The 57,671-nt window shown below is 63.9% G+C and carries 51 protein-coding genes and 1 tRNA gene (2 of these 52 only partly in view); 30 read left to right on the forward strand and 22 right to left on the reverse strand.

All coding sequences use genetic code 11. The annotated features are described in order from the left end of the window. From QCE48_RS14855 to QCE48_RS14940, 18 genes are all read left to right on the forward strand, one after another. Nucleotides 1-57, forward strand: the final stretch of a protein-coding gene (locus QCE48_RS14855; RefSeq protein WP_309786954.1) for an ABC transporter substrate-binding protein. It extends 1,116 nt beyond the left edge of the window; only the last 57 of its 1,173 coding nucleotides appear in the window; its start codon lies off the left edge, out of view; its stop codon occupies nucleotides 55-57. A 129-nt stretch (nucleotides 58-186) separates the two neighbouring features. Beyond that, nucleotides 187-1,242 (forward strand): branched-chain amino acid ABC transporter permease, encoded by a 1,056-nt coding sequence (locus QCE48_RS14860; protein ID WP_309786952.1) that lies wholly within the window; start codon nucleotides 187-189, stop codon nucleotides 1,240-1,242. 4 nt (nucleotides 1,243-1,246) lie between these two features. Continuing rightward, on the forward strand, nucleotides 1,247-3,031 hold the full coding sequence (locus tag QCE48_RS14865; RefSeq protein WP_309786950.1) for a branched-chain amino acid ABC transporter ATP-binding protein/permease: 1,785 nt from the start codon (nucleotides 1,247-1,249) through the stop codon (nucleotides 3,029-3,031). Between the two features lies 1 nt (nucleotide 3,032). Next, nucleotides 3,033-3,797 carry an ABC transporter ATP-binding protein gene (locus tag QCE48_RS14870; protein ID WP_309786948.1) on the forward strand — a complete coding sequence of 255 codons (765 nt, stop codon included), beginning with the start codon at nucleotides 3,033-3,035 and terminating at the stop codon, nucleotides 3,795-3,797. A 153-nt stretch (nucleotides 3,798-3,950) separates the two neighbouring features. Next, complete coding sequence (mnmG, locus tag QCE48_RS14875; RefSeq protein WP_309786946.1) at nucleotides 3,951-5,912, forward strand: tRNA uridine-5-carboxymethylaminomethyl(34) synthesis enzyme MnmG; 1,962 nt, start codon at nucleotides 3,951-3,953, stop codon at nucleotides 5,910-5,912. An 8-nt stretch (nucleotides 5,913-5,920) separates the two neighbouring features. Continuing rightward, entirely contained in the window at nucleotides 5,921-6,592 is a 672-nt protein-coding gene (gene rsmG / locus QCE48_RS14880) for a 16S rRNA (guanine(527)-N(7))-methyltransferase RsmG (protein ID WP_309786944.1), read from the forward strand. 83 nt (nucleotides 6,593-6,675) lie between these two features. Then, nucleotides 6,676-7,446 (forward strand): AAA family ATPase, encoded by a 771-nt coding sequence (locus QCE48_RS14885; RefSeq protein ID WP_309786943.1) that lies wholly within the window; start codon nucleotides 6,676-6,678, stop codon nucleotides 7,444-7,446. Between the two features lie 44 nt (nucleotides 7,447-7,490). Beyond that, nucleotides 7,491-8,387, forward strand: a complete 897-nt coding sequence (locus QCE48_RS14890; protein WP_309786942.1) for a ParB/RepB/Spo0J family partition protein — start codon at nucleotides 7,491-7,493, stop codon at nucleotides 8,385-8,387. 67 nt (nucleotides 8,388-8,454) lie between these two features. Next, nucleotides 8,455-9,534 carry an SLC13 family permease gene (locus tag QCE48_RS14895; protein WP_309788316.1) on the forward strand — a complete coding sequence of 360 codons (1,080 nt, stop codon included), beginning with the start codon at nucleotides 8,455-8,457 and terminating at the stop codon, nucleotides 9,532-9,534. Nucleotides 9,535-9,781: 247 nt separating this feature from the next. Further along, a complete protein-coding gene (locus tag QCE48_RS14900; RefSeq protein ID WP_309788315.1) occupies nucleotides 9,782-10,333 on the forward strand; it encodes an ATP synthase subunit I in 552 nt (183 codons plus the stop codon). A 180-nt stretch (nucleotides 10,334-10,513) separates the two neighbouring features. Then, nucleotides 10,514-11,365: a F0F1 ATP synthase subunit A gene (atpB, locus tag QCE48_RS14905; protein ID WP_309786941.1), complete on the forward strand. Its 852-nt coding sequence runs from the start codon at nucleotides 10,514-10,516 to the stop codon at nucleotides 11,363-11,365. Between the two features lie 90 nt (nucleotides 11,366-11,455). Continuing rightward, nucleotides 11,456-11,725, forward strand: coding sequence for a F0F1 ATP synthase subunit C (atpE, locus tag QCE48_RS14910; RefSeq protein WP_007180033.1), 270 nt, complete (start codon nucleotides 11,456-11,458; stop codon nucleotides 11,723-11,725). 135 nt (nucleotides 11,726-11,860) lie between these two features. Beyond that, on the forward strand, nucleotides 11,861-12,331 hold the full coding sequence (locus tag QCE48_RS14915) for a F0F1 ATP synthase subunit B (RefSeq protein ID WP_116560772.1): 471 nt from the start codon (nucleotides 11,861-11,863) through the stop codon (nucleotides 12,329-12,331). A gap of 2 nt (nucleotides 12,332-12,333) precedes the next feature. After that, nucleotides 12,334-12,876, forward strand: coding sequence for a F0F1 ATP synthase subunit delta (locus QCE48_RS14920; protein ID WP_309786939.1), 543 nt, complete (start codon nucleotides 12,334-12,336; stop codon nucleotides 12,874-12,876). A gap of 46 nt (nucleotides 12,877-12,922) precedes the next feature. Then, nucleotides 12,923-14,464 carry a F0F1 ATP synthase subunit alpha gene (gene atpA, locus QCE48_RS14925; RefSeq protein ID WP_309786938.1) on the forward strand — a complete coding sequence of 514 codons (1,542 nt, stop codon included), beginning with the start codon at nucleotides 12,923-12,925 and terminating at the stop codon, nucleotides 14,462-14,464. Between the two features lie 96 nt (nucleotides 14,465-14,560). Continuing rightward, complete coding sequence (gene atpG, locus QCE48_RS14930; RefSeq protein WP_309786937.1) at nucleotides 14,561-15,451, forward strand: F0F1 ATP synthase subunit gamma; 891 nt, start codon at nucleotides 14,561-14,563, stop codon at nucleotides 15,449-15,451. 42 nt (nucleotides 15,452-15,493) lie between these two features. Continuing rightward, complete coding sequence (gene atpD, locus QCE48_RS14935; protein WP_309786936.1) at nucleotides 15,494-16,888, forward strand: F0F1 ATP synthase subunit beta; 1,395 nt, start codon at nucleotides 15,494-15,496, stop codon at nucleotides 16,886-16,888. A 90-nt stretch (nucleotides 16,889-16,978) separates the two neighbouring features. Beyond that, nucleotides 16,979-17,404 carry a F0F1 ATP synthase subunit epsilon gene (locus tag QCE48_RS14940; protein ID WP_309786934.1) on the forward strand — a complete coding sequence of 142 codons (426 nt, stop codon included), beginning with the start codon at nucleotides 16,979-16,981 and terminating at the stop codon, nucleotides 17,402-17,404. An 82-nt stretch (nucleotides 17,405-17,486) separates the two neighbouring features. Here QCE48_RS14940 and QCE48_RS14945 read toward each other — a convergent pair whose 3' ends face one another. Continuing rightward, the gene (locus tag QCE48_RS14945; RefSeq protein ID WP_309786933.1) at nucleotides 17,487-17,639 is read right to left on the reverse strand and encodes a hypothetical protein; all 153 of its coding nucleotides are present in this window, start codon (nucleotides 17,637-17,639) and stop codon (nucleotides 17,487-17,489) included. 46 nt (nucleotides 17,640-17,685) lie between these two features. Here QCE48_RS14945 and QCE48_RS14950 point away from each other — a divergent pair, with 46 nt between their 5' ends. After that, nucleotides 17,686-17,820, forward strand: a complete 135-nt coding sequence (locus QCE48_RS14950; RefSeq protein ID WP_309786932.1) for a hypothetical protein — start codon at nucleotides 17,686-17,688, stop codon at nucleotides 17,818-17,820. 114 nt (nucleotides 17,821-17,934) lie between these two features. On the opposite strand, the gene QCE48_RS14955 is transcribed toward QCE48_RS14950, so the two are convergent. Beyond that, nucleotides 17,935-18,066, reverse strand: coding sequence for a hypothetical protein (locus QCE48_RS14955; protein WP_309786931.1), 132 nt, complete (start codon nucleotides 18,064-18,066; stop codon nucleotides 17,935-17,937). A 449-nt stretch (nucleotides 18,067-18,515) separates the two neighbouring features. Here QCE48_RS14955 and QCE48_RS14960 point away from each other — a divergent pair, with 449 nt between their 5' ends. Continuing rightward, a complete protein-coding gene (locus QCE48_RS14960; RefSeq protein ID WP_309786930.1) occupies nucleotides 18,516-20,249 on the forward strand; it encodes an AMP-binding protein in 1,734 nt (577 codons plus the stop codon). A gap of 609 nt (nucleotides 20,250-20,858) precedes the next feature. Then, nucleotides 20,859-21,797, forward strand: a complete 939-nt coding sequence (locus QCE48_RS14965; protein ID WP_309786929.1) for an alpha/beta hydrolase — start codon at nucleotides 20,859-20,861, stop codon at nucleotides 21,795-21,797. 4 nt (nucleotides 21,798-21,801) lie between these two features. On the opposite strand, the gene QCE48_RS14970 is transcribed toward QCE48_RS14965, so the two are convergent. Beyond that, nucleotides 21,802-22,641 carry a transporter substrate-binding domain-containing protein gene (locus QCE48_RS14970; protein WP_309786927.1) on the reverse strand — a complete coding sequence of 280 codons (840 nt, stop codon included), beginning with the start codon at nucleotides 22,639-22,641 and terminating at the stop codon, nucleotides 21,802-21,804. A gap of 170 nt (nucleotides 22,642-22,811) precedes the next feature. On the opposite strand from QCE48_RS14970, the gene hemE reads away from it, so the two are divergent. Then, a complete protein-coding gene (gene hemE, locus QCE48_RS14975; RefSeq protein WP_309786926.1) occupies nucleotides 22,812-23,906 on the forward strand; it encodes a uroporphyrinogen decarboxylase in 1,095 nt (364 codons plus the stop codon). A 450-nt stretch (nucleotides 23,907-24,356) separates the two neighbouring features. Continuing rightward, complete coding sequence (locus QCE48_RS14980; RefSeq protein WP_309786923.1) at nucleotides 24,357-26,600, forward strand: primosomal protein N'; 2,244 nt, start codon at nucleotides 24,357-24,359, stop codon at nucleotides 26,598-26,600. 14 nt (nucleotides 26,601-26,614) lie between these two features. On the opposite strand, the gene QCE48_RS14985 is transcribed toward QCE48_RS14980, so the two are convergent. Next, a complete protein-coding gene (locus tag QCE48_RS14985; RefSeq protein WP_309786922.1) occupies nucleotides 26,615-26,788 on the reverse strand; it encodes a hypothetical protein in 174 nt (57 codons plus the stop codon). Nucleotides 26,789-27,083: 295 nt separating this feature from the next. Between QCE48_RS14985 and putA the strand changes: the two genes are divergently transcribed. Together putA and QCE48_RS14995 are read left to right on the forward strand one after the other, a co-directional pair. Next, complete coding sequence (gene putA, locus QCE48_RS14990) at nucleotides 27,084-31,025, forward strand: trifunctional transcriptional regulator/proline dehydrogenase/L-glutamate gamma-semialdehyde dehydrogenase (protein WP_309794180.1); 3,942 nt, start codon at nucleotides 27,084-27,086, stop codon at nucleotides 31,023-31,025. Between the two features lie 88 nt (nucleotides 31,026-31,113). Continuing rightward, the gene (locus tag QCE48_RS14995; protein WP_309786920.1) at nucleotides 31,114-32,262 is read left to right on the forward strand and encodes a branched-chain amino acid ABC transporter substrate-binding protein; all 1,149 of its coding nucleotides are present in this window, start codon (nucleotides 31,114-31,116) and stop codon (nucleotides 32,260-32,262) included. Between the two features lie 37 nt (nucleotides 32,263-32,299). Here the strand turns inward: QCE48_RS14995 and QCE48_RS15000 are convergent, their stop codons facing one another. From QCE48_RS15000 to QCE48_RS15010, 3 genes are all read right to left on the reverse strand, one after another. Continuing rightward, nucleotides 32,300-32,845 (reverse strand): cytochrome b/b6 domain-containing protein, encoded by a 546-nt coding sequence (locus QCE48_RS15000; RefSeq protein WP_309786918.1) that lies wholly within the window; start codon nucleotides 32,843-32,845, stop codon nucleotides 32,300-32,302. A gap of 10 nt (nucleotides 32,846-32,855) precedes the next feature. Next, a complete protein-coding gene (locus QCE48_RS15005; protein ID WP_309786917.1) occupies nucleotides 32,856-33,119 on the reverse strand; it encodes a PepSY domain-containing protein in 264 nt (87 codons plus the stop codon). An 86-nt stretch (nucleotides 33,120-33,205) separates the two neighbouring features. Further along, nucleotides 33,206-34,924, reverse strand: coding sequence for a thiamine pyrophosphate-binding protein (locus QCE48_RS15010; RefSeq protein ID WP_309786916.1), 1,719 nt, complete (start codon nucleotides 34,922-34,924; stop codon nucleotides 33,206-33,208). A 296-nt stretch (nucleotides 34,925-35,220) separates the two neighbouring features. On the opposite strand from QCE48_RS15010, the gene flhF reads away from it, so the two are divergent. From flhF to QCE48_RS15025, 3 genes are read left to right on the forward strand one after another with little or no spacing between them, the layout of a single operon-like run. Then, entirely contained in the window at nucleotides 35,221-36,990 is a 1,770-nt protein-coding gene (gene flhF / locus QCE48_RS15015) for a flagellar biosynthesis protein FlhF (protein WP_309786915.1), read from the forward strand. Then, the gene (locus tag QCE48_RS15020) at nucleotides 36,983-37,888 is read left to right on the forward strand and encodes a MinD/ParA family protein (RefSeq protein ID WP_309788314.1); all 906 of its coding nucleotides are present in this window, start codon (nucleotides 36,983-36,985) and stop codon (nucleotides 37,886-37,888) included. The genes flhF and QCE48_RS15020 overlap by 8 nt, the downstream gene beginning before the upstream one ends. 22 nt (nucleotides 37,889-37,910) lie before the next feature. Further along, nucleotides 37,911-38,642: an RNA polymerase sigma factor FliA gene (locus tag QCE48_RS15025; protein ID WP_309786914.1), complete on the forward strand. Its 732-nt coding sequence runs from the start codon at nucleotides 37,911-37,913 to the stop codon at nucleotides 38,640-38,642. A 163-nt stretch (nucleotides 38,643-38,805) separates the two neighbouring features. Here QCE48_RS15025 and QCE48_RS15030 read toward each other — a convergent pair whose 3' ends face one another. Both QCE48_RS15030 and QCE48_RS15035 read right to left on the reverse strand, forming a co-directional pair. Continuing rightward, entirely contained in the window at nucleotides 38,806-39,819 is a 1,014-nt protein-coding gene (locus QCE48_RS15030) for a GGDEF domain-containing protein (RefSeq protein WP_309786913.1), read from the reverse strand. Nucleotides 39,820-40,415: 596 nt separating this feature from the next. Next, nucleotides 40,416-42,755 (reverse strand): glycosyltransferase family 4 protein, encoded by a 2,340-nt coding sequence (locus QCE48_RS15035; RefSeq protein ID WP_309786911.1) that lies wholly within the window; start codon nucleotides 42,753-42,755, stop codon nucleotides 40,416-40,418. Between the two features lie 200 nt (nucleotides 42,756-42,955). On the opposite strand from QCE48_RS15035, the gene QCE48_RS15040 reads away from it, so the two are divergent. Next, a complete protein-coding gene (locus QCE48_RS15040) occupies nucleotides 42,956-44,110 on the forward strand; it encodes a DegT/DnrJ/EryC1/StrS family aminotransferase (RefSeq protein ID WP_309786910.1) in 1,155 nt (384 codons plus the stop codon). 165 nt (nucleotides 44,111-44,275) lie between these two features. On the opposite strand, the gene QCE48_RS15045 is transcribed toward QCE48_RS15040, so the two are convergent. The 12 genes from QCE48_RS15045 to QCE48_RS15100 all read right to left on the reverse strand — a co-directional run bounded on the left by QCE48_RS15045 (nucleotide 44,276) and on the right by QCE48_RS15100 (nucleotide 54,482). Continuing rightward, nucleotides 44,276-45,256 carry a transketolase C-terminal domain-containing protein gene (locus QCE48_RS15045; protein ID WP_309786909.1) on the reverse strand — a complete coding sequence of 327 codons (981 nt, stop codon included), beginning with the start codon at nucleotides 45,254-45,256 and terminating at the stop codon, nucleotides 44,276-44,278. A 12-nt stretch (nucleotides 45,257-45,268) separates the two neighbouring features. Then, nucleotides 45,269-46,138: a transketolase gene (locus QCE48_RS15050; protein WP_309786908.1), complete on the reverse strand. Its 870-nt coding sequence runs from the start codon at nucleotides 46,136-46,138 to the stop codon at nucleotides 45,269-45,271. A gap of 12 nt (nucleotides 46,139-46,150) precedes the next feature. Continuing rightward, on the reverse strand, nucleotides 46,151-46,918 hold the full coding sequence (locus QCE48_RS15055; protein WP_309786907.1) for a glucose 1-dehydrogenase: 768 nt from the start codon (nucleotides 46,916-46,918) through the stop codon (nucleotides 46,151-46,153). A 4-nt stretch (nucleotides 46,919-46,922) separates the two neighbouring features. After that, a complete protein-coding gene (locus QCE48_RS15060; protein WP_309786906.1) occupies nucleotides 46,923-47,336 on the reverse strand; it encodes a hypothetical protein in 414 nt (137 codons plus the stop codon). Next, nucleotides 47,333-49,003: a GMC family oxidoreductase gene (locus QCE48_RS15065; protein WP_309786905.1), complete on the reverse strand. Its 1,671-nt coding sequence runs from the start codon at nucleotides 49,001-49,003 to the stop codon at nucleotides 47,333-47,335. The genes QCE48_RS15060 and QCE48_RS15065 overlap by 4 nt, the downstream gene beginning before the upstream one ends. A gap of 2 nt (nucleotides 49,004-49,005) precedes the next feature. Then, nucleotides 49,006-49,497: a 3-hydroxyacyl-ACP dehydratase FabZ gene (gene fabZ, locus QCE48_RS15070; protein ID WP_309786904.1), complete on the reverse strand. Its 492-nt coding sequence runs from the start codon at nucleotides 49,495-49,497 to the stop codon at nucleotides 49,006-49,008. Nucleotides 49,498-49,522: 25 nt separating this feature from the next. Further along, a complete protein-coding gene (locus QCE48_RS15075; protein ID WP_309786903.1) occupies nucleotides 49,523-50,722 on the reverse strand; it encodes an acyl-CoA reductase in 1,200 nt (399 codons plus the stop codon). A gap of 13 nt (nucleotides 50,723-50,735) precedes the next feature. Next, nucleotides 50,736-51,836 (reverse strand): acyl-protein synthetase, encoded by a 1,101-nt coding sequence (locus QCE48_RS15080; protein WP_309786902.1) that lies wholly within the window; start codon nucleotides 51,834-51,836, stop codon nucleotides 50,736-50,738. After that, complete coding sequence (locus tag QCE48_RS15085; RefSeq protein ID WP_309786901.1) at nucleotides 51,815-53,269, reverse strand: AMP-binding protein; 1,455 nt, start codon at nucleotides 53,267-53,269, stop codon at nucleotides 51,815-51,817. The genes QCE48_RS15080 and QCE48_RS15085 overlap by 22 nt, the downstream gene beginning before the upstream one ends. Further along, complete coding sequence (locus QCE48_RS15090) at nucleotides 53,266-53,505, reverse strand: acyl carrier protein (RefSeq protein ID WP_116561273.1); 240 nt, start codon at nucleotides 53,503-53,505, stop codon at nucleotides 53,266-53,268. The genes QCE48_RS15085 and QCE48_RS15090 overlap by 4 nt, the downstream gene beginning before the upstream one ends. Nucleotides 53,506-53,519: 14 nt before the next feature. Then, on the reverse strand, nucleotides 53,520-54,182 hold the full coding sequence (locus tag QCE48_RS15095) for an acetyltransferase (RefSeq protein ID WP_309786900.1): 663 nt from the start codon (nucleotides 54,180-54,182) through the stop codon (nucleotides 53,520-53,522). A 224-nt stretch (nucleotides 54,183-54,406) separates the two neighbouring features. Further along, nucleotides 54,407-54,482, reverse strand: a tRNA-Arg gene (locus QCE48_RS15100). Between the two features lie 294 nt (nucleotides 54,483-54,776). Between QCE48_RS15100 and QCE48_RS15105 the strand changes: the two genes are divergently transcribed. Further along, nucleotides 54,777-55,685 carry a c-type cytochrome gene (locus QCE48_RS15105; RefSeq protein ID WP_309786899.1) on the forward strand — a complete coding sequence of 303 codons (909 nt, stop codon included), beginning with the start codon at nucleotides 54,777-54,779 and terminating at the stop codon, nucleotides 55,683-55,685. 76 nt (nucleotides 55,686-55,761) lie between these two features. Here QCE48_RS15105 and QCE48_RS15110 read toward each other — a convergent pair whose 3' ends face one another. Further along, nucleotides 55,762-57,671 carry the 3' portion of a UvrD-helicase domain-containing protein gene (locus QCE48_RS15110; protein ID WP_309786898.1) on the reverse strand. 181 nt of this gene lie beyond the right edge of the window, so 1,910 of the gene's 2,091 nt are visible here — the last part of the coding sequence; the start codon falls outside the window, past its right edge; the stop codon is at nucleotides 55,762-55,764.

Below are 57,671 nucleotides of genomic sequence, written 5' to 3' on the forward strand. Positions count from 1 at the left end.
CGCGCGCGCGTGATGGTGCAGATCGTCGACGGGAAGTGGAAGCTGCAGAACGACTGACGCGTTTTCGACGCGCCGTTGACCGGGCGCGTCTTGTTGTCGAAAGCGGCGCACCGGGTGGATCGGCGCGCCGCTTTCCCATGTTTTGCCGCGCTTCTACGCGCGGCGTGCCGATTTCAAAGAGGAAGTATGGACTTATCGATTGCGGCGATTCTCGCGCAAGACGGGATCACCACGGGCGCGATCTACGCGTTGCTCGCGCTCGCACTGGTGCTCGTGTTTTCCGTGACACGCGTCATCTTCATTCCGCAGGGCGAGTTCGTCGCGTATGGCGCGCTCACGCTCGCCGCGCTGCAAACCCAGAAGCTCCCCGCGACGTGCTATCTGCTGCTCGCGATGGGCGCTGGCTGCTTCGTCGCGGAATTAGCGGGCATCGTGCGGCATCCGTCGCGTTATCGGCACGTTGCGCGCACGCTCGTGGCGCTCGCGGGCAAATATCTCCTGTTCCCGGTCGCGGTCTATGCGCTCACTCAGGGCGTGTTCATGCAAACCCTGCCGATGGTCGCGCAGATCGCGCTCACGCTGCTGATCGTCGTGCCGATGGGGCCGTTCGTGTACCGCCTCGCCTATGAACCGATCGCGGAGGCGAGCACGCTGTTGCTGCTGATCGTCGCGGTGGCGGTGCACTTCGCGATGGTCGGCCTCGGGCTCGTGATGTTCGGCGCGGAAGGATCGCGCACGACACCGTTCTCGGACGCCAACTTCACGCTTGGCTCGGTAACGGTGTCGGGCCAGAGCCTGTGGGTGGTGGGCACGGCTGTCGTGCTGATCGTCGCGCTGTATTTCTACTTCGATCGCTCGATCTCGGGCAAGGCGTTGAGGGCGACGTCGGTGAACCGGCTGGGTGCGCGTCTGGTCGGCATAGGAACGACGCAAGCCGGGCGCCTGGCGTTCACGCTCGCAGCGGGTCTCGGGGCGCTCTGCGGCGTCCTGGTTGCCCCGATCACGACGATTTACTACGACTCCGGCTTCCTGATCGGCCTGAAGGGGTTTGTCGGCGCAATCGTCGGCGGTCTGGTGAGCTATCCGCTGGCGGCGGCGGGTTCGCTGCTCGTCGGCCTGCTGGAATCGTATTCGTCGTTCTGGGCGAGTGCCTACAAGGAGGTGATCGTTTTCACGCTGATCATTCCGGTGCTGCTGTGGCGGAGTCTGGCAAGTCCGCATTCGGAAGAAGAAGAGGAGTGAAGCGATGAAATTCCTGATCCGGAATAAGTTCTTTTGGGTTTTCCTGCTGGTGGTGTTCGCGCTGCCGGTCTTGCCGCAGCCGATCCGCGTGCCCGAATACTGGGTGACGCTGCTCAACTACATCGGTCTGTACTCCATCGTTGCGATCGGCCTTGTGCTGCTGACCGGCATCGGCGGGATGACGAGCTTCGGGCAGGCGGCATTCGTGGGCGTCGGCGCATACACGACGGCCTTCCTCACGACGCAGTTCGGTGTGTCGCCGTGGCTCGCGCTGATCGTCGGCATCGTGCTCACGGCGTTCATCGCGCTGCTGCTCGGCATGGTGACGATGCGGCTGTCGGGCCACTTCCTGCCGCTCGGGACGATCGCCTGGGGACTATCGCTGTTCTTCCTGTTCGGCAACCTCGAATTGCTCGGCAAGTACGACGGCATCAACGGTATTCCTGTGCTGAACCTGTTCGGGTGGCACTTGGAATCGGGCCGCAGCATTTACTACCTGATCTGGGTCGTGGTGCTGTTATCAGTCGTATCTGTTCAGAATCTGCTTAATAGTCGGCCGGGCCGCGCCATTCGCGCGCTGCGAGGCGGCGGAACGATGGCCGAAGCGATGGGCGTGAACACGGCGTGGATGCGCGTCGTGATCTTCGTCTATGCGGCGGTGCTGGCGGCGATTTCGGGCTTTCTCTACGCGCATCTTCAGCGCGCGGTGAATCCGACGCCGTTCGGCCTGAATCACGGCATCGAATTCCTGTTCATGGCGGTCGTGGGCGGGGTTTCGCATGTCTGGGGTGCGGTTCTCGGCGCGACGATTCTCACCGTCCTGCAGGATTATCTTCAGACGCTGCTGCCGAAACTGCTCGGCGCGAACGGTAACTTCGAAATCATCGTGTTCGGCGTGCTGATGGTCCTGCTGCTCCAGTACGCGCGGCAAGGCGTCTGGCCGTTCGTGTCGCGGCTGTTTCCGCGCGGACCGCGCGCGCATGTGCCGGAACATGCGGAGGCGTTGCCGCAGCGCAACAAACCGACGACGGGCGAGCGGCTTCTCGTCGTCGACAAGGCGCGCAAGGAGTTCGGCGGCCTCGTGGCGGTCAACGACGTGAGCTTCGAGGTCAAGGCGGGCGAGATCATCGGGCTGATCGGGCCGAACGGCGCGGGAAAGTCGACAACATTCAACCTCGTCACGGGCGTGCTTCAGGCGACGAGCGGTTCGATCACCTTCCACGGCGAACGAATCGACTCGCTGACTTCACGTGAAATCGTGAAGCGCGGTATCGGGCGGACGTTTCAGCATGTCAAGTTGCTGCCGGGTATGACGGTGCTGGAGAACGTCGCGATTGGGGCGCATTTGCGCGGCAATACGGGCGTCTGGAGAAGCATCGCGAAACTGAACGCTGCAGAGGAAGCGCGTCTGATGGCGGAGGCCGCGAAGCAGATTGCGCGCGTTGGGTTGGCAAAGCATCTATACGACGAAGCCGGCAGTCTGGCGCTGGGTCAGCAGCGCATCCTGGAAATCGCACGGGCGCTTTGTTGCGATCCCACGCTGCTGCTTCTCGATGAGCCTGCGGCTGGACTGCGCTATCAGGAGAAACTGCAACTTACCGAGCTACTTCGGAAGTTGAAGACGGAAGGCATGAGCGTTTTGCTTGTCGAGCACGATATGGATTTCGTGATGAATCTGACGGACCGCCTGGTTGTGATGGAGTTTGGCACGCGGATCGCGGAAGGTCTGCCGCAAGACGTGCAGAAAGATCCGGCGGTTCTCGAAGCATATCTAGGCGGGGTGGACTGAGATGAACCAAACAATCAACGTTACCGAGCCGATTCTGCAGGTCAGCGACTTGTCGGTGCGGTACGGGAAGGTCGAGGCATTGCATCAAGGCAAGCTGTCGGTCGGCGCGGGCCAGATCGTTTCGGTGATCGGGCCGAACGGCGCGGGCAAATCCACTTTGCTCAACGCGATCATGGGCGCTTTGCCGTCGACGGGGCACGCGAAGGGCGTCGTCCGTTATCTCGGCGACGACATTTCGTCGCTGGAAATCGAGCGCCGTGTTTCACGTGGAATGTGCTTGGTGCCCGAAAAGCGCGAACTCTTTGCCAGCATGACGGTGGAAGATAATCTGGTTCTTGGCGCGTATCGCCGAAAGCGTGCCGGCGAGCGAAATTATCTCGATCAACTGCCGCATGTCTTTGAGCTATTTCCGCGGCTGAAGGAGCGGAGGAAGCAGGCTTCGGGCACGCTCTCGGGCGGCGAGCGTCAGATGCTTGCGGTAGGGCGTGCCTTGATGGCGAAGCCGCAACTTTTGATGCTTGATGAGCCGAGCCTTGGGCTGGCGCCGCTGATCGTGAAGGAAATCTTCCATATCATCAGTGCGTTACGTGAAACCGGTGTCGCGACCTTGTTGATCGAACAAAACGCGCGTGCCGCGCTGCAGATTTCCGACTACGGCTACGTGCTGGAAACCGGCGAATTTGCGATGGAAGGGCCGGCGAGCGATTTGGCGCACAATCCGAGAGTCATCGAAACTTATCTAGGCCTGGCAAAAAAAGCCGTTTAATACAGCGCAAGCCTCATTTTCAACGGCGTGTTTCACGTGAAACACGCCGTTTTTTTATCGTTAGCCGATCGGCCGGAATTCGAGCGCAAAGCTTAAGCGATATAATCGCGAGATATTTCTCTCAAGGCTCGCGTCATTCGCACGCGAAATCTCATGCTTTTTCCGACAGAATTCGATGTGATCGTCGTTGGCGGCGGTCACGCAGGCACTGAAGCCGCGTTGGCTTCGGCTCGAATGGGCTGCAAGACGCTGCTGCTTACCCACAATATCGAGACGCTCGGCCAAATGAGCTGCAATCCGTCGATTGGCGGCATCGGCAAGGGACATTTGGTTAAAGAAGTCGACGCCCTCGGCGGTGCGATGGCCGCCGCGACGGACGAGGCGGGCATACAGTTCCGCATCCTCAACTCGTCGAAGGGACCGGCTGTGCGGGCGACCCGCGCTCAAGCGGACCGTCTGTTGTACAAGCAAGCCATTCGGCATCGGCTCGAAAACCAGCCCAATCTTTGGCTGTTCCAGCAAGCCGTCGACGACCTGATGGTGGAGGGCGATCGGGTGGTGGGCGCTGTAACCCAAGTGGGGGTGCGGTTCCGAGCGCGCGCTGTGGTGCTGACAGCCGGTACGTTTCTGGATGGAAAAATCCACGTTGGCCTGAACAATTACACGGGCGGCCGGGCGGGGGATCCTGCAGCGGTGTCTCTATCGGCGCGCCTCAAGGAACTGAAGCTTCCCCAAGGCCGGTTGAAGACGGGAACGCCGCCGCGAATCGACGGGAGAACAATCGACTATTCGAAGCTCGAAGAGCAGCCCGGCGACCTCGATCCGATTCCCGTATTCTCGTTTTTGGGCCGAGTGGAGCAGCATCCGCTACAAGTGCCGTGCTGGGTTACGCATACGAACGCGCGCACGCACGACATCATCCGTGCGGGATTGGATCGCTCGCCGATGTACACAGGCGTGATAGAAGGCGTGGGACCGCGCTATTGCCCGTCCATCGAAGACAAAATCCATCGGTTTGCGTCCAAAGACGCACATCAGATATTCCTGGAACCCGAAGGCCTTACGACGAACGAGTTTTATCCCAATGGGATTTCGACGAGTTTGCCCTTCGACGTCCAGCTTGAACTCGTGCGCTCGATGGTCGGACTCGAACACGCGCACATTCTCCGGCCGGGCTATGCCATCGAGTACGATTATTTCGATCCGCGCGGGCTGAAGGCTTCGCTTGAGACCAAGGCGATCGGTGGCCTATTCTTTGCCGGACAGATCAACGGTACGACGGGGTATGAGGAGGCCGCCGCGCAAGGTTTGCTTGCGGGAATCAACGCCGGATTGCAGGTGCAAGGGAAGGAAGCGTGGACGCCGCGTCGTGACGAAGCCTATCTGGGCGTCCTGGTCGACGATCTGGTGACGCGTGGAGTCTCCGAGCCGTATCGCATGTTTACGAGCCGCGCCGAGTATCGCCTTTCGCTGCGAGAAGACAACGCCGACATGCGGTTGACCGAGATCGGGCGGAAACTCGGCGTCGTCGACGACGCGCGTTGGGAGGCGTTCAGTCAAAAGCGCGAAGCTGTTTCACGTGAAACAGAGCGTCTTCGGACGACATGGGTCAATCCCAAAACGCTTCCCCCGGAGGAGGCGACGGCGTTGCTCGGAAAACCGATCGATCATGAATACAGCCTCGCGGACTTACTCCGCCGTCCCGGGGTTTCCTATGAAGGAATCTGTGCGCTTCGTGACGGAACGTGTGGCCCGGAATCCGCTCTCGCTGACGACCCAGTATTGCTCGCGCAGATCAAGGAGCAAATCGAGATCGGCGTGAAGTATCAGGGCTATATCGATCGCCAAGCTGGCGAGATCGAACGGAACGGTTCGCAGGAAAACACGCGCCTTCCCGAAGGAATCGACTATGCGGAGGTGCGAGGACTGTCGTTCGAAGCCCGGCAAAAGCTCACGCAGCATCGGCCGGAGACGATAGGCCAGGCGTCGCGTATTTCCGGAATCACGCCAGCTGCGATTTCGCTCCTCATGGTTCATCTGAAGCGCGGCCTCGGACGCCGCGCTGCGGCTGGCAGCACGGACACCGGCAGCGGTAACGCGCCGGCGGCGCAATGACAGGTCGCATGGGCGGAATGCCCAATGCAGAAGAATTACAAGCGCTCCTGCGGGACGGTGCGGCCGAATTGGGGCTTTCAATGTCCGATGCCGTGCAGCGGAAGCTGATCGACTACGTCGGCATGCTAGCCAAGTGGAACGCCGTCTACAACCTGACGGCGATTCGCGATCCGCGCCAGATGCTGATCCAGCACATTCTCGATTCGCTCGCGATTATTCCTTCGCTGTCCAGGCGTGGACCGTCGACCGCCCTTGACGTCGGCTCGGGCGGCGGCCTTCCGGGCATCGTCATGGCGATCGTCTTGCCCGACTTGCAAGTCACGTTGAACGACATCGTTCATAAAAAAACCGCATTTCAGTCGCAAGTGAAGGCGCAACTTGGTCTGACAAATCTATCGGTGGTCACCGGCCGCGTCGAGAATCTGCGGCCCGGAGTCGAAGTGCTTGGCAAATTCGATGTAATCGTGTCGCGCGCGTTCGCAGAGCTCACCGATTTCGTTACACTTGCGCGTCACCTGGTTGCCGACGAGGGCCGCATCTTCGCGATGAAAGGTATCCGGCCGGAGGCCGAAATCGCGCGACTTCCCGAAGGTGCAACCGTGCTCGACATCGAGCGGTTGCACGTACCGATGCTCGACGCAGAACGGCATCTGATCGAAATCGCTGTCGCACCACAATGAGCGCCGCAACCGGTATTGAAATACTCCACGCACGCCGAACCAACGCTGATCTTCTGGCAGCGAAGAAACGAGGACACTAAACGATGGCAAAAATCTTCTGCGTCGCGAATCAGAAGGGCGGCGTTGGAAAGACGACGACAACGGTCAATCTCGCAGCGAGCCTCGCGGCGCTGGACCAGCGGGTTCTGTTGATCGATCTGGACCCGCAGGGCAATGCCACGATGGGCAGCGGTATCGACAAGTCGGCGTGCGAGAACACGGTTTATGAAGTGCTGGTGGACGGCGTCACGTTGCGCGATGCGCGCACGCGTCCGGAAGCCGTCAATTACGACGTCCTGCCGGCCAACCGCGAGCTGGCCGGCGCGGAAGTGGAACTGGTCGGCATCGACAATCGCGAGCATGTGCTGCGCGCGGCGCTGGCCGAAGTCATCGAAGACTACGATTTCGTGCTGATCGACTGTCCGCCGGCGCTTTCGCTGTTAACGCTCAACGGGCTGTGCGCGGCAGACGGCGTGGTCATTCCGATGCAGTGCGAGTATTTCGCGCTCGAAGGGCTGTCGGATCTCGTCAATACCATCAAGCAGGTTCACGCCAATCTGAATCGCGACCTGAAAGTGATCGGCCTGCTGCGGGTCATGTTCGATCCGCGGATCACGCTACAGCAACAGGTTTCCGATCAGTTGAAGGAACATTTCGGCGGCAAAGTGTTCGACGTGGTTATCCCGCGCAATGTGCGCCTCGCCGAAGCGCCGAGCTACGGTCTTCCGGGCGTGGTGTTCGACAAGTCGTCTCGTGGCGCGCAGGCCTACATGCAGTTCGGCACTGAAATGATGGAGCGCGTACGCGCGCTCTGACCCCACACCCAATCGACGCGGCAAAGGCTGCCGGAGGAACCGAGATGAGCGCTGTAATGAAAAAGAAGGGCTTGGGCCGCGGACTCGACGCGTTGCTGGGCGGCAGTGTCGATATCACGGAGGCCGTGCGCAGCGAAGGCGTGCCGAGCGTGCTGCCGTTGTCGAAGCTGCAGGCAGGCAAGTATCAGCCGCGCACGCGCATGGACGAGGGCGGGCTGCAGGAACTCGCCGCGAGCATCCGCGCGCAGGGCCTGATGCAGCCGATTCTCGTGCGCTCGGTCGGGCCGGAGCAGTACGAAATCATCGCGGGCGAGCGACGTTTCCGCGCGGCGCGCATCGCCGGACTCGACGAGGTGCCGGTGCTCGTGAAGAACGTGCCCGATCAGGCGGCCGCTGCGATGGCGCTGATCGAGAACATTCAACGCGAGGATCTGAATCCGCTGGAAGAGGCGCAGGGCATCCAGCGTCTGCTCGACGAGTTCGATTTCACGCATGAGCAAGCGGCCGAATCGGTGGGGCGCTCGCGCAGTGCCGTATCGAACCTCTTGCGTCTGCTGAACCTTGCTACGCCGGTCCAGACGATGCTGCTTGCCGGCGACCTCGACATGGGCCACGCGCGCGCGCTGCTCGCCGTCGACGCCGCGACGCAGATTCAATTAGCCAATCAGGTCGTGAACAAGCGCATGTCGGTGCGCGAGACCGAAAAGCTCGTCACATCGACGACGAAGGAAACGCCGGCAACCAAGGCGCGTGTGGCGAACGATGGCGGACGGGACACGCGCAGGCTCGAAGAGGAATTGTCCGATCTGCTGTCGGCGAGCGTGAAGATCAAGGTCGGCGGGCGCGGGCGCGGCAAGCTCACCATCGATTTCGGCGATCTCGATTCGCTCGAAGGCATTCTCAGCCGGCTGCGCGGCACCGCCGACGCCGCTCGCGCCTGAGCGCGCCTTGTCGAGCACGGAGGCAAAGGACGTCGCCGCGCAGGGCGCGTTCGCGCGTGCCTGGGCGATCGTCAGCAAGGAGCCCGTCCTCGCAATTTTGATCGTCGCGCTCGTGGCGCTGCAGGTTGTGCACCCGCGCCCTTGGGCCTCGCTGCCCGCGCTGATCGACTGGCAAACGGTCCTCACGCTCGCCGGTTTGCTGATGTTGACGAAGGCCGTCGAATTGTCAGGATTCCTGATGTGGATGGCGCATCGCGTCGTGCATCGCATTCACAGCGAGCGCGCGTTGGCGTTACTGTTGGTCGGGCTCGCCGCCGGACTGTCGACGCTGCTGACCAACGACGTCGCGCTGTTCGCCGTCGTGCCGCTGGCGCTTTCGCTGCACAAGCTCGCACCGCTGCCGATCAAACGGCTCGTCATCTCCATTGCGCTCGCGGTGAACGCGGGATCGATACTGACGCCGCTCGGGAATCCTCAGAATCTCTTTCTCTGGCAGACGAGCGGCGTGTCGTTCGGCGCGTTCGTGTGGGCGCTCGCGCCGTTGTGCGCTGTTCTGATGACGATGCTGTACGTGCTGACGGCGTTCATGTTTCGCGCCGAGCCGCTGGACCTTTCCGGCGACGTCGAAGAACATCGCGTCGACCGCACGCTGTGTATCGTGGCGGCGCTGGCGTTCGTCGCATTCGTCGCGCTCGCGGATGCGCATCATGCCGGGCCGGCGCTCGTCGCGCTCGCCGTCGGCTTTCTGCTGTGGCGACGGCAGGTCGTGGTGAAGATCGACTGGCTGCTGCTCCTCATCTTCGTGCTGATGTTCATCGTGTTGCGCAGCGCCGCCGCGTTGCCGTGGGTCCACGACTCGATCGCGCGCATCGGCCTGCACACGCCGCTTCGCGCCTATGGCGCGGGCGCGGTGCTGTCGCAAGGGATCAGCAACGTGCCGGCTGCGATCATGCTCGCCGAGTTCTCGAAGGATTGGCGCGCGCTCGCGTTCGGCGTGAGCGTCGGCGGCTTCGGCATCGCGATAGGATCGCTCGCCAACCTGATCGCCGTGCGACTCAGCGGCGAGAAGGGCATGTGGACACCATTTCACATCGTATCGATCCCATTCTGGATCGTGGCAACGCTGATCGGAGCGTGGCTCGTGTGAGCTGAATGCGCGCCTTACAACCCGTCACGAACGGGCGATAAATGCAAGAAAATTCTCAGTCGATCGACTGATTTCCAGGAGCCGTCTGCTTGGTTTTTGACGCACCTAAACTATTGAATCCCCGACAACAATCGCTTACAATCCCCCGGATTTATCAGCTTGGCGACCCAGAAAGCGCGGCGTAATGGCGCTGTCGAATGACGGGACGAAAGTAGTCGAGAACCGGGACTTTTGGGCAGATAGTGTGATGACGGTGCGAGAGCAGAATCGAGCGCCGCGAGGCGGGCAAGACGGGCGCCGGTCGCCATCCGAAGCTAACCAGAACACATCCGGAGATCGGCCGCACAACTCGTTCGACGATTCGTGGGACGCCGAAGCGCAAGATAACAATATCGTTCCGCTCACGCGGGCTCAGGCAGAAACGCTGTTTGGTCCGGAAGTGAGTCGTCCATCGCGGGTCACGCCGTACAAGGTCGTGGCCGCGCAAATGGTTTTGTCCCTGGGTGCAACGCTGGCGTGGTGGCTGTTTTACAGTCCGCCGGGTGATGCCGCGCTGTCCGCCTTTCTGGGAGGAGCGATCTGCTGGGTGCCGAGCGCATTGTTCGCGGCACGCCTGAAAGCGAAGAGCGGCGCCGAAACCATCATGAGCTGGATGATCGGCGAGGCGCTCAAGATGGGTGCGACGATTGCTATGTTTGTCGCGATCGCGTTCTGGTACAAGGGCGCACTGTGGGTGCCGCTGTTGGTCACCTATCTGGTCGCGCTGAAGACGTACTGGATTGCGATGGTGTGGCGCTGAGCGCGCGGGTCGAGACGAAGCGCGCCGGCAGTTGGGCCGACAGTAACAGAGCAAATAAATACGTGCGGATTCCATATCCTGCACGCGGGCCTGCGCCCTGCGAGCCGCAAAGCCAACGCGGCGGCTCGGGGAGTCGACAGGCGGCGAAAGATTTTTGACAATTTGGGTGGCTTTAACGATATGGCAGCTAGCGAAGGAACGCGCGCTCTGGATCCGTCCGAGTACATTGCGCACCACTTGCAGAATCTTTCCAACCACCATCAGACGTCGATCTTCGATATCCACGTCTGGAATCTCGATACGTTGTTCTGGTCGATCGTCTGCGGCCTGGTCACGATCCTGATTCTCGGCCTCGCCGCCCGTAAGGCGACGTCCGGCGTTCCGGGGCGCTTCCAGAGCGCGATCGAGATGCTCGTCGAGATGGTCGAAGATCAATCGAAGTCGATGATCCACGGCAACCGCCGCTTCATCGCGCCGCTCGCGCTGACCGTGTTCGTCTGGGTTGCGCTGATGAATTCGCTCGACTTCATCCCCGTCGACCTGCCGGGCCGCGTGATCGGCTGGCTCGGTCTGTCGGAAGCCATTCCTCATCACCGCATCGTGCCGACCGCCGACCTGAACGGCACGCTCGGCATCGCGCTCGGCGTCTTCGCGCTGATGATTTACTACAACTTCAAGATCAAGGGCGCAGGCGGCTTCGTGCACGAGCTGCTGTCGGCTCCGTTCGGCGCGCATCCGCTCCTGTGGATCCCGAACCTTGCACTGAACATCATCGAGTTCGTCGCCAAGACGGTTTCTCTCGGCATGCGGCTGTTCGGCAACATGTACGCGGGCGAACTGCTCTTCCTGCTGATCGCCCTGCTCGGCAGCATGTGGCACTTCGGCGCGGACGCCTCCGTACTTGGCTTTCTCGGCCATGTGGTCGCGGGTACGGTCTGGGCGATTTTCCACATTCTGATCGTTCTGCTGCAAGCGTTCATTTTCATGATGCTGACGCTGGTGTACATCGGCCAGGCGCATGACACGCACTGACACGCTTTAAGTAGTCCCAGAATCAGCTCAGGTTTCACGGTTTCGTCTTTTATAAATCCAGTTCCAAAGTCTTTAATCAAAGGAGTGATCATGCAAGCTTTCATCGCCAACATCCAGGGTCTGACCGCCATCGGTATCGGCATCATCATCGGCCTGGGTGCAATCGGCGCCTGTATCGGTATCGGTCTGATGGGCGGCAAGTACATCGAGGCTTGCGCCCGCCAGCCGGAACTGATGAACCCGCTGCAAACCAAGATGTTCCTCTTGGCTGGTCTGATCGACGCGGCGTTCCTGATTGGCGTTGGTGTGGCAATGCTGTTTGCGTTCGCGAACCCGCTGCTCTCGAAGCTCGCAGGCTGAGGTTCCTCGGAAGTGTGCGTCTGACCCATCGTGAAGACGCAGGACGGAACGGATGAGGGCGCTTTATCGATGCAAATCGTCGATGAGCGCCTTACCGTTTCACTCTCCCGAAAAAGCAACGTTTAAGGAAACACCGTGAATCTCAACGCAACCCTGTTTGCGCAAATGGTCGTGTTTCTGATCCTCGCGTGGTTCACGATGAAGTTCGTGTGGCCGCCGTTGATCAACGCCCTCGATGAGCGCTCGAAGAAGATCGCCGACGGCCTCGCTGCCGCCGAAAAGGGCAAGACGGAACTCGAAGCCGCGCACAAGCGCGTCGACCAGGAACTCGCGCAAGCCCGCAATGACGGCCAGCAGCGTATCGCCGAAGCTGAAAAGCGCGCCGTCGCCGTCGCCGATGAAATCAAGGCCAACGCACAAGCCGAAGCCGCGCGCATCATTGCGCAAGCGAAGGCCGATGCGGACCAGCAAGTCGTGAAGGCACGCGAAACACTGCGCGCCGAAGTCGCGGCATTGGCCGTGAAGGGCGCCGAGCAAATCCTGAAGCGCGAAGTCGACCAGAAGGCGCATGCCGATCTGCTGAATCAACTCAAAACCGAGCTCTGATCATGGCCGAACTTGCAACCATCGCCCGTCCTTACGCAGAAGCGCTGTTTCGCGTGGCCGAAGCCGGTGATCTCGCGGCCTGGTCCAACTTCGTCGAGGAGCTGGCACAGGTTGCGCGTCTGCCGGAAGTGCTGTCGGTCGCCACGAACCCGAAGGTCAGCCGCGAACAGGTCAGCGACCTGCTGCTTTCCGCGGTGAAGTCGCCGTTCGCGCAGGACAACGCCCAGGCGAAGAACTTCGTGCATATGCTGGTCGATAACCATCGCCTGCCGCTGATGCCCGAAGTCGCCGTGCAGTTCGACGAGCTGAAGAACGCCCGCGAAGGCGCGGCTGACGCGTTGATCGTGAGCGCGTTCCCGCTCGAAGGCGAACAGTTGAACGACCTCGTCGCAAGTCTCGAACGCAAGTTCCAACGCAAGCTGAAAGCCACCGTCGAAACCGACTCGTCGCTGATTGGCGGCGTGCGCGTGACGGTTGGCGACGAAGTGCTCGATACCTCGGTCCGCGCGCGCCTCGCCAGCATGCAGACGGCTCTGACCGCCTGACGCGCCGAAGCTGGCACGCAACAGAATTGACTATCAGGAGCGAATAATGCAACTCAATCCCTCTGAGATCAGCGAGCTGATCAAGAGCCGGATCCAGGGCCTTGAAGCGAGCGCGGACGTTCGCAACCAGGGCACCGTGATCTCCGTGACCGACGGTATCGTGCGCATCCACGGCCTGTCGGACGTGATGCAGGGCGAAATGCTCGAATTCCCGGGCAACACGTTCGGCCTCGCGCTGAACCTCGAGCGCGACTCGGTCGGCGCCGTGATTCTGGGTGAATACGAACACATTTCGGAAGGCGACATCGTCAAGACGACGGGCCGCATTCTCGAAGTGCCGGTGGGTCCGGAACTGCTCGGCCGCGTGGTCGATGCACTCGGCAACCCGATCGACGGCAAGGGTCCGGTCAACGCGAAGATGACCGACGCAGTCGAAAAGATTGCTCCGGGCGTGATCTGGCGTAAGTCGGTGTCGGAGCCGGTCCAGACCGGCCTGAAGTCGATCGACGCGATGGTTCCCGTCGGCCGTGGTCAGCGCGAACTGATCATCGGCGACCGCCAGTGCGGCAAGACCGCCGTCGCGATCGACGCGATCATCAACCAGAAGGGCAAGAACCTCTTCTGTATCTACGTCGCGATCGGCCAGAAGGCTTCGTCGATCATGAACGTGGTGCGCAAGCTCGAAGAAACGGGCGCGATGGAATACACGATCGTCGTCGCGGCTTCGGCTTCGGAATCGGCCGCGATGCAATATCTCGCGCCGTATGCCGGCTGCACGATGGGCGAATACTTCCGCGATCGCGGCCAGGACGCGTTGATCGTCTATGACGACTTGACCAAGCAAGCGTGGGCGTATCGCCAGATTTCGCTCCTGCTGCGCCGCCCGCCGGGCCGTGAAGCGTACCCGGGCGACGTGTTCTATCTGCACTCGCGTCTTTTGGAACGCGCGGCTCGCGTGTCGGAAGACTACGTCGAGAAGTTCACCAACGGCGAAGTGAAGGGCAAGAGCGGCTCGCTGACGGCGCTGCCCGTCATCGAAACGCAAGCCGGCGACGTGACCGCGTTCGTTCCGACGAACGTGATCTCGATCACCGACGGCCAGATCTTCCTGGAAACCGACCTGTTCAACGCTGGTATCCGCCCTGCGATCAACGCGGGCGTGTCGGTGTCGCGAGTCGGCGGTGCAGCGCAGACCAAGGTCGTGAAGAAGCTGTCGGGCGGTATCCGTACCGACCTCGCGCAGTATCGTGAACTCGCGGCGTTCGCGCAGTTCGCATCGGACCTCGACGAAGCCACCCGCAAGCAGCTCGAACGCGGCCGCCGCGTGACGGAACTGCTCAAGCAGCCGCAGTATCAGCCGCTGCAAGTGTGGGAACTGGCTGTCGCGCTGTTCGCGGCGAACAACGGTTATCTCGACGACCTCGAAGTCAGCCAGGTGCTGCCGTTCGAAAAGGGTCTGCGCGAATACCTGAAGACGAGCCACGCCGACATGATCAAGCGCATCGAAGACAACAAAGACTTGTCGAAGGACGACGACGGCGCACTGCATGCCGCGCTGAAGGACTTCAAGAAGTCGGGCGCTTACTGATCTCAACATTGATCGGGACTTTGGAGCGGCGCGGGCCGCTTCGGGCCGCAAGGCAGGATGAAGCACCCCGCGCCACTCTGATCAGGGAGTCAGCAAATGGCTGGAATGAAGGAAATTCGCGGCAAGATCAAGAGCGTGCAGAACACGCGCAAGATCACGAAGGCGATGGAGATGGTGGCCGCATCGAAGATGCGCCGCGCGCAGGAACGCATGCGCGCCGCCCGTCCGTACGCCGATAAGGTTCGCGACATCGCGGCGCACATGAGCGCAGCCACGCCCGAGTACCGTCATCCGTTCATGGTGAAGAACGAAGGCGCGAAAGTGGCCGGCATCATCCTCGTCACGACGGACAAAGGTCTGTGCGGCGGCATGAACACGAACATCCTGCGTGCATCGGTTCAGAAGTTCAAGGAACTGGAGCAGCAGGGCACGTCGATCGAAGCATCGGCGATCGGCGGCAAGGGCCTCGGCTTTCTGAATCGCCTGCGCGCGAAGGTCGTGTCGCAAGTCACGCATCTCGGCGACACGCCGCATCTGGAAAAGCTGATCGGCGCGGTGAAGGTGCAGCTCGACCTGTACTCGGAAGGCAAGATCAACGCGGTGTACCTGGCGTACACGCGCTTCGTCAACACGATGAAGCAGGAAGCGGTGATTGAGCAACTGCTGCCGCTGTCGGCGGAAGACTTCAAGCGCCGCGACGACGAAGCAGGGTCCGTCACGCCGAAGACGTCGTGGGACTACATCTACGAGCCGGATGCGCAGACCGTCGTCGATGAATTGCTCGTGCGTTATGTGGAGGCGCTCGTCTATCAGGCGGTCGCGGAGAACATGGCGTCGGAGCAATCGGCCCGAATGGTCGCGATGAAGGCCGCGTCGGACAATGCGAAGACCGTGATCGGCGAATTGCAGCTCGTCTACAACAAGAGCCGGCAGGCCGCGATTACGAAAGAACTCTCGGAAATCGTCGGCGGCGCCGCTGCGGTCTGATGACCGCGTGAGCTGAATCAAACAGTATCTAAAGGAAATGCGATGAGTACTACTGCTTTGGTAGAAGGCAAGATCGTACAGTGCATCGGCGCGGTGATCGACGTGGAATTCCCGCGTTCGGACATGCCGAAGATTTACGACGCGCTCGTTTTGGAAGGCTCGGAACTGACGCTGGAAGTCCAGCAGCAGCTGGGCGACGGCGTGGTCCGCACGATTTGTCTGGGTGCTTCGGACGGGCTGCGTCGCGGCACGGTCGTGAAGAACACGGGTAAGCCGATCAGCGTGCCGGTCGGCAAGCCGACGCTCGGCCGGATCATGGACGTGCTCGGCCGTCCGATCGACGAAGCCGGTCCGATCAACTCGGACGTGACGCGCGGCATTCACCAGAAGGCTCCGAAGTTCGACGAGCTGTCGCCGTCGACGGAACTGCTGGAAACCGGCATCAAGGTGATCGACCTGATCTGCCCGTTTGCAAAGGGCGGCAAGGTTGGTCTGTTCGGCGGCGCCGGCGTGGGCAAGACCGTGAACATGATGGAACTCATCAACAACATCGCGAAGGAACACGGCGGTTATTCCGTGTTCGCGGGCGTTGGCGAGCGTACCCGCGAAGGGAACGACTTCTATCATGAAATGAAGGACTCGAACGTTCTCGACAAAGTGGCGCTCGTGTACGGCCAGATGAACGAGCCGCCGGGCAACCGTCTGCGCGTGGCGCTGACCGGCCTCACGATGGCCGAGCACTTCCGCGACGAAGGTCTGGACGTGCTGTTCTTCGTCGACAACATCTACCGTTTCACGCTGGCGGGCACGGAAGTGTCGGCACTGCTCGGCCGTATGCCGTCGGCAGTGGGGTATCAGCCGACGCTGGCTGAAGAAATGGGCAAGCTGCAAGAGCGCATCACGTCGACCAAAACCGGTTCGATCACGTCGGTTCAGGCCGTGTACGTTCCTGCGGATGACTTGACCGACCCGTCGCCGGCTACGACCTTCGGCCACCTGGACGCAACCGTCGTGCTCTCGCGTGACATCGCGTCGCTCGGCATCTACCCGGCCGTGGACCCGCTCGATTCGACCTCGCGTCAGATCGACCCGAACGTGATCGGCGAAGAGCACTACACGATCACGCGCGGCGTGCAGCAGACGCTTCAGCGTTACAAGGAACTGCGCGACATCATCGCGATTCTGGGCATGGACGAACTGTCACCGGAAGACAAGCTGTCGGTCGCGCGCGCGCGGAAGATCCAGCGTTTCCTGTCGCAGCCGTTCCACGTCGCGGAAGTGTTCACGGGTTCGCCGGGCAAGTACGTGCCGCTCAAGGAAACCATCCGCGGCTTCAAGATGATCGTCGAAGGCGAGTGCGATCATCTGCCGGAGCAGGCGTTCTACATGGTCGGCACGATCGACGAAGCCTTCGAAAAGGCCAAGAAGATCCAGTAAGGCTTGAGTGCAGGCAACGTGGCGCGGATTCTGCGGCCGTCAAGGAAGAAGCCGCGCCAAACGCATTACGCTCAACCAGGAATCGACACCATGGCAACCATCAAAGTAGACGTCGTCAGCGCGGAAGAGCAGATCTTCTCGGGCCAGGCGAAGTTCGTCGCGCTGCCGGGCGAAGCGGGTGAACTCGGCATTTTGCCGGGCCACACGCCGCTCATCACGCGCATTCGTCCGGGCGCGGTGCGCATCGAGGCGGAAGACGGCTCGGAAGAATTCGTGTTCGTCGCGGGCGGGATTCTCGAAATCCAGCCGGGCGTCGTAACCGTGCTCGCCGATACGGCGATCCGCGGCGCCGACCTCGACGAAGCGAAAGCCGAGCAGGCGAAGAAGCGTGCCGAAGAAGCGCTGCAAAACACGGGTTCGAACCTCGAATACGCGACCGCGCAAGCGGAACTGGCGTACGCGACGGCTCAAATCGCGGCGATTCAGCGTTTGCGGAAGCTTCGCGCGCAGCATTGAGCGCGGGCCGGTTGGCCGCGCAATGAGATGCAGTAAAAAGGGCTCCCATACGGGAGCCCTTTTCTTATGCGCTCACGCGAACTTATCGCGCGTCGCCGTTGAGCACGCTCACGCGCATGACGCCCTGACGATCGTAGAAGTAATTATCGGCGCCGAAAAGCCAGCCGCCGACGTGCAGATGAGCGCGAATCAACTCGCGTCCCGTTGCGGTGAATTTCGGATCGCGCAACAGCATATCGAGTTCGTTCTGTGTGACCTGATGACCGGGCGGGAAGCCGGCGGTGAACCACTTCGATTTTCACAACGTGCGTCTGCGCGTCGATATCGAAGCGGATTGCGCCGTCGGCGTCGTCGCTCGGCGAGGTGAGCACGCCGTCGATCTCGGCGCTGAAGTCCCAGCCGCCCGCTGTTTGTAAACCAGCGAAACGCGGTCCGCATGTGCACGATCACGAACTCGAAGAGCTTGTACTGCCCCGGCGGCAGATCGAGCGTCAGCTTGTTTGTTCCCGTCACGGTGAGTACGCCGCCAATCAGCTTTGCCGGATCGACGTAGCGTCTGCTTTCGCGATATCGGCATAGTGCTGCGATGCGAGCGTGACGCCGAACGCATACTGGATCGTGTCGTCCGGGTCCGAGCGCCCGTTCGCGTCCGAACCTGGCACGCCGGCCCCCATTTTTGGATAACTCGATGCCGCTTGTTTCGGAGCAACGCATGGAAACTCCTTATGGATGAAGAGCTCGGGAACGAAGCCAGATGGCGGAACACGTTGAGAACTGCGTACTCCCGGCGGAATAATTAGGAATCCGAACGCACAAGGCGCAGTGTCTTTCCATCGATTCGAGTCCGCTCCAGGTCATTGGATTACATGCTGAAAGAAAAGTCCATGTGTTGCAGTGGTTACGCGTGCGACGCGTTGGCACAGTTCGCCACGGGCGCGCTGTAGCCGCCGCCCATGAACGAGGCTGGCGGGGCGGCGAGCGGGACACGCACTGCACGCGCTGCGGGTAAAACTTGATGCCGTGCTGTAAATGACCGGTGGCACAATCGGCTTTCCGAATTCATTTCAAATACATTTCGTTCCGGAGCGATCCCTTCGGAGGAGGCACTAACATGGCAAGCGACGCCACTGGCGCAGTGAACGCGCAAATCGAACCGCGCGACGGCCTTTCCTACGTCCGCGGCTCGACCGACATTCCCCTCTCCGACGCCACCGTCTCGCGCTTCCTTTTGAATACGGTCGCGCGCTTTCCCGACCAGCCGGCCGTCACGTTCCGCGAGCAGAACATCCGCTGGACGTGGCGCCAGTTCGCCGACGAAGTCGACATCCTCGCAAGCGGCCTGCTCGCGCTCGGTATCGACAAGGGCGATCGAGTGGGAATCTGGTCGCCGAACCGCGCTGAATGGCTGCTGACGCAGTTCGCGACGGCGCGGATCGGCGCGGTGCTGGTGAACATCAATCCGGCTTATCGGCTCGCCGAACTCGAATACGCGCTCAACAAGGTCGGCTGTCGCGCGCTGATCGCGGCCGAGCAATTCAAGACGTCGAAGTATCTGGACATGCTGCAAACGCTCGCGCCCGAACTCGCCGACGCCGAGCCGAACGCGCTTCACGCCGCGAAGTTGCCGACGTTGCGCACGGTGATCCGCATGGGCGAGGCGAAAACGCCCGGCATGCTCAATTTCGGCGATGTCATGGCGCGCGGCCGCGAGCAACTCGATACGCCCAAGCTCGACGTACTCGAAGCAACGCTCGACGCTCACGAGCCGATCAACATCCAGTTCACGAGCGGCACGACCGGCAATCCGAAGGGCGCGACGCTCACGCACCACAACGTCGTGAACAACGCGCGCTATATCGCGATGGCGATGCGCCTCTCCGAGAACGATTCGCTGTGCATTCCGGTGCCGCTTTATCACTGCTTCGGCATGGTGCTGGCGGTGCTCGCGTGCGTTTCGACGGGCTGCGCGATGGTTTTCCCCGGCGAAGCCTTCGATCCCGCCGCGACGCTCGCCGCCGTCCACGAGGAACGCTGCACGGCGCTGCACGGCGTGCCGACCATGTTCATCGCCGAACTCGATCATCCCGACTTCGCCAAGTACGACCTGAGCCGCCTGCGCACGGGCATCATGGCCGGCTCGCCGTGCCCGATCGAGACGATGAAGCGCGTCGTGTCGACGATGAACTTGCGCGAGATCACGATCGCCTACGGGATGACGGAAACGAGCCCGGTGTCGTTCCAGAGTTCGACGACCGATCCGCTCGACAAGCGCACGACGACGGTCGGCCAGATCCAGCCGCACCTCGAAGTGAAGGTGATCGATCCGACGGGCGAAATCGTGGCGGTCGGCGAGACGGGCGAGCTGTGCACGCGCGGCTATTCGGTGATGAAGGGCTATTGGGGCGAAGAAGAAAAGACGCGCGAATCGATCGTCGATGGCTGGATGCACACCGGCGATCTCGCGACGATCGACGCCGAAGGCTATTGCAACATCGTCGGCAGGCTCAAGGACATGCTGATTCGCGGAGGCGAGAACGTCTATCCGCGCGAGATCGAGGAGTTTTTGTTCCGGCATCCGAAGGTGCAGTCGGTCCAGGTGTTCGGCGTGCCCGACCAGAAATACGGCGAGGAAGTGTGCGCATGGATCGTCGTGCGGCCCGGCGAGCACGCGACCGAGCAGGACATTCGCGAATTCTGCCAGGGGCAGATCGCGCATTACAAGATTCCGCGTTATATCCGCTTCGTCGACGAGTTGCCGATGACCGTGACCGGCAAGGCGCAAAAATTCGTCATGCGCGCGCGGATGATTGAAGAACTGAAGGTAGCGGAGACAAAAACGGCTTGAATCGACGGAGAACGCGTCGCGTTCTCTCATCGACATCGACAGTCGCAACAAACGCGCGATTCGTTTCAGGAATCGCGCAAACGTTTGTCCGGACGAAAAAAAAGCGGGCCTGGAGCCCGCTAAAAACCACACGCTACGGGGTTAGCGCGAGGAGACCAAAGGTGGGAACGACTTCGATACCGCATGTGGACCGAAGAACGACCCCAGCAAAGATGTCCCAGTGGAGGGTTTCGGCGATTGCCGACTATCAGGCGCGTGGTCTTTTCTTACACACCGCACCCAACACATCCGTGTTGAAACCGTTTGAAGAGATTGTGGGCGAATTGATCTGAAGTCGCCGTAACAAAGTGTTTCAGGTTGTAACCCGCGTCGCATAAGGCGCAGCGGAAATATCTAAGCGCTTTTTGCGGCAAATTCGAATATAAATTGTTCGACCATTGGAAATTACCGCCCGGCGAATTGGCGTTATGGTCCGATTGCTATTTTTCAGACTAGTGCAAAAACTCTAAAAGTCCGCGAAAATCGAACGCGCGGTCTAATGAAATCGAAAAGCATTTTGGACAGGCAAGGAATAAATCGGCCGTCCACGCGAAAACACGGAGACAAGAATTGACCATCGATGCGGACCTTCTCGGCTACTACCGCGCGGTTGCCGAAGCCTTCCCGCCGCTTCTGCCCGACGCCGATGCGCAGGCCGTGCGCCAGCGCTTTAGCGACGTCGCGCGCACCTTCGCACGGGTGCGCTCCGGGGAAATCGCCGTGACGGACACCGTGCTGCCGCTCGAGGGGCGCGAACTTCCGGCGCGCTTTTATCGCCCGGCGGCGGCGAGTGGCGCGCTGCCGCTGCTCGTTTATTTTCACGGCGGCGGCTGGGTCGTCGGCGACCTCGACACGCATGACGAACTCGTCGCCCGCCTCGCCATCGACGCGAATTGTGCCGTCGCCAGCGTCGACTATCGGCTTGCGCCGGAGCATCCGTTCCCCGCGCCGTGCGACGACGCGCTCGATGCGCTGCTCTGGCTCGCGGAACATCGCTCGCGGCTCGGTTTCGTCACCGACCGGCTGGCCGTCGGCGGCGACAGCGCAGGTGCGCATCTCGCGGCCGTCGCGGCGCGCGGTGCCAATGAGCGCGTCGCCGGGCTGGTCGGCGCGCAGTTGCTGCTTTATCCGGCGATGCGCCGCCAGTTCGAAAGCGCGAGCTGTATCGCGAACGCGAACGGCCCGGGGCTCACCAACGACGAAATGAAATGGTACTGGATGCAATTTCTGTCCGGCGCGGTACCGGCCGCCGACGACGTCCGCGCGTTCCCGCTCGCCGAGCCGTTCGAACGCGCGCCGTCGCCGGCGCTGATCGTCGCCGCCGCGCACGATCCGCTCTACGACGACGCCTTCGAACTCGCGCGTTTTCTGCAAGCCAGCGGCGGGCGCGTCGAGCTGATCGACGCCGCCGACATGACGCACGGCTTCGGCCGCATCCAGTCGCATTCGCCGGCGGCGGCGGCGCATATGAAGCGCGTCGCGGCGCGTGTCGGCGAGATGCTGCGCTAGCGCGTCACTTCAGCCATTTGTCGACGACCGACTGAAACTCGCCGGTCGACCGGGCGAGGTGCAGCCACTGATCGACGTACTGCTGGAACGGCACGTCGCCGCGCGGCACGAGATACGCCTTTTCCCCGAACTGGAACGGCTTGTCCGGATGCACCGAGCACAGTCCCGGGTTGAGCTTCTGCTGCAGCAGGGTTTCCGAGGCGTCGGTGACCATCACGTCGGCGTGACCGTCGAGAATCTGCTTGAAGATCGTCACGTTGTCCGGATACTCGATCAGCTGCGAGTGCGTGAAGAATTGCTTCGCGAAGCGCTCGTTGGTGCCGCCGGGATTGACGATCGTGCGCACGGCCGGCTGGTCGATCTGCTCGACGGTTTGATATTTCTCCACGTCGTCGCAGCGCACGATCGGCGTCTTGCCGTCGACCATGTACGGCTCGGTGAAGAACGCGCGCTTCTGGCGTTCGAGCGTCGTCGAAACGCCGCCGACCGCGATGTCGCATTTCGCGACGAAGTCGTTCATCAGATTCGACCACGACGTCTTCACGTACTCCGCCTTCACGCCGAGCGATTTCGCGAGGCTCTCGGCGAGATCGATGTCGATGCCCTCGAACTGGCCGTCCGGTTTCAGGAAGCTGTACGGCTTGTAGTCGCCGGTCGTGCAGACGCGCAGCGTGTGGCGGGCGAGGACGTCGTCCAGACGCGAGGGCGCCGGCGCCGCGACCGCGGGCGTCGCGCTGGCTGCGGGCCGTCCCGAGACGGTTCCGGCCTGAACGGTCTGCGCGAGCGCGCTGCCGGTGAACGAGACCGCCGCCGCCGCGACGAGGTGAACGAGGAAATTTTTCATTGGTTTTCTTGTGGGTTGGTATGGCCGTCGATCATAGCGACGGATGCGGCACTTGAACAATGCACGCGATCCCCGATCGCGCCGCGGCCGCCGAGCCCGCACCGTCTGCCACCGCAAAAAGGGGAGGCCGCTCCGGTAGAATGGCTCTTTGCCTTCCAGCACCGAGCGACGTGGCCCATACCCTTCTCAACGATACTTTCCTGCGCGCGCTGCTGCGCCAGCCGACCGACTACACGCCGATCTGGCTGATGCGTCAGGCGGGCCGTTATCTGCCGGAGTACAACGCCACGCGCGCGCGCGCCGGAAGTTTCCTCGGTCTCGCGAAAAATCCCGACTACGCGACCGAAGTCACGCTTCAGCCGCTCGAACGCTTTCCGCTCGACGCCGCCATCCTCTTTTCCGACATCCTGACGATTCCCGACGCGATGGGGCTCGGCCTGAATTTCGTGCAGGGCGAAGGTCCGCGTTTCGAGCGCACGGTGCGCACGGAAGCCGACGTCGCGAGGCTCGCGGTGCCGGACATCGACGCAACACTGCGCTACGTCACCGACGCCGTCAGCCAGATCCGCCGCGCGCTCACCGATGGCGAAGGCCGCCAGACAGTCCCGCTGATCGGCTTCTCGGGCAGCCCGTGGACGCTCGCGTGCTACATGGTCGAGGGCGGCGGCTCGGACGACCATCGCACGGTCAAGTCGATGGCATACGCGCGGCCGGACCTGATGCACCGCATCCTCGACATCAACGCGCAAGCGGTCGTCGCGTACCTGAACGCGCAGATCGAAGCGGGCGCGCAGGCCGTGATGATCTTCGACACCTGGGGCGGCGCGCTCGCCGACGGCGCGTACCAGCGTTTTTCGCTCGACTACATCGCGAAGGTCGTGGCGGGCGTCAAGCGCGAGCACGACGGCGCGCGGGTGCCGGTGATTACGTTCACGAAGGGTGGCGGGCTGTGGCTGGACGAAATCGCGTCGATCGGCGTCGACGCGGTCGGGCTCGACTGGACCGTCAACCTCGGCGCGGCACGGGCGAAGGTCGGCGACCGGGTGGCGCTGCAGGGCAATATCGATCCGAGCGTGCTGTTCGCGCCGCCGGCGGCGATTCGCACCGAAGCGCGCGCCGTGCTCGACAGCTTCGGCAACCATCCGGGGCACGTGTTCAACCTCGGTCACGGCATCTCGCAGTTCACGCCGCCGGAACACGTTGCAGAACTGGTCGATGAAGTGCATCGCCACAGTCGCGCCATCCGGCAACGCAATACCGTTTGAGCGTTCGTTTGTTGCGGTGCGGTAATCGGGCGCATCAAGGCCCGTTTGTTGCAGCGCACTTTCGATGTCGCGAAAGCCCGCCCCCGAGCCATTTCACGAATGTCAAGCCTTGACTTATGCACATTTTTTACGTTGCGGCGCGCCATCAGACGTATCAGTGAAAACGCTCAATAAAGTCTGTCTATGTGTCGGTCAAGTCATTGATTAAAAAGAATTAATTAGCTCTATACCCGAAAAGTGGGCACGCATGCAGAAGCACCCGGCATGCCTCTTTTTCGAACTGTCAACTGAAGTTCTCAACAAAGTTATCCACAGGCCTGTGGAAAGCCGCCAATTCTCAAAAATAATCCTGAACTTAGCGCGGATTGTGATGTTTCACTTTAAGTGCGAGGCGCAAAGCCTTGTGCTGTCGTCGGCGTGTTTCGACGGCCTGTGCGGGCGGCGCGAGACATGAGCGCCGTTTTCGTCCGCGTCGCGCTCGATCATCCGCTGCCGACGCTCTTCGACTATCGCTACGATCTGGCGCCCGAGCCCGCGCCGGGGTTACTCGTGCGCGTGCCGTTTGGGCGTCGCGATGTGGTCGGGATGATCTGCGAAGTCACTGCGCAAAGTGACGTGCCGGCGGAGAAACTGCGCGCCGTCGATGCCATCTGCGACGTCTGCGCGCCGCTCGCGGACGAATGGCGCGCGTTGGCCGCGTTCGCCGCCGACTATTACCAGCGCGGATTGGGCGAGGTCGCGCTGCCCGCGCTGCCGCAAGCGTTGCGCGATGCGTCGCGCTGGGCGCGTCTTTTCGCGCCGCAAGAGCGCTATCGCCTGCTGCCCGCCGGGCGCGCCGCGTTGCCGGACGCGCTTCCGGCCCGCGCGAGCGCGTTGCGTCGATTGGCGGAGGCGCTTGCGGCTCAGCCGACGCTCGCCGCCGCCGACGCCCGCGCGCTGCATCCGAAAGCGAGCGCGACGCTCGACGACTGGCAGTCGCGAGGCTGGGTCGCGCTGGAAACCGTCGACGACACGACCAGCGCCGCCCAGCCTCCCGCCCTGACCGACGATGCCTTGCTACCCCGCTTGACGCCCGAGCAGCAGGAAGCCGTCGACGCGATCACCGCGGCGCATCGGTTCGCGCCATTCCTGCTGCACGGCGTCACGGGCAGCGGCAAGACCGAGGTCTACCTGCACGCGCTCGCCGGCTTGCTGCATGCGCGGCCGGATGCGCAGGCGCTCGTCCTCGTCCCGGAGATCAACCTCACGCCGCAGTTCGAAGCCGCGTTCCGCACGCGCTTCGCCGCGTTGCCGGACGGCGCGATCGTCACGATGCACAGCGGCCTCGCGGAGGGCGAGCGCGCGCGCAACTGGATTGCCGCGCACACCGGGCGCGCGCGGATCGTGCTCGGCACGCGGCTCGCGATCCTCGCCTCGCTGCCGAAGCTTTCGCTGATCGTCGTCGACGAAGAGCATGACCCCGCTTACAAGCAGCAGGAAGGGTTGCGCTATTCCGCCCGCGACCTCGCGATCTATCGCGCGAAGCAACTCGGCATTCCGGTGGTGCTGGGTTCGGCGACGCCCTCGCTCGAAAGCTGGTGGCAGGCCGAGCAAGGCCGCTACACGCGGCTTTCGCTGACACGCCGCGCCGTCGCCGAGGCGGTGCTGCCGGCCGTGAAGCTCGTCGATCTGGAAGAAGAGCACAGGCGCGGACGCGCGTCGATCGACGGTTTGTCGGGGCCGCTCGTCGCGGCGCTGAAGGCGCGGCTCGAACGCGGCGAGCAGAGTCTCGTGTTTCTCAACCGCCGCGGCTACGCGCCGATCCTCTCGTGCGACGCGTGCGGCTGGGTCGCGGGCTGTCCGCGTTGCAGCGCCTATGTGGTGCTGCACAAGCCCGAACGAACGCTGCGCTGCCATCACTGCGGCTGGGAATCGCGGATTCCGAAATCGTGTCCGGACTGCGGCAACGTCGATATCGCGCCGATGGGACGCGGCACGCAGCGCGTCGAGGAGACGCTCGCGAGCGCGGTGCCGGGCGCGCGCGTGCTGCGCATCGACGCCGACAGTACGCGGCGCAAGGGCAGCGCGCAGGCCCTTTTCTCGGATGTCCACGCGGGCGAAGTCGATATTCTGGTCGGCACGCAGATGATCGCGAAGGGGCACGACTTCCAGCGCGTGACGCTGGTCGGCGTGCTGAACGCCGACACGGCGCTCTTTTCCCACGATTTCCGCGCGAGCGAGCGTCTTTTCGCGCAGTTGATGCAAGTGAGCGGCCGGGCCGGGCGGGCCGGTCTGCCCGGCGAGGTGATGATCCAGACGCGCTATCCGCGACACGCGCTGTATCACGCGCTGGCGCGCCACGATTACGTCGGCTTTGCGCGTTCGACGCTCGCCGAACGGCGCGACGCGCATCTGCCGCCGTTCGTCTATCAGGCGCTGCTCCGCGCCGAAGGCCGCACGCTCGACGCCGCGCTGGCGTTTCTCGCGCAGGCAGCGGCCGTGTTCGCGACGCTGCCGGGCGCGGATCGCGTGACGGTCTACGACGCCGTGCCGCTCACCATCGTGAAGGTGTTCAACGTGCATCGCGCGCAACTGCTGCTGGAATGCGCGTCGCGCGCGGCGCTCCAGACGGCGTTGCGCGCCTGGCAGCCGGCGTTGCGCGAACTCCGCGGCGTGTTGCGCTGGGCCGTCGAGGTCGATCCGCTCGATATCTGAACGCGCGGCGCGTTTCAGGCGCGGCTGCGGTCGGCCTTCAGGCGCGGGGCTTCGTCGGCGGGAGAGCGCGGCGAATCGCCCGCATCGGCGCGTTCATGCGCGATGTGCGGCTGGGCGCCGCGAATGAACAGCACGACGCACAACGCGCACATCACCCAGATGCAGCCGATCACCATCCACGTGCTCATTTCCTTCTCCCCGACACTGCGTTTCGCGCGGCTCGAATCGGCGCGCATGGCAGGTATATCGGCGGGAAACGCGCGTTTGATCAGGGCAACTCCGCAAATATTGAGACTAGGGAAACTACCAGTCGATTTTCGCCATTTTCAGGCAGCGTCCATCGCCGGCAAAGCCTTGTGGCATAAGGGCCCCAAAGGGGTGCAACCCGATCCGAAAAGTTGGTTGCACCTTTTTTTGCGGCGGAGTACGATGCGCCAACTTTTTAGTCATCGGCCGGTGGCACTTCGGCCAAACGAAGGATATATGGCGAGCACTACCCTAGGCGTCAAAGTCGACGATCTGCTGCGTTCCCGGCTGAAAGATGCCGCGACGCGTCTCGAGCGCACTCCCCACTGGCTGATCAAGCAGGCGATCTTCGCGTATCTCGAACGCATCGAGCACGGCCAGCTTCCGCCCGAGCTGTCGGGTGCGAACGGCGGCGCTGAGCTGGGCGAGCCGCTGCCAGTGGAAAGCGACGAAGACGGCGCGTCGCACCCGTTCCTCGATTTCGCGCAGAACGTGCAGCCGCAGTCGGTGCTGCGCGCGGCCATCACGGCGGCGTATCGGCGGCCGGAGCCGGAGTGCGTGCCGTTCCTCGTCGGCCAGGCGCGCCTGCCGGCGAGCATCGCCACCGAAGCGCAGTCGCTCGCGACGAAACTCGTCGAAGCCTTGCGCGCGAAACACACGGGCGGCGGCGTCGAAGGACTGATCCACGAATTCTCGCTTTCCAGCCAGGAAGGCGTCGCGCTGATGTGCCTCGCCGAAGCGCTGCTGCGCATTCCCGATCGCGCGACCCGCGACGCGCTGATCCGCGACAAGATCAGCAAGGGCGACTGGCGCTCGCACATGGGCCAGGCGCCGTCGCTGTTCGTGAACGCGGCGACGTGGGGCCTCATGATCACCGGCAAGCTGGTGACGACCAATAGCGAGACGGGGCTGTCGTCGGCGCTGACGCGCCTGATCGGACGCGGCGGCGAGCCGCTGATCCGAAAGGGCGTCGACATGGCGATGCGCCTGATGGGCGAGCAGTTCGTCACCGGCGAGACGATTTCGGAGGCGCTTGCGAACAGTCGCAAGTTCGAGGCGCGCGGCTTCCGCTATTCCTACGACATGCTCGGCGAAGCCGCGACGACCGAAGAGGACGCGCTGCGCTACTACGCGTCCTACGAGCAGGCGATCCACGCGATCGGCAAGGCGGCGGGCGGGCGCGGCATCTACGAAGGCCCGGGCATTTCGATCAAGCTTTCCGCGCTGCATCCGCGCTATTCGCGTTCGCAGCAGGAACGCACGATGAACGAACTGCTGCCGCGTGTGCGTTCGCTCGCGCAACTCGCGCGCCGCTACGACATCGGTCTGAACATCGACGCCGAAGAAGCCGATCGGCTCGAACTCTCGCTCGATCTGCTCGAAGCGCTGTGCTTCGATCCCGAACTCGCGGGCTGGAACGGCATCGGCTTCGTGGTGCAGGCGTATCAGAAGCGCTGCCCGTTCGTGATCGATTACCTCATCGACCTCGCGCGTCGCAGCCGTCATCGTCTGATGATCCGGCTCGTCAAGGGCGCCTACTGGGATTCGGAAATCAAGCGCGCGCAAGTCGACGGCCTCGAAGGCTATCCGGTCTACACGAGCAAGATCTACACGGATATTTCCTACGTCGCGTGCGCGAAGAAGCTGCTCGGCGCGCCCGATGCCGTCTATCCGCAATTCGCGACGCACAACGCCTACACGCTCTCGGCGATCTATCACCTCGCCGGTCAGAACTACTACCCCGGCCAGTACGAGTTCCAGTGCCTGCACGGCATGGGTGAACCGCTCTACGAAGAAGTCACCGGCCGCGACAAGCTGAATCGTCCGTGCCGCGTGTACGCGCCGGTCGGCACGCATGAAACGCTGCTCGCGTATCTCGTGCGGCGTCTGCTGGAAAACGGCGCGAACACGTCGTTCGTGAACCGCATCGCCGACGAATCGATTCCCGTCAGCGAACTCGTCGTCGATCCGATCGACGAAGCGTCGCGACTCACGCCGCTCGGCGCGCCGCACGCGAAGATTGCGCTGCCGCGCCAGTTGTACGGCAACGAGCGCCTCAATTCGATGGGCTTCGATTTGTCGAACGAACATCGGCTGGCGTCGCTCTCGTCGGCGTTGCTCGCGAGCGCGCACAACCCGTGGCGCGCCGTCCCGATGCTCGAAGGCGATGGGCTGGCCGACCTCGAAGGCAACGGCACGCCGCGCGACGTGCGCAATCCGGCCGACCTGCGCGACGTCGTCGGCACGGTCGTCGAGGCATCGCCGGAACAGGTGAACGCCGCGATCGCGCATGCGGTCGCCGCCGCGCCGATCTGGCAGGCGACCCCCGTCGACGATCGCGCCGACTGTCTCGCGCGCGCCGCCGACCTGCTCGAAGCGCAGATGCACACGCTGATGGGGCTCGTCGTGCGCGAAGCGGGCAAGTCGCTGGCGAACGCGGTGTCGGAGATCCGCGAAGCCATCGATTTTCTGCGCTATTACTCCGCGCAGATTCGCGGCGAGTTCTCGAACGACACGCATCGTCCGCTCGGCCCTGTGGTCTGCATCAGCCCGTGGAATTTCCCGCTCGCGATCTTCATGGGCCAGGTCGCCGCGGCGCTCGCCGCCGGCAATCCGGTGCTCGCGAAACCCGCCGAACAAACGCCGCTGATCGCCGCGCAAGCTGTGCGCATTCTGCGCGAGGCGGGCGTGCCGTCGGGCGCGGTGCAACTGCTGCCCGGCGACGGCGAGACGGTCGGCGCGGCGCTGGTCGCAGACCCGCGCACGCGTGCGGTGATGTTCACCGGCTCGACCGATGTCGCGCGCCTCATCAACAAGACGCTCTCCGAGCGCCTCGACCCGGACGGCCGGCCGATTCCGCTGATCGCCGAGACGGGCGGCCAGAACGCGATGATCGTCGATTCGTCGGCGCTCGCGGAACAGGTGGTCGCGGACGTCATGCAGTCGTCGTTCGATTCCGCCGGCCAGCGATGCTCCGCGCTGCGCGTGCTGTGCCTGCAGGAAGATGTCGCCGATCGCACGCTCGACATGCTGACGGGCGCGATGAAGCAGCTCGCGGTGGGCAATCCGGATCGCCTTTCGACCGACGTCGGTCCGGTGATCGACGCCGACGCGAAGCGCGGCATCGACGCGCACGTCGCCGCGATGCGCGAAAAGGGCCGCAAGGTCGTGCAACTGCCGCTGCCGGAAGGTTGCGCGCAAGGCACGTTCGTGCCGCCGACCTTGATCGAACTCGATTCCATCGACGAACTGAAGCGCGAGGTGTTCGGCCCGGTGCTGCATGTGGTGCGCTACCGCCGCGCGTCTCTTGATAAACTCCTCGACCAAATCAAGACGACCGGTTACGGCCTCACGCTCGGCATCCATACGCGGATCGACGAAACCATCGCGCATGTGATTTCGCGCGCGCACGTCGGCAACATTTATGTGAACCGGAACGTGATCGGCGCGGTGGTCGGCGTGCAGCCGTTCGGCGGTGAAGGTTTGTCGGGTACGGGGCCGAAGGCGGGCGGCGCGCTGTATCTCCAGCGTCTGCTCGCGAAGCGTCCGACCGGCTTGCCGCAGTCGCTTGCGAAGGCGCTGGTCGTCGATCAGGCTGCGTCGACGGATACGCCCGCCGCCGCATTGACCGCGTTGCGCGACTGGTCGCTCGCCGAGCGCGACCCGCAAGCCGCCGCGCGGTGCGACGGTTATCTGCAGCACGTACTGGCCGGCGCAACAGCGGTCTTGCCCGGCCCGACCGGCGAGCGCAACACCTACACGCTCGGCGCACGCGGCACGGTGCTGTGCGTGGCATCGACGGCGAGCGGCGCGCGCGCCCAGTTCGCGGCGGTGCTCGCCACCGGCAACAAGGCGCTGTTCTCGGGCGCGGCGGGCGAGCAACTGGCGGCGTCGCTGCCGGCGTCGCTCAAGGCGCACGCGATGGTGAAGAAAGAAGCCCCGGCCGATTTCGACGCCGTGCTGTTCGAAGGCGACAGCGACGAATTGCTGTCGCTCGTGAAGGATGTCGCGAAACGCGCGGGGCCGATCGTGTCGGTGCAGGGCGTCGCGGCGGGGGCGTTCGCCGACGGCGGTCACGACGGTGAAGACTACGCGCTCGAACGGCTGCTGACGGAGCGCTCGGTGAGCGTGAACACGGCGGCGGCGGGCGGCAACGCGAATTTGATGACGATCGGTTGAGAATCCTCAGCGGTCGATTCAAACAAACGGCAGCGGGCACGGCGATCCCGGCAAGAAGCTGCCATCCACACTGGTACTAGGAGAAGCTATGAAGCACACGATGAACAAGCTGGCAGCGGCCTTGGCAGTTGCCGGCCTGTCGCTCGCGGGGACCGCAGTCGCACAGCAGGCAGAAGATGTGAAAGTAGGTTTCGCCGCTCCGATGACGGGCGCGCAGGCTCACTACGGCAAGGACTTCGAGAACGGCATCACGCTCGCCGTCGAAGATTTCAATGCGACCAAGCCGGTGATCGGCGGCAAGCCGGTGCGCATCGTGCTGAACGCAGCCGACGACCAGGCCGACCCGCGCACGGGTACGACCGTCGCGCAGAAGCTCGTGGACGACGGCATCAAGGGCATGCTCGGCCACTTCAACTCGGGCACGACGATCCCGGCATCGCGCATCTACGCGAACGCGGGCATCCCCGAGATCGCAATGGCGACGGCGCCGGAATACACGACGCAAGGCTACAAGACCGCGTTCCGCATGATGACCTCGGACACGCAGCAGGGTTCGGTCGCGGGCGAGTTCGCGGTGAAGAACCTGAAGGTCAAGAAGATCGCGATCGTCGACGACCGCACGGCCTACGGCCAGGGTCTCGCCGACCAGTTCGAGAAGGCCGCGAAGGCGGCGGGCGGCACGATCGTCGTGCGTGAATTCACGAACGACAAGGCCGTCGACTTCAAGGCGATTCTGACCAAGATCAAGGCGTCCAACCCGGACCTCGTCTACTACGGCGGCGCCGATTCGCAAGCCGCGCCGATGGTCAAGCAGATGAAGACGCTCGGCTTCCGCGCGCCCCTGATGGCGGGTGAAATGGTCAAGACCGACACGTTCGTGAAGATCGCCGGCGACGCCGCCGACGGCACCGTCGCGTCGCTCGCGGGCCTGCCGATGGACCAGATGCCCGGCGGCGCGGAATACACGGCGAAGTACAAGAAGCGCTTCAACGAAGACGTGCAGACGTACTCGCCGTATGCCTACGACGGCGCAATGGCGATGTTCAACGCGATGAAGAAGGCGAACTCGACCGATCCGGCCAAGTACCTGCCGTTCCTCGCGAAGACCGAAATGCCGGGCGTGACGACGTCGAAGCTGGCGTATGACACGAAGGGCGACCTGAAGAACGGCGGCATCACGCTGTACAAGGTCGTCGGCGGCAAGTGGACGACGCTGCAAAGCGTGGGCGGCAAGTAAGCCGTTTTCGCTTCAGCTTCAAAAAAAGGCCCCGTTTTTACGGGGCCTTTTTGCTGTGCGGGTCGCGCTTGAAACCGGTCAGCATCGCGACGATCAGATTTTCGCGCATCCAGACGCTCATCACGAGCGCGGCGACGACATGCGCATACACGCACAGTTCGAGCGCGATCGACAGATATTCGTGCAGGTCCTGCGGCCAGTCCTCGCCCCAGAAGGCGTCGAGGCGCATCAGCCAGCCAGTCACGCCGAGCGCGAGAATCAGGAGCCAGAGCGCGATCGCCATCAGGCCGCCGAGCGGATTGTGCGAGAGATGATGGATCGGCTTGCCGGCGGCAAGCGAGCGCAGATAGTCGGCGAGATGCGACGGCGTCGGCCACCATGCCGAAAAGCGCGCATGCGGCGTGCCGACCAGACCCCAGAGGATCCGAAGCACGACGAGCCCGCCCGCGATATAGCCGAGCACGCGATGCGCTTCGTCGGTAGGACCGAAGAGATTCCAGATGACGATGCCCGCGACCGTCCAGTGCGTGAGCCGCACGCAAAGGTCCCAAATCTTGATGCGGTGAACGATCGTCGCGGGCATCGTGGAACGCTTATTCGACTTCCGACTTCACGACGGCGAGCGTCTTCGTGTCGTAATAGATCTCGACCTTCTTGCCGTCCTTGTTGTGGCCGTAGATCTCGTAGCAGTTGCCGTCGACCTTGAACTTCTTGATCTTGTAGCCCTCTGCTTCCAGTTTCGCGCGCGCGTCCGACTCCTTCATCCATTCGCTCTTCGGATGAGCCGTGCAGTCGGCCTTCGCGAATGCCGCGCCGGAAAAACCGATCAGCGCGGCCACTGTCAGAAATTTGAGCATTTCAATTTCCTTGCTGGTTGTCGAGCGGTCACTGTACTGCCGCAGGAACACGCTCGCAAGGAAAGTGTAAGGGTAATTGATCGGTGTCAGCGCGTTTTACTTGCCCCGTTCTGCCGAATCTGGTCGAGCGTCGCGCCCGGCGTGCTCTGATCCGGCGGAATGCGGATTTCGATCACCGCCGGCAGCCCCGAACTCACCGCGCGCTCGAATGCGGGCATGAACGCGTCGGTCGTCTCGACCCGTTCGCCATGCGCGCCGAACGATCGCGCGTAGGCGGGAAAATCCGGGTTCGTGAGCCCGGTCCCGTGCACGCGGTTCGGATAGTGGCGCTCCTGATGCATGCGGATGGTGCCGTATTGCCCGTTGTTCACGACGATGAAGATCACCGGCAACCCATACTGCATCGCGGTGGCGATTTCGTGGCTCGACATCATGAAGCAACCGTCGCCGGCGAACGCGATAACCGTGCGCGCAGGATAGAGCGACTTCGCCGCGATCGCCGCTGGCACGCCGTAGCCCATTGCGCCGCTGGTCGGCGCGATCTGCGAGCGGAAATGCCGGTATGCGTAATGCCGATGCAGCCACGTCGCGTAATTGCCGGCGCCGTTGGTGAGGATGGCGTCGGCGGGAAGGCGCTCGCTCAGTTGACGCATGATCTCGCCGAGTTGCACATCGCCGAGCATTGGGCGCGGCTTGCGCCATTCGAGATACGCATCGTGAGCGGCGGCGGCCGTGCCGGACCAGGCGGGCGTCGCGGGCGGCGCGAGCGCGGCCAGCGCCGATGCGATTTCCGGCATCCCCGAGACGATCGGCAAGTCGGCTGAATAGACGCGTCCGAGTTCGTCCGCGCCCTGGTGAATATGGATGAGCGTCTGCTTCGTCTTCGGGATGTCGAGGAGCGTGTAGCCGCCCGTCGTCGATTCGCCGAGGCGCGGGCCGATCACGAGCAGCACGTCCGCCTCGCGGATGCGCGCGGCAAGCGCCGGATTGATCCCGAGACCGACGTCGCCCGCATAGTTCGGATGCTCGTTGTTCAGCGTGTCCTGGAAGCGGAACGCGCAGCCCGTGGGCAACTGCCATTGCTCGATAAAGCGCGCGACATCCTGCGTCGCGGCTTCGGTCCAGCCGCTGCCGCCCGCGATCACGAACGGCCGCTCGGCCGCCGAGAGTATCGCGTGCAGGCGTTCCATCTGCGCGGGCGCGGGCGCGGCGGCCACGCGCTGATAACGCGGCGCGCCCGGGACGGCCGGGCACGGCTCGCTCAGCATGTCCTCGGGGAGCGCGAGAACGACCGGACCGGGACGCCCGGAGGTCGCGAGATGAAACGCATGGCTCAGGTATTCGGGCACGCGCCGCGCGTCGTCGATCTGCGCGACCCACTTCGCCATCTGCCCGAACACCCGCCGATAGTCGATCTCCTGAAACGCCTCGCGGTCCATGTGCTCGCGCGCGCACTGGCCGATCAGGAGGATCATCGGCGTCGAGTCCTGGAAGGCGGTATGCACGCCGATCGACGCGTGCGTCGCGCCCGGCCCGCGCGTGACGATGGCGACGCCCGGCCGGCCGGTTAGCTTGCCGACGGCCTCGGCCATGTTGGCCGCGCCCGCTTCATGGCGGCAGACGATCGTCTGGATCTGACCGGTTTCGTCGTGCAGCGAATCGAGGACGGCGAGAAAACTCTCGCCGGGCACGCAGAACACGCGCTCGACGCCATGCGTGACGAGCCCATCGACGACGAGCCGGGCGCCGGTGGTGGTCGGGGAATCGGAGGAGGAGGAGGAAGAAGCAGCGACTGCGGACGCCATGCGGTGAAATCTCCGTGATTGTTTCGGGCGGTGATCCGACCCGACAGCTTACGCCGAGCGGCCCGCGTTCAGCCAGAGGCGCAAATCCCGATGGAGCCGCGCCGGAACGCGCGCGGCGCCTTTTTGGCCGGTGCGGCCAAATCCCATCATCCGAATTACCCCGCTTTCTCACCCCTTATCGCCAGATAGTCCCTCGCCGACATTCGGAATAATGACTTCCATGGAAAACGGTTGCGGCCTTCGCCGCCGCGCCCGTCAGCAAAGATTGAAGTCGTCAAACCTCATCGGGGGCAAGCTTGAACATTCGTAAATTCGTCGGCGCGACAAGTCGGGACGCACTGCGTCTCGTGCGGGAAGCCCTGGGCCCCGATGCGGTCGTCCTCTCGAATCGCACGCTGGAAGACGGCACCGTCGAGATCGTGAGCGTCGCCGACAGCGATCTGGCGAAGATTTCGCCCGTCGCCGGGGAGGCCGCGCCGTCGATGGCCGCTGCGGCCGCGAAGGCCATCGTGAGCGCCGGCGCGATGAACCCCTATGCGAGCGGCGACGTGTTCTCGTCGGTTTTCGGTGCGAACTCCGAAGCGGACGAAGACGACCACACGCAAGCGCAGCCGGAACTCGCGCCGAAGCGCCGCAACGCCTTCGACGAAGCGCCGCGCACGATGGCCGAATCGAATCCGTGGCTGATCGAGCATGCCCGGCGCGTCGCCCAGCAGGCCGCCGTGCCGACGCCGCCGAACCGCGTCATGACGCCCGCCAGCGCGATCGCCAAGGGCCTCGGTACGCCGGTTCCGGTGTCCGCCGTCGAGAAGACCGAGACGCCGGAAGCGCCCCGCATGCGCCAGCCGAACCCGCCGCAGCACTCGAAGATCGACACGCCCGACTGGGCGCGCGAAGCCGCGCAGATCGCCGCGCGCCGCGCCGCGCAGAAGATCGTCACGGTGCAGATGCCGCAGCCGGAGCCGTCCGACGACGCATCGCATTCGACGTCCCAGGCGCGTCCGGCACAGGAAGGCGCTTTTGCGGGCCTGCCGGCGAGCGCGGCCGCGGCCGTCACGGAAGCGATCCGTGCGCGCATGGAGCAGGTCGTCAACGACACCGTGATGAACGAACTGTCGTCGATGCGCGGGATGATGGAAGAGCACTTCGCCGGTCTGCTGTGGGGCGACCGCCAGCGCCGCAGCCCGACCAACGCCGCGCTGACCAAGCGCCTGTTCGCCGCCGGCTTCTCGGCGCAACTGGTGCGCATGGTCATCGACAACATGCCGGAAATGGAGCACGTCGAAGCCGCGCTGGAGTGGGTGCAGCAGGTGCTCGAAACAAACCTGCCGGTGATGGACAGCGAAGAAGCGATGATGGATCGCGGCGGCGTGTTCGCGCTGATGGGCCCGACGGGCGTCGGCAAGACGACGACCACCGCGAAGCTCGCCGCGCGTTGCGTGATGCGCTTCGGCGCGAGCAAGGTCGCGCTCCTGACGACCGACAGCTACCGGATCGGCGCGCATGAACAATTGCGCATCTTCGGCAAGATTCTCGGCGTGTCGGTGCACGCGGTGAAGGACGGCGCCGACCTGCAACTCGCGCTCTCCGAGCTGCGCAACAAACATATCGTGCTGATCGACACGATCGGCATGAGCCAGCGCGACCGCATGGTCTCCGACCAGATCACGATGCTGTGCGGCGCCGGTCATCCGGTGCAGCGCCTTCTGCTTCTGAACGCGACGAGCCACGGCGACACGCTCAACGAAGTCGTGCAGGCTTACCAGAGCACGCCGGACCAGCCGCCGCTCGCGGGCTGCATCCTGACGAAGATCGACGAAGCCACGAACCTCGGCGGCGTGCTCGACACCGTGATCCGCTACAAGCTGCCCGTGCATTACGTATCGACGGGACAGAAGGTGCCGGAGAACCTGTACGTCGCGACCAAGCGTTTCCTGATCAAGAGCGCGTTCTGCATTCCGCGCGACGGGTCGCCCTTCGTGCCGCAGGACGAAGAAGTGCCCGCGTTGCTGTCCGCGCTGTCGGCGCGTGCTTCCACCGAACTGCATGAGGTTCACTTTGGATAAGTTCGTGCTCGATCAGGCGGAAGGTCTGAGACGGCTTCTGACGAACGCGGGATCGCGCGTCGTCGCGGTGGCCGGCGGGCCGGCCGGCATCGGCTGCACGTCGACGGTGGCGAATCTCGCCGCGGCCCTCGCGATCCACGGCCGCGACGTCCTCGTGATCGACGAGCGCCAGAACGCCGGCTCGCTCAGCAAGATGCTCGGTCTGAACGATACGGGCGCGCTCGCCTCGGTGATGTCGGGCCGGCGCTTCCTGCAGGACGCGGTGACGCGCACGCCGTTCGGCTTTTCGCTCCTGGCGGCGCCGCGCGACGAACGCATCAGCCACGACGCGGGCCAGTGCCGGGCACTGCTCGACGGCCCCGCCGACATCGTGCTGATCGACACGCAACTCGATCGCAATGGTGCGCTGTCGTCGCTCGCGGCGCAGGCGCACGACTTCCTGATCGTGACCCGCGTCGCAGCGGCAGCGATCACCGAAGCTTACGCATGCATGAAGCGCCTGCACTACGCGCACGCTATCGGGCAGTTTCGCGTGCTCGTGAATCACGTGCAGAACGCAACCGACGCGGCCACCGCGTTTGAAAACCTGTCGGGTGTCGCGAGCCGGTATCTCGCCGTGTCGCTCGCACAGGCGGGATACGTCGCGGAAGATGCGCGCGTATCGCGGGCGCGGGAACTCGCGCGCTGTGCCGTCGAAGCCTTTCCGGCGACACCGGCTGCGCGCGACTACCGGCAGATTGCCGCAGAACTTTTGCACTGGCCGATGCGGCCCGCGCCATTCCGGCGGGACGACATCGAAAGAGGCATGACAGCAATGACGGGCGCGGTGGACGAACAGTCCGGATACCGCGCCGGGACCCCGGCCGCTCACGAGTTGAGCAGCACGGCGTCGATGTGACATAGGGAAAGAGGGGATCAAGATGTACAACGCCCAGGGAAAGCTCTCGCAATCCGAAGTGCTGACGCGCTACGCGCCGCTCGTGCGCAGGCTGGGACTCCAGCTCGTCGCGAAGATGCCGGCGAGCGTCGATCTCGACGACCTGATCCAGGCCGGCATGATCGGCCTGATGGACGCCGCGAATCGCTACAAGGAAGATCAGGGCGCGCAGTTCGAGACCTACGCGAGCCAGCGCATTCGCGGCGCGATGCTCGACGAGCTGCGTGCCAACGACTGGCTGCCGCGCAGCATGCGCAAGACCTCGCGCGAGGTGGAATCGGCGGTGCACAAGGTCGAGCAGTCGCTTGGCCGCTCCGCGAGCGAGACCGAAATCGCCGAGCATCTGAAGATGCCGCTCGACGAATATCAGTCGATGCTGCAGGACCTGCATGGCAGCCAGCTCATCTATTACGAAGACTTCGACCGCTCCGCCGACGACGAGCCGTTCCTCGACCGCTATTGCGTCGACCGATCGGACCCGCTGTCCGCGCTGCTCGACGGCAGTCTGCGCTCGGCGCTGGTCGATGCGATCGACAAGCTGCCCGAACGCGAGAAGCTCCTGATGAGCCTCTACTACGAAAAAGGCCTGAATCTGCGCGAAATCGGCGCGGTGATGGAAGTGAGCGAGTCGCGGGTGTGCCAGTTGCACAGCCAGGCTGTCGCCCGCCTGCGCGCGAAGCTGCGCGAACTGGCGTGGTCGAGCGTGGAAGCCTGAGCGTCGACGTTGTAAAGGCGCGCGGCGTTCCGAATCGGGGCCGCGCGCCTGAGTGAATGACGTGCGGCGGCCCGCTTCAAAGCGCGCCGATGCCGGAAAGTTGAGCGAACAAGCGCGGCGTCAGGCCGCGCGCGCTTCGATTTGCCAGCGCGCTCGCAAACATTCAATGCATCTCGAAGTCATGCGCTTCGGCAAACACCGTCTTGCCTTCGCCGAGACTCTTTGCGCGATACATCGCGCGATCCGCGGCCCTGAGCACCGCGGTGATACCGGCCTCATGGGCTTGCGCGGCGCCGGAAAGCAAACAGGCACCGATACTCGCCGATACGCTCACCGGCCGTTCCTGCACTAAAGTCAGATCGGCAAGCGCCGAATGAATGCCATCGGTCAGCGCGAGCACCGCGCTGCGATCGCGCATGTCGCGCGCGAGCACGACGAACTCGTCGCCGCCCAGCCGCGCGATGGTGTCGGTCTTGCGCATACGCCGCGCGAGCAATTGCGCGAACGACTGCAACAGCACATCGCCGACCGCGTGGCCGTAGGTATCGTTCACTTCCTTGAAGCCGTCGAGATCGATCAACAGCAACGCGCTGGTATGAGCGTCGACGGCTTCGGGCGCGGACATCGCGCGATTCACGGCTTGTTCCAGCGCGTAACGGTTGAACAGACCCGTGAGCGGATCCGTCGATGCCTGCCGCGCCAGCACGCGATTCGCGCTGCCGAGCCTGTCGACCAGCACGCTCAGATACACCGACACGCCCAGCACGCTCAAGGCGAGCCCGAGCGCGGCGGCGCGGTTCGCCACCCACCACGGCTGCCACAACGCCAGCGCGATGATCGCGATGAGCGCCGTCGCGCATGAGATGGCGAGCGTGCGTTTGCCATAGCGGCATCCCGAGCCGATCAGAAACCAGAAGACGACCCACAGCAGCGGCAGAGCGAGCGTGCCGCAGAGAAAGAGCATGGCGCCGAGCAGCGCCTGATCGAGGATGGTGGTGATGACGAGCCGGACGTTGGACAGCGACATCATCCGGATGACGAGCCACAGCGTGATGGCGCCGTAAGAGACGTAGAGCGCGATCATCCGCGTGATCAGCGATGCGTTTGCCGAAGGGTGCTGCCATGCATAGACCGCATAAGCCAGCAGAACTGCCGCTCCCATCCCGATACGCAGCATGGCCTGCTCGCGTTCGGGATTCCGGTTGCCGGACCATGCGAAGGCATAGGCCCGGCGTGCCGGTTGATGCGCCTGCTCCATACTGAACCCCTGGTGGTGATTGCTTCCTGCGATGGTCTTTTGCGCGCGTCTTTACCTGTGGTGCTATTGTCGTTTTGCGGCCCCGTCGCGATGATCGTCTTCGACGACCGATATTTTGCAACTTTTTGCATGTTGCTGTGGATCGTGCGGGAATGCATCTCGGACAGGTGATTAACGGCGCTTTTTGCGGATGCTTCAGCGCGATGAGCGAGATCGAGGGCAGGGCGGCGCGATGAGGGATGACGGTTATCGCGTGAAGCGGCCGCTGGCGGCGAAGCGCAGGAAGATGGCGCCGGGTCGAATGGGCGGGCTACGTGGCGTCGCCACGGCCGAGAGCGCTGACGCTCGCGCTCGATGCGGGGTTGCATCAGGAGCGCCACCGGATGTCGGTGACGTATCGCAGAGGGTTGGCGCAGATGGGGTTCGGGTGAGGGACGATCTGGATCGCCGCCACCTGAGTTCGCAACAAGACAAAACGGGAACGTGCGATCGCGCTGCGGTCCCGTCCGGGGCAATCAAAGCAGCGCGACGCCTGCTTCGGTCACCACCTGCCAGTCGAATTCGTCGTGCCCGCAGATCTTCTCCATCGCCCCGGGGAACTCATTCGCCGTCGCCTGCAGATAGCGGAGATCGTCGCCCCATTCGGGCAGAGCGCCTTGCTGTGTGGTCAGCACGACGGTCATATGGTCCTTGTGCGGGCCATCCGCGTGCAGCCTCAGGCTGTGCTGAACCTTCTGCGCGTCACCCTGCGGATCGAGGATCAGCACGGCCGGAATCCGTTCCGGGGCGGGGACGGACCCCTTGCCGGGATTTAGCCCCAGGCAGCGCAGATAGACCTCGTGATAGCGCGACAGTTGCGACTGCGTCGATCCGCTCTTGTACACGATGGCCTGTGCGGTGCGGGCGAGGCCGCGTCGCTGTGCGGGATTGTCGATGAGGCGCGCGACCGCGTCGATCCAGTCATCGGTCGATTCCGACGGCACACGCAAGCCCGAGCAGCCGTTCGTCACCAGTTCGTTGTAGGCCGGATGATCGCTGCCGACCGTCGCTACGCCCGCTGCCGAGTATTCCAGCCACTCCGTGCGCAGCCCGCCATCCACCGATGCCGATGCCGCGAGCGGCATGAGCGCGAGGTCGAGTTCGAGCTGCCGCAACGCGGCGGCATGCGCGGCATAGGATCCGGACGTGCCCGTCATGGTGACGTCTTCGTGGCCCATCCACGCATCGGGCGGCAGCGCGCCGACGAACACGAACTGCACGTCGCCTGCGAAGCGCGCGCGAATCGCGTTCAGCGCCGGTTCGATCAACGCAAAGTTGCACGGTTTCATCGCCGAGCCCATCAAGCCGATGCGCACCTTGCCGCCATGCATGCGCACCGGACTGTAGAAGCGCTCGAAGTCGACGCTCGTCGGCAGCACATGGACGTTGGCGTTGTAAGGCCGCAGCGCATCCGCGAGTGCGGGCGTCGACACCACGAGCGCATGCGCGCGGCGCATGACGTACTCGGTCTTCGGCGCGGTCTGCCGGCTCATGAAGTGCAACGGGTGGTCGGCGGGAAGATCGTGCATAGGCTCGTCCGTCTCGTAGACGACCGGCTTGCCCGTCGAGAACAACTGCTCCAGCTGTTGCGGCGGAACCACCATCGGGAAACGGCGCTGCATCAGAAGCATGTTGAAGGGGCCGAGGGTGCCTGCGTTGTCCTGCACCGGCCAGCTCAGTTGCCAGTGATCCGCGAGCAGCTCGAACGGCCGCGCGAGGCGCGCGCTGACCGCACGGTGCGTGACGGGCTCCGTCGTCAGTACGGCGATGATCGGCTTGGGCGGCTGCGCCACCTCTGCCTGCGACGATGCCGTGTCGGACGAACCGCGGTGCAGGCTCGTTTTGCGCGCCGCGTGCTGCGTCTTCTCCAGGAACACGGGAAGCTGCGCCCGGAACACCTTGCTCATGGCGAGCACGGTCGGATAAACCGTGTCCACGGTGGCGAGTGCCCGTGCGAAGCCGTTCTTCTCGGTGGACATCGCCGAGCCGTTGGCGCCGAATGCGAACTGGTCGGGCACCTCCGTCAGACCGCCATCGGGCAGGAAAATGACCGGGCAGCCGCACATCATCGCTTCAGGACAGACGGACGACAGCTCATACGAGTACAGCACGCGTCCCCGTTGAAGTTTTTTTGCCAGTTCGGGCAGCGACACCGGATTCGCCATCGACAGCAACTCGGTCCCGGCCGGAAAAAGCGAGAAGTCGATCTTGTCCAGCGGATAGCGGTACTGGAAGACGTAGGTCTTGTCCTTTGTGCGCGCCGGGTCGGGTTTGAACAGTTCCGTATCGAGCACCGGGAGAAAGAGAAAATCGACGTCGCTCTTCTTCGCGTCGCCGAGAAAGTTCTCCGAGTAATAGAAGAACAGGTCGTCCTTGCCCTCGTTGAGCGGCTTTCCGCTGATGTACCCGATGCGGTTGAGAATGTAGCGCACGCACACTTCGGCATTCAGCGGGTTGCCGGACACGACTTCCGGATAGACCGCAATCGGCGTGCGCCCCTGCGCACGGTGCAACGTCTGCACTTCGAGCGTGAGCAGCGGGGTGTCGAACTGCGGGTTCACCACGGTCGTGCCGGCAATGTACGCCTCATAGCCGTCGCGATTGAGCACATCGCAAAGCGTGTGCATGACGACGATACCCGCCGACGTTTCCCGATAGTCCGGGGCCATGATGTAGTACGGATGACCCTTGCGCGAAGGGGGAATGCTGGCGATGTTCATGTGGCGGAACCCTGCGTTCTTTGTGCTGACACTCGCCCGAGTCGGCGGCTTGATGGCGCTCTGGCCGACCTGTATCGACCCGGCGTGCCCGAGCATGAAGTTTCCTTTGAAACATGCCGGTCCATTCGCGCAAACAGGTGGATGTTTGGGCATCACTTCGATGCTTTAACGACCTGTCTCCCGCCGCATAATTTGCCAACTCGTCTGACCGTGTCGGCATTCGAGGCGCCGGCCAGCATGGACGCCAGCGCGCAACTGACGCAAGACCACGAGACAACGAATTGACGAGCGCCATCATGAATGCCAGCCTGCCCCACGAAGCCGTCCTTGCCCTGCAGCAGCATGAGCGCATCTTCGTGACTCAGCCGCATCTGCCGCCGCTGGAGGAGTTTCTGCCCTATCTGGAGCAGGTCTGGGAAAGCAAGGTGCTGACGAACGGCGGCCCGTTCCATCAACGGCTTGAACATGCGCTCTGCGAGTACCTCGATGTGCCGCACCTGTCGCTCTTCAGCAACGGCACGCTCGCGCTCGTCACGGCGCTGCAGGCGCTGCGCATCACCGGCGAAGTGATCACGACGCCCTATTCGTTCGTCGCGACCGCCCACTCGCTGATGTGGAACGGCATCAAGCCTGTTTTCGTGGATGTCGATCCCGTCACGCTGAATCTCGATCCCGCGAAAATCGAAGCGGCTATCACGAAGGACACGACGGCGATCCTGCCCGTGCACTGCTATGGGCACCCGTGCGATGTCGACGCGATCCAGCGCATCGCCGACATGTACAACCTGAAGGTCATCTACGACGCCGCGCACGCGTTCGGTGTACGCACCGAAGCAGGCAGCATTCTGCGTGCGGGCGACCTCTCCGTGCTGAGCTTTCATGCGACGAAGGTCTTCAACACGTTCGAAGGCGGCGCGATCATCAGCCCGGATGCGAAGACCAAGCTGCGCATCGACCGGCTGAAGAACTTCGGCTTCGTCGATGAAACCACGGTCGTGGCGCCCGGCATCAACGGCAAGATGAGCGAGATCAATTCGGCGTTCGGCATGCTGCAACTCCAGCATATCGACGATGCGCTCGCGCGGCGGCGCGCTGTCGCGCAGCGCTACGCCGCTCGACTCGAGCGCGTGCGCGGCATCCGTCTGCTGCCCGTTTGTGTCGATCAGGAATCGAACAACTCGTATTTTCCGATCCTCGTCGAGGACGACTATCCGCTTTCGCGCGACGAACTGTTCGAGGCGTTCCGCGCGCAGGACATCATGGTGCGCCGCTATTTCTTCCCGCTGATCTCCGATTTCCCGATGTACCGCGGTCTGCCATCGGCGCCGCGCGCGAACTTGCCCGTCGCGGCCGATGCCGCCAGCAAGGTGATGTGCCTGCCGATCTTCCCGACGCTCACCGAGGAACAGCAGGCACGCATTGTCTCGATCATCGAGGCGAACGCGGGGTAAGCGCCACGCGGCCTCGAATACGCAGGCCTACCCCAGCAACCTTGCCTTAAACGCAAACGCGGACCACTCCGAGCGGTCCGCGTTTTTTTGCGCTTTCGCGCGAGTCTGCGTCTGCGCAAGCTGCCGCGCCTCCGTTCACCGGACAGCGCGACAGCGACAGCCTGCTCAGTCGTCGGCGCCGTCCATGAACGTGCGGATCCGTTGCGCGATCTGCTGCGCAACGAGCCCGTGCTTTTCGAGCAGATAGCGATAGTCGCCTGCCTTGTCGAAGCGGTCGGGCAGACCGATGATGAGTTGCGGCGGCGCGCGGCGCAACGCCGTCTTGTATTCGGCAACCGCGCTACCCAGACCCCCGACGATGGAATGCTCTTCGACGGTCACGATCAGCCCGGACCGCGCGCAGGCCGCGTCCACGGCGGCCGTATCGAGCGGCTTGATCGTATGCATGTTGACCACGCCCGCCGCGATGCCCTGTTCTTCGAGCAGTTTCGCCGCCCCGAGCGACTCGTGCACCATCGACCCGTTCGCGATGATCGTCACGTCCGCGCCTTCACGCAGGGTGATGGCCCGGCCGATCTGAAACGCGTAGTCTTCCGTGTAGACGGGCGGATTGTTCACCGCGCCCGTCAGGCGGATGTACATCGGCCCTTTGAATTGCGCGGCGGCTTCCACCGTCTTGACGATCTCCGCGCAATCGGCGGGACACACGACCGTCATGTTGGGAATCGCGCGCATCACGGCCGCGTCTTCGATGCCGTAGTGCGAATTGCCCAGAAAGCCCATCGACACACCGCTGCCGATCGCCACCGCCTTCACGTTCATCTCCATGTAGCCGAGATTCATGCGGATCTGTTCGGCGGCGCGCATCGAGATAAACGGTGCGAAGGAGGTCGCGAAGACGTTGTAGCCTTCCTTGGCAAGGCCGGCGGCCATGCCGACCAGATTCTGCTCCGCAATGCCGACATTCAGAAAGCGGTCCGGAAAGGCCTTCTTGAAGCGATCGAGCCCGGAAGACGTGCCGAGATCCGCCGACATCACCATCAGATCCGGATAACGTTCGCCGAGTGCGAGAACGGCTTGACCGAACGTCCCGCGCGACCCGAGGCGCGACCACTGCCGCGCGTTACTTGCATTGATTTCCAGCATGATGCTGCTCCCTTACGCTGTCACGCCGACGTCAGGCGTGCACGTCGTTTGCGATTGCTGTGCTTCCCGCGCTTCGAGCTCGGCGAGCGCCAGCTCATAGCTTGCTCGCGTGAGGCGATTGTGATGCCACTCGTTGTTGTGCTCCATGAACGAGATGCCCTTGCCCTTCACGGTATTGGCGACCAGCACGCGCGGCTTGCCCGCGAGGCGCGGCGCCTCGAACGCGGCGACGAGCTGCGCGATGTCGTGACCGTCGACTTCGGCGACGTCCCAGCCGAAGCAGCGCCAGCGTGCGGCGAGATCGCCGAAATCGATGATCTGGCGCGCGTCGCCGTCGCTCTGCAGGCGGTTGTAGTCGACCACCGCAGTGAGGTTGTCGAGGCCGAGCTGCGCCGCCGACATCGACGCTTCCCACACCGAGCCCTCGTTGCATTCGCCATCGCCGAGCAGCACGAACGTCCCGAACGACTTATGGCGCTTCTTCGCGGCGAGCGCGATGCCGACCGCCATCGACAAGCCCTGCCCGAGGCTGCCGTTCGACGATTCGATCCCGAGATCGAGGTTCATCACCGGGTGAGCAATGAGGTCGCTGCCGTTGGTCTGGAACGTCGCGAACGTGGCCTCGTCGATCAGACCTGCGGCGAGCAACGCCGGGAAGTAGCCAAGCACGCCATGTCCCTTGCTGAGAATGAAACGGTCGCGTTCGGGCGAGCGCGGATCGCTCGTGTCGTAACGCAGCACGCGCGCATAGAGCGTCGCCATGATCTCGACCATCGACAGGCCGCCGCCCAGATGCGTACTGAGATTGCATTGGTGACTGATGTCGAGCATCTTGCGGCGCATCGTGCGCGCCATGTTTTCGATTTCGGAATAGTGGTTCATGTGATTTCCTGTTCAGACGATGCCGCCGTCCACCCGCAGAATCTGCCCGCTCACGAACGCGGACAGCTCCGAGGCGAGGAACAGCGCGACATTGGCGACATCCTGCGGCTCGCCCGCCCGCTTGAGCGCCGACGACTCGACGAGCCGCTCGCGCGCGGCCGGCGTCATCTGTTCGTACATGTCGGTGCGCGTCGGGCCGGGTGCGATTGCATTGACGCGAATGCCCGACGCGCCGAGTTCGGTCGCCATGCTTTCGGTTGCGCGCGCGAACGCCGCCTTGCTCGTGCCGTAGGCGAGCGTCCCGGCATCGGGAACGAACGCGGCGGTCGAGGCCAGGTTGATGATCGAGCCGGACTTGTGACGCGCCATCAGACGCGAAAGGCCCTGTGTCAGCAGTATCTGACCGAAGAAGTTGACATCGAAAACGCGCCTCAACTCCGCCATGGTCGTCATCTGCATCAGCCCGCCGCTCGCGGTGCCGGCGTTGTTCACGAGTATGTCCACGCGTGACGTGAGCGCCATGATCGCCTTCACGGCCGCTTTTACCGACGCTTCGTCGGCGAGTTCGAGCGGCACGGTTTGCACCTCGCTGTGGCCCGCGTCGGCGAGCGATGCGAGCCAGGCGGCATGCGCGGGCGCCTGCGGATCGCGCACGCACGCGATGACGCGCGCGCCTTGTGCGGCAAACGTGCGCACGATCGCGTCGCCGATGCCGCGGTTGGCGCCCGTCACCACTGCTATCTTGTCCTTGAGCAACATGCCTTGGTCCTGATGGTTCATCGGTTCAGATCTCGCGCCAGATAGGCCCGCGCTCATAAACGGGTTCGAGCAGCGTCCAGTCGTCGTCGCCGAGTGGATTGCCGTCGGGAAACGGCGGCGCCGCGCCCGCACCGATAGAGGCGAGTACCGCGCGATCCGTGTAATAGGCGCGCAGCGCATGCGTGACGAACGCCGAGAAGGCGCGCACGTCGGCGAGTTTGCAGGCGTTGATCGCGGCCAGGCGCGCGGTCGCGTCGAGCGCCTCGAACGGCGCGCCGTTGCGCTCTACCGCGACTCGGGCAAGCACGTCGAGGAAAGCGTCGGACTGCGCCGTTGCGCGATGACGAAGCAGATAGCCCTCGAAGTCCAGCCGGGAAGCCGGCGGCAGACCGAGTGCTGCATCGCCGGGCAGCATGGTGTCGAGTACGAGATCGATCATGGCGTGACAAGTGAAACGGGTTGGGACTGGCAAGACGCCGCCTTCGCAGGCGAACGCGACGGCGCATCGGCGAGCGAATCGAGATGGCGCGCCAGCCAGTCGGTCGCCATGAGCGTGATCGCCTGCGCGGTCGCAACCGGGTTGACGCCGCCAGACGTGACGAACACGCTGCTGTCGACGATGAACAGATTCTTCACCGCATGGGCCTGACCATAGCGGTTCACGACCGAGGTCGCCGGGTCGTCGCCCATTCGCGCGGTGCCCATCAAATGCCAGCCGGTATGGCGTACCGGTGCGAACGATGAAATCACCTTCGCGCCCGCCGCGGCGAACACCTGCTTGCTCATGTCGATGGCGTGCGTCAGCATGCGCTTCGTGTTCTCGCCGAGCCGGTAATGCACCTTCACGCCTGGCATGCCGCTCGAGTCGAGATGGTCGTAGTCGAGCTCGATACGGTTGTCGGCGTCCGGCAGATCCTCGGCGATCGCGGCGATGCCCACGGTGTGGTTGTAGAGCTTTGCAAAGCGGGCGTGATGGCCTGGACCGAGCGGCACCTGCCGCATGAAGTGTCCGGACACCGCGGATTCCGCTGGCGGCGCGCCGCGCAGCACCTGCATGGTGTAGCCCCGCGTGAAGTCGCGCTCGCGGGACGTTTCATAGAACTGCTGGCTCAGAATGCACGCGCCGTGCGGGCCGACACTCGAGCGCAGGTCTTCCTCGAACACGCCTTCGGTGTAGGCAAGCGGATGCAGCATGAGATTGCGTCCGACCAGGCCGTTGTCGTTCAAGAGTCCGTCCGGAAACGCGCTCGACTTCGAATTCAGCAGAAGGCGCGGCGTGCCGATTCCGCTTGCCGCGAGCACGACCACGCGTGCATCGATGCGTTGTTCGCGGTTCTGCGCGTCGAGATATTCGACGCCGTTCGCGAGTCCGCGCGCATCGAGCGTAATTTCGCGCACGCGACAATGCATCCGCACCTCGACGCCCTGCGCGAGCGCGGCGGGCCAGTACGTGACATCGACACTTGCCTTCGCACCCTGTGCGCAGCCGGTGTTGCACGGGCCCAGGTTGATACACGCCGCGCGGCTGCCATGACGATGCGTATTGATCGCCGCATACGAAGGCCACCAGTGCCAGCCGAGCTGGTTGAATGCCGCACCCATCGCGCGGCCGGCGCCCCCGAGCGGCACGGGCGGCAGCAGCGTCTCATACTCGGGATTGGCCGGGTCGCCGACGAGTCCCGCTACGCCCATCATGCGTTCGTTTTCGGTGAAGAACGGCTGCAACGCGGCGTAGTCGAGCGGCCAGTCGTCCCCGACGCCGTCGAGACTGCGCGTGCGGAAGTCGGACGGATGAAAGCGTGGAAAATGCGCCGAATACAGGATCGTGCTGCCGCCGAAGCCGTTGTAGTTGGCGATGGCGATCGGCGACGCGGAGTCGTCGATCGGATAGTCGGCTGCATTGTTGCGTGTCGCGGGATTCGAACTGTACGCGCCCGCGCGCGCGAGTTCCCAGTCCGTGCGGGTCGACGGGTATTCGGCCGGCCGCGTCGGTCCGCCTTGCTCGAGACAGACGATGCGCAGCCGGCGTTCGCGCGACAGCCGCCAGGCTGCGGCTGCGCCGCTCGCACCCGAGCCGATGATCACGATGTCCGCGAAGTCGCTCATGGTCAGGCCGGCTTCTTCGGGGTGAACTGTTCGAGGATCTCGGGAATCGCGATCAGCATGTCCGCCTCGCAGGCGATCTCTCCGTCCACGCGCGCGACGCCGCGTCCCTTGCAGATGCCGCGCCGCCACGACAGCACTTCCGTTTCGATCTCGAACTTCTTGCCCGGCAGCACTTCCTTTCGATAGCGCACCGTGTGTTGCAGCGCGTGCGTCACCTTGCCCTTGAGGCCTGGCAGCGTCGTGATGGCGACGGTCAGCATCTGCGCGAGCGCTTCGAGTTGCAGCGCGCCGGGCATGTTCGGGCCGTTGGGAAAGTGCACGGGGAAGTACCACTCGTTCATCGTCAGGTTCTTGTAGCCGCGCGCGGATTTGCCGGGCACGACTTCATCGACGTGATCGATCATCAGGTAGGGATAACGGTTCGGCTGATACGCCTGCAATTCCATGCAGTTCAGGCTGAAGCCGTGCGGCGGGGTGTCGTGAGCGGTGTCCATCTGTTCCTCGAAGATTGATGCGGGCTTAACGCACGTCGATGACGCGCGACAGGCTGGCGACGAGGTCGTAGCCATCCCAGACGATGTTCATGTCGAGCGCGCGGCCGACTGGAACGACGCGATCCACGCCGCGCAGCCGTTGAGCCGTGACGAATTCGCGCAGTTGCGCCGGCTCCATGCCGAAATAGGTGAGCGTCTGATAGCGCTCGTTGACGATCGGCGCGAGTGGGTCGAGGGTATCGAGCGTCACCTCGTGGATCGTACCGAAGTAGCCGCGACAGGTATCCTGATCGGCGGCGAGTCCGGTGAGCGCAACGCGATACAGCACGTTGTCGTGGCACGCCACGGAAGCGACGCGCGGGTTGCCGAGCGCGTGCCGGCACGCGTCGACGAACTTGTCCATCACCTGCACGGGGCGCATCGCATAGCGCGCGCGGGCGTGCCCGGCGAGCGCGGGCCAAAGACGTGCCTGCGCCGCGGCGGCGTCGTCGGCCGCGCCGATCCACGCGATCAGTTGCGGTGACGAGCACGCCGCCTGATCCATCAGGTACAGGTCGTTGTAGAGTCGCGCGCACAGGTCCAGCAGGCCGCCATGATCGAGTTCGAGCACGGCGCGCGGGTCGATCGCGCAAAGCGAATAGCGGTCCGAGAACGCGACTTCGCGCGAGCGCGGGCGGCCCGGCAGGCTGCGCATGTGCGCGACCGTCGCGTCGCCGCCCCAGACGATGCGGGCATCCGCCTGCGCCATCCAGAACCCGGTGATCGCGTCGTCGTGATCGTAGCGCACGAGCAGCATGGCGCTGGCGAGCGGCGCATGCCGTTCTCGCGCAAGGCACGCCGAGATCGTCTCGATGAGCAGCTGCGCGGTTTCCGTCTCTTTCGACGGCAGGCGCAACACACAAGTGTTCCCCGCGAGCAGACCAAACGCCAGCGAGAAGGCGAAATTCACCGGCACGTTCGACGGGCAGACATGGAACGAAAGTCCGAGGCCGAGGCGCACCGCGCCGTCGAAACCGCGATCGGCGTTGCGGCGGGTCGCGGCGAGTTGCGCCAGATTCGCGCGGCGGCACCAGTAAGCGAAGCTGACGACATCGGCCAGCGTGCGGGCGCGCGGATGCGTCAGCAGCGCGCGCGAGAGATCCGCGAGGAAGTCCATGCGGGGCGCATCGAAGACCGGCGTCGGGGCGCACGAGACGGACTGCGCGTCGCCGGCGAGTACCGTCATGCGGCTTCGGATGTCAGCGGGAATAGGTATCACTGCAACCTCGTGTCTCGGCGTGCTGAATGCGTCCATGGACCGCAAAGTACGTGCCTTTGCGTCCGCACGGACAGTCGTCGATACCGACGATCTGGCCTTCGTCCTCGCTCAGGAGCGAATGGCCTGGATAGCTGTGCGGCAGCGCCGACACGAGCTGGATCAGGCCACGCTCGCCGCGTTGCAGCGGGCGAAAGTCGAGCGGGTCGCGGACCCGAATATCGGACCATGCCGACGCGTGCAGATGACCATGCTCGCATTCGACGAAGATCGATCCGGTCTGCTCGACCATGCCGTAGTAGCTGTGTACGCGCGCCATGTTCGTGATCGCGCCGACCCGGCGGCGGAACTCGGCGCTATCCACGGCCTGCGACTGCAATTGCTTCCAGCCGCCGCCGTGCACCAGCACGCCGCGTTCGAGCGGAAGGGTCTCGCCCGCGTCTTCGAGCGCGCGCACGAAATGCATCCAGACGACGAACGTGAAGCCGAAGACGAGGATGTCTTCGCCGGCGTGCTTGTCGAGCCATGCGCGCACGCGTTCGAGGTTCAGCGACATGTCGTCGTCGAGCGCGAATTCGACGTCGCGGCCGAACATCGAAAAGCCCTGAATGCCGGCGGTGCGCGCGGAAAAACGGTAGCGGTTCGCGACGGTGGCGCGGCAGTCGATCACGAGCATCGGCAGGCGCTTCGGACCGATCAGATCGCCGACGATGCGCGAGAGCACCTTCACCTGCAGCATCGACGTGTGCCGGTCGAGAAAGATCTGCGATACGTTCTGTCCGCTCGTGCCGGAAGACGTCATCGTCTTCACGACCGCTTCGTGCGGCACGCTCAACAGTGGCTCGTGCTTGAAGAGACGCACGGGCAGAAACGGCAGGGCGTCGAGCGCGTCGCAAGCGGGCTCGGTCTGCGCGGTCCGCACGGCAGCGAGCTTGTCGAGGATCGCGCGATACGGCGGGCACGCTTCATAATGCAGCGCGGTGAGGCGGCGCAATTCGGCACCCAGCATCGCGTCCTTGTCCGACTGACGCAGGCCGTAGACGGGCCACTGCAGGACGTCGCTCAGGACAGACTTGTCAAACATGCGTAATCTACCTTTCCGGCCGGCAGGCGCGGCAGCGCCGCGAGCGGATTGACGACGATTGCCGACGCGTGCACGCCGATACGCTGCGCCAGGTCGGCACGCAGCGACTGCGCCCACGCGGCGGAAGTCGCGGCCTCGGACAGGGCATGCGCGGCTGGCGCCACGGCGTGAATCACGAGGCGCTCGTCCGTGCCGTTCGCGGCGCATTCCACGCCGAGTTCGGACGCGAGCTGCTCGACGGCATCCAGCGAGAGGCGAATGCCGAACACCTTCAGAAAGCGGTGCAGCCGCCCTTCGATGAAGAACGCGCCGTCCGCGTCGAAGCGCGCCAGGTCGCCTGTGCGCAGCGTTCCCTGATTGACGTCAGGCAAAGCGAGATCGGCGGCGCATTCGGCATAGCCCATCGACACGTTCGCGCCCGCATAAACGAGCTCGCCCGTCTCGCCGGCCGTTTCGATCAGGCTGCCGTCGTCGCGTTCGAGCCAGAGGCGGCCGCCCGGAATCGCGCGGCCGATGCTGGCGGGCTTGATCGCCGCCTCGGCGGGCGCGAGGTACGCGATGCGCGCCGTGGCTTCCGTCTGGCCGTACATCGGAAAGAAACGGATGCCGCGCGTCTCGCAGATTTGCGCGACGTCGCGCAGCTTCTCCGGACGCATGCGTCCGCCGGCCTGAGTCAGCGTGCGCACCGACGGCATGTCGATACGCGCGAGCCGCAGGCGCAACAGCATGTCGTAGCTGTACGGCACCCCGGCGAGGCTCGTCGCGCCATGTGCGTTGAGCGTGCGCCAGAACGCGGCGTCCATCAGCGAGCGATGGGTCAGTACGACCGACGCGCCTGCGCGCAGATGACTGTTGAGGACCGAGAGGCCGTATGAATAGTTGAGCGGCAGCGACGTAATCGCGCGCTCGTCGGGCGTCAGTTCGAGATACTCGACGATCGACGTCGCGTTCGCGATCAGATTCGTTGCGGTGAGCCGCACGAGTTTGGGCGAGCCGGTTGAACCCGAGGTGGCAAGCAGCAGTGCGAGGTCGGGATGCAGCGCGGGGCTCATGCCTTCGGCCGCCGCCTGCGTGCCGTACAGGCCGTAACCGTCCATCTCGCGCACGAGGGCCGCGCCTGGAGGCGCCCACGCGGCGTCGCGCGCAATGAATACCTGCGCCGGACGGTAAGCGTCATACAGTGCGCCGAGCGCGCTTGCATGAATCGAACGGCCGAGCAGCAAGGGCACGGCGCCGCGTTCGAGCGCGGCGAGATAGCACAGCACAGTCGGCAGATCGTTGTCGCCGACGATGAAAACGAGCTGGTGCGCAGGCAGATCCGCTGCCCACTGTCCGATGGCAGCTTGCAGAGCCTCGTAGGTGAGCACGCGACCATCCTCGGCAATCAAGGCGGTGCGTTGCGGATATTGCCGGCTGACCAGGGACACGTTCATACCTCGACGCCGTACTTCTTCAGCTTTTCGATGCCGATCGTGTACGAACCGAACTCGATGATGTCTTCGGTTTCCATCATGATGTCGAACGCGTCCTCGAGGGCCGCGATCATGCCCATGTGGCCGACCGAATCCCAATCGGGCACGCACTGGTAGACGAACTCCGCGTTGAGCGCGTCGTGAGGGACCGAGAAGCAGTCCATGAATACCTTGTCGTAAGTTTCCCTGTTCGTCATGTTCGTTACCGGTTTCACTTGAAGACCTTGCGGTCGGTGTTGGGGCGCGCAACGCGCGCGGGATTGCCGAGAGCGATCACGTTGTCGGGAATGTCGCCGTAGACGACGGATCCCATGCCGATGATCGAGTTGGAGCCGATGCGCACGCCTTCCTTCACGAGTGCGCCCATGCCGATGTAGCTTGCCTGGCCGACCACGCACGAGCCGCCGAGATTGACCATCGAGGAGACGACCGAATAGTCGCCGATCTCGACGTCGTGTCCGACGATGGACGTCGTGTTGATGCTCGTGTGTGCGCCGAGTCGCGCGTCGCTTGAAATCGAGCAGAACGGCGTGATGACGACGCCTTCGCCGAGTCGCGCGCTGTCCGCGACGATCGTGCTCAGGTCCACGACGATGCCCGAATGCGCACCCGCGTCGCGGAGCTTGTTCGCCAGGGCTTCGCGGCCCGCCGGTTCGCCGACCGCGATCACGAACTCGGCGGAGTCGAATTGCGCGCGCAGGGATTCGTCGTCGAAGCGCAGCACTGGGGCGCCATGCCTCGTGGGCGTCTCCCAGATGTCGTCGACGAACGCGATCTCCGACCACCGTCCGGTGACCGCGTTCTGGCGGCGGGCGACGTCCATGACCTCTTTGCCGAAGCCGCCTGCGCCGTAGATGAAGAGTTTGCGTGTCACGTGAGTTGTTTGCCATGCGTGGCGCGCAGTCCGCGATTTGCCGCTGTGCGCGCGATTGTTCCGTGACGAGAGTATCGCCGTGGCGTCGGAAATTCGAAGGACTGAAGAGGTGCCGAAAAAGGTGCTTATTCGGCTTTTACCGGCGGGGAGTGTTGCGTGGGGGCGATGGCCTCGTCGGCGACGCGTGGATTAAAGGTCGCGCGCGCGAGAATCTTGGTGCCTTTTGGTGCGCCCGGCTGGGATCGAACCAGCAACCCCTGCCTTCGGAGGGCAGTACTCTATCCATTGAGCTACGGGCGCTTCGGAGCGAAGGCGCTGGACGATTCAGCGTAAAGAAGCCTGAAAGCAGCGCCGATGCGAGTCCGAGAGGATACCCGTTTTCCGCCGATCCGTCCATCCGGCGGGCTTCAGCAGCAGTTCGCGGCCCGTCGCGGCGCCTTCGCGCGATGCGGGTAAACGCCCGCCAGCGCCATCCGGCGGCGCGCGCCGCCAGTTAAGCGTTCCGTCTATAATCGTCCGTGCTGTACGGAAGTTGCCGTTGCTGTCACGCTGTCGCTGAACGGACTCACACTAAAAACGGGAGACGAGACAAGCATGAGTGAAGCACCCCACGGAGCCCCGATCAAAACACCCGGCCAGCTTATCGCAGCGGTCATCGCCGGGTTCGCCGTCCCCATCGTCATCATCATTCTGCTCGCCGTGTACGTGAACAACACGACGCGCACCGGCGCGGGCACCGACCTGTTCTCCGATGCCTCCGTCGCCTCGCGCATCGCGCCGGTCGCGCAAGTCGACATCCGCGACGCCAACGCGCCGCGCGTCTTCAAGACGGGCGAACAGGTCTACAAGGCCGTCTGTTCGACGTGTCACGCAGCCGGAACCGCAGGCGCGCCGAAGTTCGGCGATGCCGGCAACTGGGCGCCCCGCATCGCCGAGGGTTACGACACGCTCCTGCACAACGCCCTGAACGGCAAGGGCGCGATGCCCGCACGCGGCGGCACGAGCCCCGACGACTACAGTGACTTCGAGATCGGACGCGCGGTCGTCTACATGGGGAACAACAGCGGCGGCAAGCTCGAGGAGCCGGCTCAACCGGCATCGGGCGCGGCCGCGGCTGCAGCAGCGCCCGCGAGCGGTGCCGCGCCCGCTGCGGCGGCATCGGGTGCGCAGGAGAATTCGCAGGCTGCGGCGGCGGTCGCCGCGCTGGCTTCGGTGCCGCAGGCCGCTCCCGCGCCGGCGGCGGGCGCGCAAAGCGCGGATGCATCGCAGGCCGGCAAGGCGCTTTACACGCAGGTCTGTCAGGCGTGCCATGCGGCTGGCGTGCTGAACGCGCCCAAATTCGGCGACAAGGCGGCGTGGGCCGAGCGCCTGAAGGAACCGATGGACACCGTCTACAACTACGCGCTGCACGGCAAGGGCGCGATGCCGCCGAAGGGCGGATCGAACGCGTCGGATGCCGATGTGAAAGCCGCCGTCGACTATATGGTGAGCGCGGCGAAGTAGACGGCGCGCCGCGCACCCACAAAAAACCCTGCGCGGTCAGCTTAGACCGGCAGGGTTTTGTGCTTTAAGGCCGGCGTCAGGACTTCTGCAACATCGCCTTGAGCATCGCCATGCGGTCCTTCGGCGTCATCGGCGCTTCGTCTTCGGTCGGCGGCGGCGCGTCGTCGAGCAGCATTTCGGGGATGAACCGCGACGGCTCGCACACCACCGTCTCCCGGGCGCGCTTTCTCTTCTTGCACCAGTTCAGATGCAGACTGCGCTGCGCCCGCGTGATCGCGACGTACATCAGCCGCCGCTCTTCCTCGATACGCCCCTCGTCGACCGGACCGTCGTCCGAGCCGGCGCCGCCACGATGCGGCATGATCCCTTCCTCGACGCCCACCAAGAACACGTGCGGATATTCGAGCCCTTTCGACGCGTGCACCGTCGAGAGCCGCACCGCGTCGGGGTCTTCGTCCTTGCCTTCGAGCATCGACATCAGCGCGACCGTCTGGATCAGGCCGAGCAGGTTCTTGCCTTCGTCACCGAAACCGTCGGCGTTGTCGTAGCTCGTCTGCTCCGCGTCGCCCGACGGCTCCGGCTTCGTACCCTTTCGCTTGAGCCACTCGCAGAACTCCAGCACGTTCTGCCACTTCGACTGCGCCTGCCGCTCGTCGTGCGCATCGTACAGATACGCCTCGTAGTGGATCGCTTCCATCATGTCGTCGAGGACGGTCGTCGCCGGATCGCGGGCGGCGCGGTCGGCGAGGCGCTGCATCCATTCGCAGAACGTGCGCAGCGGCTCGACCTGCCGCGCGGAAAGCCGCGCCTCGATGCCGCCCATGAACACCGCCTCGAACAGCGACACCTTCGCCGCGCCCGCAAACGACCCGAGCGCTTCGAGCGTCGTGTTGCCGACCCCGCGCCGCGGCGTCGTGATCGCGCGGATGAACGCGGGATCGTCGTCGGGATTCGCGATCAGACGCAGGTACGCGATGATGTCCTTGATCTCGGCCTTGTCGAAGAACGACTGTCCGCCCGAGAGCACGTAGGGAATCCGCTCGCGGCGCAACACCTGTTCGAAGATGCGCGCCTGAAAATTGCCGCGATACAAAATGGCGTAGTCGCGAAACGCCGCGCGCCGCTCGAACTTGTGCGCCGACAGGCGAAACACGACCGATTCCGCCTCGTGCTCTTCGTCGTTGCAGCCGGTGACGGTGATCGTGTCGCCCATGCCGTGCTCGGACCAGAGCTTCTTCTCGAAGAGCTTCGGATTGTTCGCGATGACGTTGTTCGCCGCCGTGAGAATGCGCACCGTCGAGCGATAGTTCTGCTCCAGCTTGACCACATGCAGCTTCGGGAAATCCTTGCCCAGTTGCGCGAGGTTTTCGAGCGTCGCGCCGCGCCAGCCGTAGATCGCCTGATCGTCGTCGCCGACGGCCGTGAATGCCGCGCGCGGGCCGGCCAGGAGCTTCAGCAATTCATACTGGCAGGTGTTCGTGTCCTGATATTCGTCGATCAGCAGATAGCGCAGGCGGTTCTGCCACTTGTCGCGCACCTGCTCGTTTTCCGCGAAAAGCTGCGCGGGACGCAGGATCAGATCGTCGAAATCGAGCGCCTGGTACGCGTGCAGCGTCGCCGCGTAGCTGCGGTAGACGATCGCCGCCTGATGCTCGTCCTCGTTCGCGGCCAGCACGGAGGCTTGATCCGGCGACACCATCGCGTTCTTCCAGAGCGAGATGATCGACTGGATCTTGCGGATCAGGCCCTTGTCGGTCGTGCCGAGTTGCTCCTGCACCATGCCGAAGCAGTCGTCGGCGTCCATGATCGAAAACTGCGGCTTCAGTCCGACGTGCGCCGCTTCCTGACGCATGATCTGCACGCCGAGCGAGTGAAAGGTGCAGATCGTCAACTGGTTGACGGGCACCTTGCGGCCTTCCTTGCCGGGCGTCGTGAGCGTCTTGCCTTCGAGCAGCTTCGCCGTGCGCTCGCGCATTTCGAGCGCGG

The sequence above is a fragment of the Caballeronia sp. LZ024 genome (assembly GCF_031451455.1).
Taxonomy (GTDB): Bacteria; Pseudomonadota; Gammaproteobacteria; order Burkholderiales; family Burkholderiaceae; genus Caballeronia; species Caballeronia telluris.

Coding starts and splice junctions, on each gene's coding strand:
- mnmG (WP_309786946.1), top strand. CDS start 3,951: ATGCTTTTTCCGACAGAATTCGATGTGATCGTCGTTGGCGGCGGTCAC.
- QCE48_RS15045 (WP_309786909.1), bottom strand. CDS start 45,256: ATGCTGGAAATCAATGCAAGTAACGCGCGGCAGTGGTCGCGCCTCGGG.
- QCE48_RS15005 (WP_309786917.1), bottom strand. CDS start 33,119: ATGCTCAAATTTCTGACAGTGGCCGCGCTGATCGGTTTTTCCGGCGCG.
- QCE48_RS14985 (WP_309786922.1), bottom strand. CDS start 26,788: ATGAGCACGTGGATGGTGATCGGCTGCATCTGGGTGATGTGCGCGTTG.
- QCE48_RS15010 (WP_309786916.1), bottom strand. CDS start 34,924: ATGGCGTCCGCAGTCGCTGCTTCTTCCTCCTCCTCCTCCGATTCCCCG.
- QCE48_RS14865 (WP_309786950.1), top strand. CDS start 1,247: ATGAAATTCCTGATCCGGAATAAGTTCTTTTGGGTTTTCCTGCTGGTG.
- QCE48_RS15085 (WP_309786901.1), bottom strand. CDS start 53,269: ATGAACGTGTCCCTGGTCAGCCGGCAATATCCGCAACGCACCGCCTTG.
- QCE48_RS15000 (WP_309786918.1), bottom strand. CDS start 32,845: ATGCCCGCGACGATCGTTCACCGCATCAAGATTTGGGACCTTTGCGTG.
- QCE48_RS14980 (WP_309786923.1), top strand. CDS start 24,357: ATGAGCGCCGTTTTCGTCCGCGTCGCGCTCGATCATCCGCTGCCGACG.
- QCE48_RS15080 (WP_309786902.1), bottom strand. CDS start 51,836: ATGTTTGACAAGTCTGTCCTGAGCGACGTCCTGCAGTGGCCCGTCTAC.
- QCE48_RS15075 (WP_309786903.1), bottom strand. CDS start 50,722: ATGACGGTACTCGCCGGCGACGCGCAGTCCGTCTCGTGCGCCCCGACG.
- QCE48_RS15050 (WP_309786908.1), bottom strand. CDS start 46,138: ATGAACCACTATTCCGAAATCGAAAACATGGCGCGCACGATGCGCCGC.
- atpA (WP_309786938.1), top strand. CDS start 12,923: ATGCAACTCAATCCCTCTGAGATCAGCGAGCTGATCAAGAGCCGGATC.
- QCE48_RS14890 (WP_309786942.1), top strand. CDS start 7,491: ATGAGCGCTGTAATGAAAAAGAAGGGCTTGGGCCGCGGACTCGACGCG.
- QCE48_RS14960 (WP_309786930.1), top strand. CDS start 18,516: ATGGCAAGCGACGCCACTGGCGCAGTGAACGCGCAAATCGAACCGCGC.
- QCE48_RS15055 (WP_309786907.1), bottom strand. CDS start 46,918: ATGAACCATCAGGACCAAGGCATGTTGCTCAAGGACAAGATAGCAGTG.
- QCE48_RS14870 (WP_309786948.1), top strand. CDS start 3,033: ATGAACCAAACAATCAACGTTACCGAGCCGATTCTGCAGGTCAGCGAC.
- QCE48_RS14945 (WP_309786933.1), bottom strand. CDS start 17,639: ATGCTGTTGCGCGATCCGAAATTCACCGCAACGGGACGCGAGTTGATT.
- QCE48_RS14860 (WP_309786952.1), top strand. CDS start 187: ATGGACTTATCGATTGCGGCGATTCTCGCGCAAGACGGGATCACCACG.
- rsmG (WP_309786944.1), top strand. CDS start 5,921: ATGGGCGGAATGCCCAATGCAGAAGAATTACAAGCGCTCCTGCGGGAC.
- QCE48_RS14900 (WP_309788315.1), top strand. CDS start 9,782: ATGACGGTGCGAGAGCAGAATCGAGCGCCGCGAGGCGGGCAAGACGGG.
- atpE (WP_007180033.1), top strand. CDS start 11,456: ATGCAAGCTTTCATCGCCAACATCCAGGGTCTGACCGCCATCGGTATC.
- atpB (WP_309786941.1), top strand. CDS start 10,514: ATGGCAGCTAGCGAAGGAACGCGCGCTCTGGATCCGTCCGAGTACATT.
- QCE48_RS15090 (WP_116561273.1), bottom strand. CDS start 53,505: ATGACGAACAGGGAAACTTACGACAAGGTATTCATGGACTGCTTCTCG.
- QCE48_RS14995 (WP_309786920.1), top strand. CDS start 31,114: ATGAAGCACACGATGAACAAGCTGGCAGCGGCCTTGGCAGTTGCCGGC.
- QCE48_RS15025 (WP_309786914.1), top strand. CDS start 37,911: ATGTACAACGCCCAGGGAAAGCTCTCGCAATCCGAAGTGCTGACGCGC.
- QCE48_RS15035 (WP_309786911.1), bottom strand. CDS start 42,755: ATGCTCGGGCACGCCGGGTCGATACAGGTCGGCCAGAGCGCCATCAAG.
- QCE48_RS15040 (WP_309786910.1), top strand. CDS start 42,956: ATGAATGCCAGCCTGCCCCACGAAGCCGTCCTTGCCCTGCAGCAGCAT.
- fabZ (WP_309786904.1), bottom strand. CDS start 49,497: ATGGACACCGCTCACGACACCCCGCCGCACGGCTTCAGCCTGAACTGC.
- QCE48_RS15065 (WP_309786905.1), bottom strand. CDS start 49,003: ATGAGCGACTTCGCGGACATCGTGATCATCGGCTCGGGTGCGAGCGGC.
- QCE48_RS14970 (WP_309786927.1), bottom strand. CDS start 22,641: ATGAAAAATTTCCTCGTTCACCTCGTCGCGGCGGCGGCGGTCTCGTTC.
- QCE48_RS15060 (WP_309786906.1), bottom strand. CDS start 47,336: ATGATCGATCTCGTACTCGACACCATGCTGCCCGGCGATGCAGCACTC.
- QCE48_RS14920 (WP_309786939.1), top strand. CDS start 12,334: ATGGCCGAACTTGCAACCATCGCCCGTCCTTACGCAGAAGCGCTGTTT.
- QCE48_RS15105 (WP_309786899.1), top strand. CDS start 54,777: ATGAGTGAAGCACCCCACGGAGCCCCGATCAAAACACCCGGCCAGCTT.
- atpG (WP_309786937.1), top strand. CDS start 14,561: ATGGCTGGAATGAAGGAAATTCGCGGCAAGATCAAGAGCGTGCAGAAC.
- QCE48_RS14885 (WP_309786943.1), top strand. CDS start 6,676: ATGGCAAAAATCTTCTGCGTCGCGAATCAGAAGGGCGGCGTTGGAAAG.
- QCE48_RS14940 (WP_309786934.1), top strand. CDS start 16,979: ATGGCAACCATCAAAGTAGACGTCGTCAGCGCGGAAGAGCAGATCTTC.
- atpD (WP_309786936.1), top strand. CDS start 15,494: ATGAGTACTACTGCTTTGGTAGAAGGCAAGATCGTACAGTGCATCGGC.
- QCE48_RS15030 (WP_309786913.1), bottom strand. CDS start 39,819: ATGCTGCGTATCGGGATGGGAGCGGCAGTTCTGCTGGCTTATGCGGTC.
- putA (WP_309794180.1), top strand. CDS start 27,084: ATGGCGAGCACTACCCTAGGCGTCAAAGTCGACGATCTGCTGCGTTCC.